Genomic DNA, 50,978 nt, shown 5'->3' on the forward strand with positions numbered 1-50,978 from the left:
GCCTCGGTCTCCGCGTCCTCGGCGGTGGCGACGCCCTCGATGTACTCGAGGATCGCGTCGCTGCCCTCCCACTCGTTGCCGTGGATGTTGCCGTTGAACCAGACCGGCACCTTGTAGCCGTCCATCAGCTCGGCGTCGGCGGCCGCGGCGGCGGGCTCGTACTTGAGCCGGTCGCGCCACTCGGCCTGCTGCGCGGTCTCGGCCTCGGTCTCGGGGGCGGTGACGGTGACCAGGTAGATGTCGCGGCCGAGGCCGGACTTCCCGACCACCTGGGTCGAGACCCGGTCGGAGCGGGCGGCGAGCGCGTTCAGCTGCGGCGCGATGGCGTCGTAGGGGGTGACTCCGCGCAGGAGCGAGGCGTCGGTCGGGTCGACGGGCACCTCGGTCAGCGGGGTCTGCTGCGGGTAGCTGGTCGGCACCGCGATCGGAGCAGACGGCGGACGCACGATGTCCACGCGGGTGTAGTCGGCGGGTGCTGCGGTCGTGGCGGTCGCCGGCGGGGCGACCAGGAGACCGCCGGCGGCGAGCGCGAGCGCGGCGCATCCGGAGGCGAGGGCGGTTCGAGATCTCAAGCGGAGTTCTTCCCTTGTCGAGGCGTGACGGAACGGATCGGGCCCCCGTCGGCGTCTGGATCTCCGAATCGGATGTGAACCCTCTCAGGAAGATAGAGGCTCCATGTTTCCGTCACGTGTCGGCCGGGTCACCTCCGCGAGATGCCTCCTCGGTACGCCTCGCCCGGCGACTCGAGTGCCCGAGTGGCATCCGGCGAGAGGAGGAAGGAGGGCCCGGTCAGAGGAAGAGGGAGAGGACGAGCGTGGCGCCGAGCGCGAGGACGGAGGCGAGGGAGACGCCGACGGTCACGGACTTGAGGGCGCCGCGGACCGACTGGCCGAGGAAGCTCTGCAGCAGCCAGAAGGTGTTCGAGGTGACGTGGATGCAGAACAGCGCGCCGGAGCCCGCGGCGAGTGCGATCAGCAGCGGGTCGAGGCCGAGTGTCGCGGCGACCGGCGCGACGACTCCGGCCGCCGTGATCGCCGAGAGGGTGACCGAGCCGACCGCGATGTGCAGCACGGCCGCCATCACCCAGACGAGCAGCAGCGGCGCGGTCGCCGAGGTCGAGAAGTAGCCCTTCAGGATCTCGCCGAGGTCGCCCTGCGCGATCACCGCGGCGAGCGCCCCGCCGACGCCGGTGAGCAGGAAGATCTGCCCGCCGTCCTGGAAGCCCTTGGCGACCGCCTTCTCCATCCGCGCGGTTCCCACGGTGGACCGGCCGACCACTCCGGTGCCGATCACGGCGAGGAGGAGCGCGATGACGGGGTTCCCGAGGAACTGCAGCACCGGCAGCTCGACCCCGGAGACGGTGAGCACCGCCTGCGCGGCGATGAGCAGGAGGGCGAGGAGCATGGGCGCGAAGAGGAGCAGGAGCGGGCGCTCGCGGGCGGCGTGGGCGTCCTGCGCCTCAGCGGGACCCGCCGCGTCCTCGACGGACGAGCCGGACGAGCCGCCCGACACCGCTCCGGCTCCGCCCGAGGACGCCCCGCCGCGCCCCCGCGCGCCGAACGACGGCAGCCGTCCGCCGTCCGCATCGGGCGACGCTCCCACCGTCGCGAGCCCGGTCGTGTCGTCGCGCACGACCAGCTGCTCGTCGCGCGCCGGGTCCCAGAAGCCGAGGCGGAACGCGAGCGACATCAGCAGGATCGTGACCACGACCGTCGGCGCCACCACCGCGAATCCGCCGAGCATCATCACGCCCAGCGGCACTCCGAGCAGCCCCGCGAGCGCGACCGCGGCGAAGCCGGGCACCATCATCACGATGCCCGTCTCGAGCCCGACGGCGAAGGTCACGGCGACGATGCCGGTGCCCGCGCGCCCCAGCCGCGGCGCGATCCGGCGCGCGAGCGGGGCCGCGATCACGATCAGCGCGTCGACGAAGATCGTCTGCAGGTAGGTGGCGAAGGAGAGGCCCAGCGCGTAGGGGATCCCGCGGCGGCCGAAGACGCGCAGCAGGCCCTCGACGAGCCGGACGACGGCGCCCATCTCGTTGAGCATCGCGCCGATGAGCACGCCCCAGCCGATCAGGAGGCCCGCCTCCATCATCACCTCGCCGAAGCCGGTGGTCATCGTGGAGACGGTGTCGACGGGGCCGAGCCCGGTGAGCAGGCCGATCGCGGCGGCTCCCACGGCCAGCGCCAGCACCGGGTTGAACCGGAAGCGCACGATCGCGACGACCACCACGACGATCACGAGGGCGACGACGCCCAGGGTGTACCACTCGGGCATGACGTCCTCCTCCGCCCGCGACTGCGCGTGCCGTCACACCCTAGGGGACCGCCGCGCACCCCCTCGCCCCCGCCGGGCACGGGGCCCTAGCGTGGACGCATGGCACTGACGCTCCCCGAGCCCCGACTCCCCTCCCTCCTCGACTCCCCCGTCCTGCGCTGGGGGGTGATCGCGCCCGGCTCGATCGCCGGCTCGTTCGTCGAGGCGCTGCAGAAGCACACCCGGCAGCGCGTGGTCTCGGTGGGCTCCCGCTCGCTGGAGCGCGCGGAGCGGTTCGCGAGCCGGTTCGGGATCGAGCGGGCCTCGGCCGGCTACGAGGCCGTGGTCGAGGATCCGGAGGTCGACGTGGTCTACATCGCCTCCCCGCACTCGGAACACGCCCGCCAGGCACTGCTCGCCATCGCCGCGGGCAAGCACATCCTGGTCGAGAAGCCGTTCGCGCCGACCCCGGGCGAGGCCGAGATGATCGTGCACGCCGCGCGCGACGCCGGAGTGTTCGCGATGGAGGCGATGTGGATGCGCTACCTGCCGCACATGGACGTCGTGCGGCAGCTGCTCGCCGACGGGGCGGTCGGCGCGCCCGCCGTCGTCTCGGCCGACTTCGGCGCCGCCTTCGACTTCGACCCCTCCAGCCGGATCTTCGACCCGGCGCTCGCGGGCGGCGGCCTGCTGGACGTCGGCGTCTACGCCTCCTCCTTCGTCTCGATGGTGGCGGGCACCCCGCAGAGCACCGTCGTCGCCGGCAGCATGACCTCGACCGGCGTCGACGCGACCGCGACGATCGTCGGCAGCCACGCGCACGGGGTGCAGTCGGTGGCCACCTCGACCGTGCTGGCCGACACCCGCCACGCGGCGAGCGTCGCGGGGCGGGCGGGGCGGATCGACGTGCACCCGTCGTTCTGGACGCCGGGCGGCGTGACGCTCACCCGCGGCTCCGAGAGCGGGTCGTGGATCGACGAGACGCCGCTCCAGGGCGGCGAGGGCCTCGCCTGGGAGGCGCTGCACGTCGCGCAGTACGTGACGGAGGGGCGCACCGAGTCGCCGCTGCACCCGCTCGACGAGGTGGTCGCCGTGGTGCGGACCCTCGACGACGCGCGCCGCCGGCTGGGCGTCTCGGTGTAGGGCGGGGCGGCGGGAGACCGCCGTTCCGGCCCTCAGCCCGCCGGCAGCTCGACGCGGAAGCTCGTGCGCCCCGGCTCGGACGCGACGAGGACGCGCCCGCCGTGGGCGTCGACGACCGCCGCCACGATCGCCAGGCCCAGCCCCGTCGATCCGGTCGTGCGCGCTCGGGAGGAGTCGCCGCGGGCGAAGCGCTCGAACAGCACCGGCACCAGCTCCGGCGCGATTCCCGGGCCGGAATCGGTGACCGTCACGACTGCGATCGGCCGCCCCTCCGACACCTCCTCGGCGAGCGCCGCCACGACCCGGGTGCCGGGGGGCGTGTGCACGGTCGCGTTCCGCAGCAGATTGGCGACCACCTGGTGCAGCCGGAAGCCGTCGCCGCGGATCTCGATCGGCTCCTCGGGGAGCTCGAGGTCCCACTCGTGGTCGGGGCCCGCGGCATGCGCGTCCGACAGCGCCTCGATCACGAGCAGCGTCAGGTCGACGGGCTCCTTCTCGAGGTCGCGGCCCTCGTCGAGGCGGGCGAGCAGGAGGAGGTCCTCGACCAGCGAGGTCATCCGGGTGGCGGCGGACTCGATCCGATCGAGGGAGTAGGCCGCCGACTCCGGCAGCTCGGGCCCGCCGCGCCGGGGCAGCTCCGCGTAGCCGCGGATCGCCGCGAGGGGAGTGCGCAGCTCGTGCGAGGCGTCGGCGACGAACTGCCGCACCTTGTCCTCGCTCGCCTGCCGCGATTCCAGCGCACCGGTGACGTGGTCGAGCATGCGGTTGAAGGCGGCGCCGACCCGGCCGACCTCGGTGCGGGTGTCGGCGTCCTCCTCCGGGACCCGCTCGACCAGCTCGACGGCGCCGCGGTCCAGCGGCAGCTCGGCCACGCGGGTCGCCGTCGCCTCCACCCGCTCCAGGGGCCGCAGGGCCACGCGGATGATCGCGGTGGCGACGAGGGCGACCAGCAGCATCGCCAGCAGCACCACCACGACGACCACCCAGGTGAGGGAGGCGAGCGTCTCGGCGACCTCGCCCAGGGGGACGCCGACGACGACCACGGAGCCCTCGACCGCCGCCGCGCGGACGCGGTAGGTCCCGAGGCTCCCGGGCAGCTCGATGGTCGCCTCCTCGCCCCCTGCGGCGACGGCCGCCGCGAGCACCGAGTCGGCCGGGTCCGAGAACTGCCGGCAGACCCCGTCGGCGTCGACGTAGGCGCCGATGAAGGAGCCGTCCGAGCCCTGGACGGCGGTGATGGTGCTGAGGTTCTGGCTCGGGCCGCCGCCGAAGGATCCGCTCGGGCAGGTCGTGGCCTGCTCGATCGCGCTCGACCCGCCGAAGCGGCTCGGCCCGTCGAAGTCCTGGAGGCGCGTGACCGACTGGCTGAGCGACGCGTCCGTGCTGCCGTAGAGGATCGAGCGGGCGGAGAGCACGCTGACCGCTCCCACGACGCCCGCCGTCACCGCGACGAGCGCGACCACGGCGACGACCATCCGCCGCCGCAGAGTCCACGGCGCGCGCCGGCCGCGGCGGGAGCTGCGGAGGGCGGAGCGGGTCGCGAAGTCGCCGAGCGACGGGCGGCCGGTGCGGCTCACTGGTCGGCGGGCTTCAGGAGGTAGCCGGCGCCGCGCACGGTGTGGATCATCGGCGAGCGGCCGGCGTCGATCTTCTTGCGCAGGTACGAGATGTAGATCTCGACCACGCTCGACTTGCCGCCGAAGTCGTAGGACCAGACCCGGTCGAGGATCTGGGCCTTGCTGAGCACGCGGCGCGGATTGCGCATCAGGAAGCGCAGCAGCTCGAACTCGGTGGCGGTCAGCTCGATCTCGTCGCCGCCCCGGCGGACCTCGTGGCTGTCCTCGTTCAGCACCAGGTCCCCCACGACGACCTCGGGGTCGTCCGCGTCGTTGGCGAGCAGGGTGCTGCGGCGGATGAGGCCGCGCATCCGGGCGACCAGCTCCTCGAGGGAGAAGGGCTTGGTGACGTAGTCGTCGCCGCCGGCGGTGAGGCCGGCGATCCGGTCGTCGAGCGCGTCCTTCGCGGTGAGGAAGAGGACCGGGGTCTCGCTGCCGTCCGCGCGGACCCGCTGCAGGACCTGGAGGCCGTCGATGTCGGGGAGCATCACGTCGAGCACGATCACGTCCGGTCGGAACTCGCGGGTGATCGTGATCGCGGCGCGGCCCTCGGCGGCGGTGCGCACCTCCCAGCCCTCGTAGCGCAGAGCCATCTGGAGCAGGTCGGTGAGGGTGCTCTCGTCGTCGACGACGAGGACGCGGATCGGCGTCCCGTCGGCCCGCTTCAGGCGGGTGCGCTGCGCGGGGGCGAGGTGCTTCGAGGGGGCCGGGGTGCTCATGACTCCAGTATCGGGAGTTCCCTATGGATCGGCTATGACCGGCCGATGCCGTCGCTGTGCGCTCCCGATGCGTCCTCCGCGGGATCGGCGTCGAGCTCCTCCGGAGCGATCGCCGCGGTGCGCGCGTAGCCGCGGACCCGCCGGTCGATGAAGGTCGCCACCCAGAGCAGGACGCCGATCACGAGCAGCACCCCCGCGATGCCGTACTGGGCGGTGTCGCGTCCCGAGGTGATCGGCAGCACCAGGTAGACGCAGGCGATCGTGCCCAGCACCGGCAGCACGGTGGGGGTCCGGAAGTGACGGTGCTCGACCGGCTGCCGCCGCAGCACCAGCACGGAGACGTTGACGACGGCGAAGACCGCCAGCAGGAGGAGCGACGTGGTCCCGCCCAGCAGCACCGCGATGGGGTCGGAGGGGTCGCGCGACACGTAGGCGGTGAGGAGCAGGGCGATCACCGTCGTGAAGAGGATCGCGGCCCACGGCGTGCGCCGTCCGCGCAGCACGTTCTGCAGGAACGGCGGCAGCACGCCCTGGCGGCTCATCCCGTAGAGCAGGCGGCTGGCCATCATCATGTTGATCAGCGCGCTGTTGGCCACGGCGAAGAGCGAGATGAAGGGCAGGAGCGTCGAGATCGGGAAGTCGGGCGCCGCGGCCTCGACGACCGTGACGAGCGGAGTGTCGTTGCCGGCCAGCTCCCCCACGGGGACGATCGCGACGGCGAGCGTGGACACGAGCACGTAGACCACGGCGGTGATGCCGAGACCCGTGAGCATCACGCGCGGGAAGATGCGGCTGGGCTCCTTCGTCTCCTCCGCCATGTTCACCGAGTCCTCGAAGCCGACCATCGCGAAGAACGCCAGCGAGGTCGCGGTGCTCACCGCGAGCAGCAGCGACTTGTCCTCCGGCGCCTCGAACGCGACCACCCGCGAGAAGTCGGCCTGCCCGCCGAACACCGCGAAGAAGCAGACGAAGATCACCAGCAGCAGGCCCGAGAGCTCGATCAGGGTGAGCACCACGTTCAGCCCGACGCTCTCGGCGACACCGCGCAGGTTCACCAGGGCGATGCAGACCATGAACACCAGCGCGATGCTCAGCCGCGTCCCCGCGCCGTCCCCGAGCCCGAAGCCGATCGCGAAGTTGCTCGCGAAGGCGCCCGAGGCGGCGGAGGCCGAGGTGATCCCGCTCGCCATCACGGTGAAGCAGACGAGGAACGTGACGAAGTGGATCCCGAACGCCTTGTGCGCGTAGAGCGCGGCGCCCGCCGCCTGCGGGTACTTCGTCACCAGCTCCAGGTAGGAGCAGGCGGTGAGCGTGGCGACGACGAACGCGATCACGAAGGGGAGCCACGCGGCCCCGCCCACCTCGGCCGCGACCTGCCCGGTGAGGGCGTAGATCCCGGTCCCGAGGATGTCGCCGACCACGAACAGCAGCAGCAGCTTGGGGCCGAGCACCCGCTTGAGCTCGGGCGGGGCGGACGTCTCTCTCGTGGCGGTCATCGTCGGCCCCTCCCGTTGCGGATGAGCGCGAGCCTACGACCGCGGGCACCGCCCCGGGAAGAGCGGGCGCCCGGGGAGCAGGAGCCGACGACACCCACCACTCTGCCGTCGCGCCGTGCGCAGCGCAGCCTCCACCTCGCCGGCGGGAGGCTGCGCGAGGCCGGCTGACCGGATGCTGCCACGGCCGGAGCCTGCCCGGACGTCCCGTGGGCCCCCGACCCTCCGCCCCGCGCGGAGCCGGGGGTCCGCCGCATGTCCGGATGCTGCCGTGCCCGAATGCTGATCTGGTGCCGCCGACGGGCCTCCGCGAGGCTCGGAGGACCACGACGAGAGGACGCACCATGACCGCCACTGCACCCGCCGCCACCCCGCACCTCGGCCCCGTCGCCGCCGGAGGCGCCCTCGCCTGGGCCGCGCTGGCCGCGCTGCTCCTGCTCGGGGAGCCGCACCCCGCGGCTGTCCTCGTGCTCGTGCTCGCGGCCGCCGCCGCGACCTCGCTGAGCGTCGTCGCCGTCGCCCGCCGGCAGCCCCCCGCCCGCCGCACCGGCGTCGTGATCGGTCTCCTCGCCCCCCTCCTCGCGAACGCCGGTCTCACTCCGCTCGCCGCGCTGGTCGGCCCGGCCGTGTTCGGAGCGGCGGCGCTGGTCCTCGCCGGTGAGCTCGCCGTCGTCGCGGTTCTCGCGCGGCGGCGCTGAGTGCGCGCCTCCTACACTCGGGAGGGTCGGGAGAACGGGGGGCCGCCGGTGCTGAGCGAGAACGCGATCGCGCTGTACCTGCACGCGTCCGTGCGCGGAGACTGGTCTCTCGAGAGCGCGTCGGACGAGCTCGGCGTCACCGTCGACGGCCTCCGCGAGGCGCGCGACGAGCTGATCGGGCTCCGGCTGCTCGCTCCGCTGCACGCGGGGGCGGAGTCGCTCGCCACGGCCGCGCCGGACATCGCCCTGGCCGAGCTGATCGCCGAGGACGAGCGGCGCCTCCTCGAGCTGCAGACCGGGATCACCCGCCGCCGCAGCGAGCTGATGGCCCTCGTCCCCGCCTACCGGAGCGCCCGCAGTGCCCTCGCCGCCGCGGAGCAGGTGGAGGTGATCGAGGACCCGGCGACCGTCCTCCGGCTGCTCCTCGACCTGCAGCGCGGAGCCTCGGAGGAGGTGCTGATCGCCGCTCCCGGCACCAGCAGCGTGGAGCGGCACGAGGCGAGCGACGCCGTCGACCGCGAGCTGCTCGGGCGCGGCATCGCGAGGCGGACGCTGTACCTCGACCGCCGCCGCGACAACGCGGCCCTCCGGCGCTCGGTCGCGGAGCTCGAGCCGCTGGGCGCGCGGTTCCGGACCCTCCCGGTGCTGCCCTTCCGGCTGGTGGTCTTCGACCGCTCCCTCGCGATCGTCGCCCGCTCCCGGGACGAGGACGACCGCGCCGCCCTGGTCGTCCGCTCCTCCGAGCTCGCGGCGACCCTGGCGCGCGTGTTCGACGCGGCGTGGGAGTTCGCAGCGCCCCTGCACGCGGCAGGCGCCGAGGAGGAGCCCTCCCTCTCCGCGGTGCAGCGGTCGATCCTGCAGGGCCTCGCCGCCGGGCTCACCGACGAGGCGCTCGCGGCACGGCTGGACCTCAGCGTGCGCACCTGCCGTCGGCACATCGCCGGTCTCTTCGAGCTGCTCGGCGCCGAGAGCCGCTTCCAGGCGGGCGTGCTCGCGGCCCGGCGGGGCTGGCTGCCGATCCGGCCGCGCTGACGCAGGCCGTCGGCGCGCTCAGCGCCGCGGAGCCGGGCGCCGTCCGTCGAGGGCCCGCTCAGCCCGCGTGCGCTCCGAGGAACGCGAGCGCCCGCGGCCAGGCGTCGGTCGCCGCCTCGGCCTGGTAGGTCTGCTCGTTCGCGTCGTTGAAGAAGGCGTGGCCCGCTCCCGGGTAGACGACGACCTCGACGTCCTTGCCCTCGGTCGCCTCGCGGAGGCGCGGCACCTGCTCGACGAGGGGAGCGTCCTGATCGCCCAGGAACGCCAGCACCGGCACCTGCAGCGCGCCGAGCTCCTCGGCGGACGCGGTGACGTGCCCGTAGAACGGCACGGCCGCCGCCAGCCGCGGCTCGGCCAGCGCGAGCGCCCACGAGAAGGTGCCGCCGTAGCAGAACCCGGTGACGGAGACGCTGGTCGCGCCCTCCTGGCGCAGGAGCCGCTCGACGAGGGCGCGGAGGATCGCGACGGTGCGCGTCGCGTGCTCCGGAGTGAAGACGGGGGCGAAGAAGGTGCGCAGCTCGACCTGGCGCGGCAGGCGCCGCACCGGGTGGTCGTAGTCGGCGCGCTGCTCCTCGTCGAGCTGCTCGAGCAGGCCGCTGTCGACCAGGAGCTCGGGGGCGACGACGCTGTAGCCCTCGGCCGCGTAGCGGTCGGCGACCGAGCGGATGTGCCCGTCGACCCCCCAGACCTCGTGGATCAGGATCAGCGCGCGGCCGCCCTCACCGCTGCGGTACACCGGTACGTCGTGCTCGGCCAGGGTCCAGGTCTCATCGCTCGTGGGCATGCTCGCACCCTAGCCCCGGACCCCGGGAGCACGCGTCGTCAGAAGTCGTACTCGCAGTTGCGGAGGTTCGCCACGTCCTCGGTGAGCGTCGGCTCCCCGCCGAGCAGGAACGCGTAGTTCTTCGAGTTGGAGGCCAGGAAGCGCAGCGTCGAGTCGTGCACGCAGTCGCGCTCGGTCAGCAGCACGGACGAGCCCAGGGCCGCCGCCGTCGTCGCTCCCGAGAGGGCGTCGGCGAAGGAGGACCCCGCGGCGAGGAAGACGCTGTCCTGCAGCAGCGACTGGGGGTAGGCGCTGTTCAGCTCGACGCTGGTCTCGTAGCGGTCGCGGCCGGCGATCCTCGAGACCGAGGGGGCGAGGCCGCGACGCTCGAAGTCCGCCACGTACGCGTCCCGGATCGAGGGGTCGCCGCCGAGGAACTCCACGTGCTCCGGCGCCAGATCGCGCACCGCGGTCGCGGTCGCGGAGTCGGCGCCCGAGGTCGCACCGTCGACCAGCAGCACGGGCTGCGCACGCCAGCCGGCGATCGGCGCGGCCGACAGGGCGTCGGGGAAGTTCGTGCCGGTCGCGACGAACATGTTCGAGTAGGGGCCGCTGCCGAAGGCGTCTGCGACGATCCGGCGGGAGGTGTCGTAGCGGTCCGTCCCGCCGATGCGCTCGGTGCCGCCGACGATCGAGCGGATCGCGGAGAGGACCCCGGGGCTCACGCTCAGCTCGCTGCCGACGACCACGACCCGCTCCGGGCGGAGGCGGCGGATCTCGTCGGAGACGACCCGAGGCAGGCGGTCGGGATCGGTGAGCAGGAGCGCGCCTCCGAGGGCGGCGGCGGCCGGGCCGGCGCTCAGCGCGTCCGGCCAGTTCGCCCCGCTGGCCACGTAGAGCACCGGGATGCCCGGGGAGAAGTAGCCCGTCGCCTCCACCGAGGTCGCGTAGCGGTCCGATCCGGCGAGGCGGCCGGTGTACTGCTGGTAGTCGCTGCTCAGCGAGAGGTCGATCCCGGCGGCCGATCCGCCCACCGGGACGCGCACGTCGCCCGCGTCGCCCGAGCGGAGGACGTGGTCCCAGTAGCTGTCGTCGATCACGTCGTCGCGGCTCGACGCCCGGACGAGGTAGTCGCCGGGGACGACCTGCTGGAACGAGTACGGGTTGTCGCCGCCCGTGATCAGGTCGAGCTCGCCGGTGCGGAAGTAGCCGTCGGTTCCCGGGTCGCGGTACCAGATGTCGACGCGCTGGTCGCCCGCGACACCGCTCAGGCGTCCCTCGAGCGACCCCAGCCGTGCGGTGCGCAGCTGCACGCCGGCCGCCGGGGCCTGAAGCGGCTCGGCGCTGCGGGCGACGGCGCTGCCGCCGGACCAGAGGTCGGCGTACAGGTCGGCGTCGTCCTTGATCAGCAGGTAGTAGGTCTGCCCGGCGGTCAGCCCGTCGATGCTGAAGGTGAGGTCGCCGGCGACGGAGTGGTTCCCGAGGAGCCCCGCCTCGCTCGACCAGACCTCGACGTTCAGGAGGGCGCCGCGGGGAGTGGTGGTCGCGATCGAGCCGTCGGCCTCCTCGACCACGACACGGCCGCTGATCGACGCCGCAGCGCTCGCACGGGCGGCGCTCGGCGCCTCGTCCGGCACGGCGGGCAGGGGGGACTCGGCGCTGGGCTGCCAGAGCGGCTGCCCCTCGGGGAGCACGATCGAGCGGGGCGCGTCGGAGGCGGCGCCGAATGCGGCGACGGGGGCGGCCGACGGCGCGGCCGCCGATGCGGCGGAGGCGAGCGGGCTGGAGGTGATCGCCAGGGCGGCGACGAGGACCGCGGAGGCGGCGGACCTCAGAACGAGCGGGGACACGGCGGAGTGCCTGCTTCCAGGAGGAGGTCGCCCTGCGGCCGACCCGGCGGAGGGGATCGCGCTCATGCTAGCGGCGGCCCGCGCCCCGTCGTCCTCCCCGATCAGGGGTCAGGAGACAGGCGGCGCGACGAGGATGTCGTCCCACTCCAGAGCGCGCTCGAAGCGGAAGCCGTGCCGCTCGTAGAGGCGGCGGGCGTCGCTGCGCTTCAGCACGTCGAGCCGGAAGGGCAGACCCGGCCGCGCCTCCTCCGCCATCACCCGACGCAGGACGGCGCCGCCGACTCCGCGTCCCTGTGCGTGCGGCGCCAGGTAGAAGTGCTCGATCCAGACCGCGTCCGGCTCGACCCGCGCGGCGATGCTCCCGGCGAAGGCGCCGTCGAGCTCGATCACCCGGGTGAGCTCGGGCCGGTAGCCGTCGAGGAAGCGGTGCCGCACGCGGTGCTCGTCGTAGCGGTCGAGCGTCTCGAGCGACGGGCGCATGACGACCGCGCGCAGCTCGGCGATCGCCGCGGCGTCCTCCGAGGTCGCGGGGCGGAGCGACCAGCCGGCGTCGTCGGCCACGGTCAGCGGCCGCGGGGCTTGCGGGTGCGCCGCACCGCCGGCGCGGACGCCTTGGCGCGGGCCGGCTTCTTCTTGCCGCCGCCGGTCCTCTCCGCCTTCTCGCGCGCCTCCCGCGCCTTCGCCTTGGCGGCCTTCGCCCGCGACTCGACCTTCGGCGTCGCGGCGGTTCCGCGCGTGGTGTTCGCGCTGCGGCCGCGGACGACTCCGATGAAGTCCTCGACGTCGTCGCCCTTGTCGTCCGTCACCCAGGCGAGGCGGACGGAGGAGGGAGCGACGCCGGTCACCGGCACTGCGGTCACGTCCTTGCGGCTGTGCACGCGCGCCACCGACTGCGGCACGATCAGAACGCCCACGCCGGCCGCGACCTGCTCGACCGCGTCGTCGAGGCCGGCCATGCGCGGCAGCGGGCGCCGCGAGCCGTCCGCGATCTCCTCGGCGACCGCGGCCCACTCGGGCACGTCCTCCGGGTCCTGGAGGAGGTGCTCGCCGGCCAGCTCCGCGACGTCGAGCTCCTCCGCGGCGGCCAGGACGTGCTCGCGGCCGACGACGGCGACGGGCTGCTCGTCGTAGAGGTGGATGGAGCTGAGGGCGGAGGAGGAGACGTCGCCGCGGACGAACGACAGCTGCGCGCGGCCGTCGAGCAGCGCCTGCTCCTGATCGCGCTCGGCGACGACGGTGATGCGCAGCGGGAGATCGGAGCGGCGCTGGCCCCAGACGCGGGTCCACTTGGTGGGGGTGACGCCGGGCACGAGGGCGACGGCGAGCACGGGGCCGGCGGGGACGGCGTCCTCGGCGTCGGAGTCGGCGTCGTCGGAGTCGGCGGCGTCGTCGACATCGCTGTCCCCGGCGTCGCTGTCCTCGGCGTCGAGGTCGGCGGAGTCGCCGTCCTCGGAGGCGCCGTCCGTGTCGTCCGACTCGGTTCCGGCTCCGGCGCCGACCGCACCCGATCCGGCCGACGCGTCGTCCGCCGTCGCGTCCGCCCCGCCCTCCGGACGCCCCTCCGCCTCGGGAGCGGCCTGCGGGTCGACGGTCTCGGGCTGCTCGCTCATCCCCTCAGGGTAGGTGGTCCGCGCCGCGCCGGTAGGGTTGCCGCATGGCCAAGGCGACACAGACGATGAAGGCTGCGACCGCGGCGAAGAAGCTGCAGGTCTACCTGCCCGCGACCCCGGAGGAGTTCCAGGAGTCGGCGATCACGCGCGAGCAGTACGACGAGCTCGCCGCGAACCCGCCCGCCTGGCTCGTGCAGCTGCGCGAGGAGGGGCCGCACCCCCGCTCCGTCATCGCCTCCCGGCTGAACGTCTCCATCTCGGGGCTCGCCCGCGGCGGCGTCACCGAGGCGCTGACCACTCCCGAGATCCAGGCCCTGCTCGACGAGGTCCCCGAGTGGCTGCGCGTCGAGCAGAACCGCTACGCGGAGGTCCGCCGCGAGCAGGCCCGCATCAAGTCCGAGCGCGCCGCCAAGGCCGCCGACTGATCGCTCTCCCGCCTGCAGGACCCCGATCCGGCGCGGGCGACGTGGCCTGCGGACCGGAGCGGGATCCCGCCAAGGGGAGCCGCGCGGCTACTGGTTCGAGAACGCGGCGTCGAACGACGCGGTCGGGGTCCTCCAGAGCAGCGAGCGGATGAAGCCGACGGCCTCCTTCGCGCCGTGGAGGCGGTCCATCCCGGCGTCCTCCCACTCGATGGAGATCGGGCCGGAGTAGCCGATCGACTCCAGCGCCCGGAACGCGTCCTCCCACGGGACGTCGCCGTGCCCCGTCGAGACGAAGTCCCAGCCGCGGCGCGGGTCGCCCCACGGCAGGTGCGAGCCGAGCACGCCGGCGCGGCCGTTCTTCGGGCGCAGGCGGGTGTCCTTGCAGTCGACGTGGTGGATCCGGTCCTTGAAGTCGACGATGAAGCCGACCGGGTCGATGTCCTGCCACATCATGTGCGACGGGTCCCAGTTGAAGCCGAAGGCCGGGCGGTGCCCGATCGCCTCGAGGGTGCGCACGCTCGACCAGTAGTCGTAGGCGATCTCGGACGGGTGCACCTCGTGCGCGTAGACCACGCCGTTCGCGTCGAACTCGTCGAGGATCGGGTTCCAGCGGGTCGCGAAGTCCTCGTACCCCTCGTCGATGACGGAGGCCGGGACCGGCGGGAACTGCGCCACGTAGGGCCAGATCTTCGAGCCGGTGAAGCCGACGACCACGTCCACGCCGAGCTTGCGGGCGACCCGCGCCGAGCGCTTCATGTCCTCGGCGGCGCGCTGCCGCACCCCCTCCGCGTCGCCGTCGCCCCAGGTGTAGTCGCGCACGAGTGCCTTGTGGCGGAAGTCGATCGGGTCGTCGCAGACGGCCTGGCCGGTGAGGTGGTTCGAGATGGCGAAGACCTCGAGGCCGTAGCGGTCGAGGATCTCCAGGCGCGAGGCTGCGTAGGCGTCGTCCTCGTCCGCGCGCTTGAGGTCGAGATGGTCGCCCGAGGCCGCGATCTCGAGTCCGTCGTAGCCCCACTCGGCGGCGAGTCGGGCGACCTCCTCGAAGGGCAGATCGGCCCACTGCCCGGTGAACAGCGTCACGGGGTGGGTGGCGGGGTAGGTCTTCTCGTCGCTCATGCGGCGATCTCCGTCCGGTCGTCGGCGGCGGGCACGGTCACCCAGGCGCCTGTCTCGGCCGCGTCGAGCACGGCCTCGGTGATGCGCGCCGCGCGGAGGCCGTCGGCGAAGGTCGGCAGACCCTCCACGTCGGTTCCCGCCACGGCGGCGTAGGTGTCGCGGGCGAACGCTGTGAAGGCGTCCTGGTAGCCCATCGGATGACCGCTCGGCACGATCGAGAGCCGGGCCGCATCGGGCGCGAGGATCGAGGCGTCGCGCGGCACCAGGAGGACGCTGTCGCGCCGGCCGACCCACAGCGTCTCGGGGAGCTCCTGCTCGAAGCGCAGCGACTCCTCCAGCCCGGACACCTCGAGCACCAGCTCGTTGCGGTGGCCCGCGGTGACCTGCGAGACGAGGAGCGTGCCGACGGCGCCGCTCTCGAGCCGGACGATCAGGCCGGCCACGTCCTCGGTGCTCACCGGGCGGCCGCCGCGCTCGGCGTGGACGGTGCTCGTGATCGCGGCGAGCGAGTCGATCCGGTCGCCGGTGACGAACTCCAGCAGGTCGACCAGGTGCGAGCCGATGTCGCCGAAGGCGCGCGAGCGGCCGCCGGCGGCCGCGTCGACGCGCCAGTTGTCGTCGGAGGCGCCCAGCAGCCAGTCCTGGAGGTAGCTCCCGCGGACGGTGACCAGGCGGCCGGTCTCGCCGGAGGCGACGCGGGCACGGGCCTCGCGCACCATCGGGTGGAAGCGGTAGGCGAACGGGACGGTCGCCACCACGCCGGCGGAGGACGCGGCCGCAGCTAGCGACTCCGCCTCCCGCAGCGTCGCGGCGAGCGGCTTCTCGCACACCACGTGCTTGCCCGCCTCGATCGCCGCGAGCGCGAGTGCGGCGTGCGTGGCGTTCGGGGTGCAGACGTGCACGAGGTCGATGCTCTCGTCCTCGATCAGGGCCCGGGCGTCCGGGTAGGCGCGCTCGACGCCGAGCTCGGCCGCCGCCCGCTCGCCCTTCTCCGGGGTGGAGGAGGCGACTCCGGCGAGCACCGCTCCGGCGCTGCGGGCCGCGCGGCTGTGCACGGCCGCCATGAAGCCGCCGCCGAGCACGCCGACGCGCAGGGGCGCGGGCATCAGGAGAGGGTCGCTTCGGTCGGGTCCCAGCTCTCGGGCAGTGCGGGGCGGGGCGTCGCGGAGCTGGTGACGAGGACCTTCTCGCCGGTCTCGGCGGCCTCGAGGAGCGAGAGCATCACGTCGGTGACGTGGTACGCGAGGTCTCCGGAGGCGGCCTCGGGGCGGTCGGCCCGGATCGCGCGGGCGAGCTCGAGCACGCCGGTGCCGCGGGAGGCGGTCGAGCCGGTCGCCGCGATGACCTCCGGCTCGGCGGACCCGCGGCGGTGCAGGGTGATCTCTCCCTCGTGCTGGTTCGGGTCGGGGAGGACGAGGGTGCCCTCGGAGCCGTTGATCTCGACGAAGCCGGTGCGCGGCAGGCTCGACTCGAAGCTCCACACGCCCTGGGCCGAGGCCCCGGACTCGAAGCGGAGCAGCCCGCCGATGTGCGTCGGGATGGTCACCGGGAACTCGGTGCCCTCCTTCGGGCCGGAGCCCACCACGCGGGTGGCGCGGGCCTGGGACGAGACGGCGGTGACGCTCTCGACGGGGCCGAGGTTCTGCACGAGCGTGGTGATGTAGTACGGGCCCATGTCCAGCAGCGGTCCGCCGCCCTCGGCGAAGAAGAACTCCGGGTTCGGGTGCCACGACTCGGGGCCGGGGCCCTGGAAGAGGGTGAGGGCGGAGAGCGGCGTGCCGATGGCTCCGCTCTCGATCACGCGCTGCGCAGTCTGGAGGCCCGCGCCCAGGAAGGTGTCGGGAGCGGTCGCGACGCGCAGCCCCTTCTCCTTCGCCAGCGCGAGCAGCTCGATCCCGCTGTCGCGGTCGAGCGAGAAGGGCTTCTCGGTCCACACGTGCTTGCCCGCCGCGACCGCGCGGCGCGCGACCTCGACGTGCGCGGCCGGGATCGTGAGGTTCACGACGATCTCGATGCCCTCGTGCGCGAGGAGCTCCTCGACGGTGCCGGAGGCGGGGACGCCGAAGGCCTCGGCCTGGGTCCTCGCCCGCTCGAGGTCGATGTCGGCGACGAAGAGCACCTCGAGGTCGGGGAAGACGGTGAGGTTGGTCAGGTACTGGGTGCTGATGTTGCCGGCGCCGATGACGCCGACGCCCACGCGGCCGGTGCCGCTCATGCGCCGAGCCCCGAGACGTAGCGGTGGGCCGACTCCAGGCCCTCGAAGATGTCGCCGGCGTAGGCGTCGAACTCCAGCACGGGCAGGGCCTGCGGAGCGGCGGCGAGGATCGCCGGGACGTCCATCGCGCCCTCGCCCGCGGGCAGCTGCTCCTGGGTGTCGGCCGAGATCGGGCCGTCCTTCACGTGCAGGAAGCGCACCTGGTCGCCGAGGCGTCCGAGCACCTCGACCGGGTCGTCGCCGCCGACGGCCGCCCAGTAGGTGTCGAGCTCGAGGACCATGCGCGGGTCGAGCAGGCCCGCGAGGTGCTCGAAGGCGCTGCGGCCGTCGACGCGGTTCTCGAACTCGAAGGCGTGGTTGTGGTAGCCGAGCACCAGGCCGCGGGCGGCGGCGGAGTCGACCAGCGCGTTCAGCTCGTCGGCGATGCGGGCGACGTCGTCCGCGGTGGTCCAGCGGGTCGGGTCGACGAAGGGGTCGATCACGGTCTCGACGCCGAGCGAGGCGGCCGTGTCGAGGATCTCGTCGACGGTGGCGTCGCCCTGCGGGCCGAGGAGGCGCGCGTGGGCGCTGGGAGCGCGCAGTCCGCTGGCCGGGAGCGCCGCGCGGTAGGCGTCGGCCAGGTCGACGAACCCGAAGAGCTCGACCGTGGTGAAGCCGATCGCCGCGAGGCGGTCGAGCGTGGCGGGCAGATCGGCCGCGAGCGGCTCGCGCACCGAGTACAGCTGGACAGAGAGGTCTGGGGGTGTGGCCACCGGTGGGGCTCCTGATCGCATCGGAAGGTGTGCCTCGAACCCTACGCGGACTTTTGCTCACGGACAAGCAAAACTAGCCCTGCGCGCCCGCCAAGTCGGGCACCCGCCGCACAGAAGCACGGGCGCTGTGGTTGACTCTGGCCATGTCCCCGCGCCGCCGCATCACCGTCAGCGCGGTCGGCGAGCTCCTGCTCCTGCTGGCCGACGGGGCGCCCCGGACGCGGGCCGACGTGGTCGCCGAGACGGGCCTGCCGCGCGCGGCCGTCTCCGCCCAGCTCGACGTCCTCACCGCCTCCGGCCTGGTCGCCCGACAGGACGACGCCCCCTCCTCCGGCGGCCGTCCCGCCGCCCGCGTGGCCTTCGACCCCCGGGCGCGCAGCCTCCTCGCCGTCGACCTGGGCGCCGCGCACGCCGTCGTCGCCCTGACCGACCTCGACGGCACGGTCCTCGCCCGCCGCCGCGAGAGCATCGCCATCGCCGACGGCCCCCTCGCCGTCCTCGGCCACGCCCTCGACGTCGCCGCGGCCCTGCTCGACCGGACTCCGGCGGCCGGCCCGCTCGCGGGAGTCGGCGTCGGCGTCCCCGGACCCGTCGAGCACGCGACGGGCCGCCCGGTGAAGCCGCCGATCATGCCCGGCTGGGACCGCTTCGACATCCCGGAGTTCGTCGGCCGCCGCCTCCCCGTGCCCGTCCTCGTCGACAACGACGTGAACCTGCTGGCGCTCGGCGAGCACGCCGACCACTACGCCGACGTCGACGACCTCCTCTACGTGAAGGTCTCCACCGGCATCGGAGCCGGGATCGTCAGCGGCGGCGCCCTGCAGCGCGGAGCCCTCGGAGCGGCGGGAGACCTGGGCCACGTGCAGGTCCCCGGCGACCGCGGCGAGGCCGACCTCGAGGCGATCGCGAGCGGCTCGGCGATCGCCCGCCGCCTGACCGAGTCCGGGATCGACGCCGCCAGCACCTCCGACGTCGTCACCCTGCTGACCGGCGGGGACCCCACCACCGTCGAGCTCACGCGCGCCGCGGGCCGCGACATCGGCGAGGTGCTCGCCACCTGCGTGAACCTCCTGAACCCGTCCGTCATCGTCGTCGGCGGCAGCATCGCCCAGGCCAGCCACGAGGTCCTCGCCGGGGTCCGCGAGGTCGTCTACCGCCGCTCCCTCCCCCTGGCGACCCGCGCGCTCGACATCGTGCAGGCCGCGGCCCAGGGCGGAGGCGTCCGCGGTGCCGCCCTGATGGTCCGGCGCCACCTCCTCTCCCCCGCGCACGTCGACGCCTTCCTCGACGCCTGAGCCGCCGGCGCGAGCCGTCGCGCCCCGGTGAGACGCCGCGGGTCGGCGTGCCGATTCGACCGGGCGCCGCAGGGGGCAGAGAATGAATCGGTGCCCGACCTGCAGCTCTCCTTCCCCTGGGAGACGCAGCCCGTCTTCACGGACGCCGAGCCCCCGCACCTCCGGAGGGTCGTCGCCGACTCCTCGGACCGCGTCGCCTGGCTCCGCGCCCGCTCGCGCGGCATCACGGCGACCGACGTCGCCCGCCTCTCCTCCCCCGCCGCGATCGGCAAGGCAGCGCTCGACAAGCTCTACGGCACCGGCTTCGGCGGCAACGCCTTCACCGACCACGGCCGCGCCCGCGAGCCCGAGATCGCCGCCTGGGTACGGAGCGAGCACGCGATCGAGCCCAGCAGCACCCTCTTCCACGCGAGCCAGGAGCGGCGCCACCTCGCCACGCCCGACGGCATCGGCCTCCGCGAGGACGGCCGGCTCGAGCTCTGCGAGATCAAGACCACGACGAAGCCGTGGCGGAGCATCCCGCGCCACTACCTGCGGCAGGTCTTCTGGCAGCAGTACGTCCTCGGCGCCGAGCGCACGCTCGTCGTCTGGGAGCAGCACCGCGACTTCGTGCCGATCGAGGGCGAGCCGAACTCCCGCTGGGTCGACCGCGACGAGGACGAGATCCACATCCTCGTCCGCCTGGCGGGGATGCTGATGGCCGAGCTGCACGAGCGGACGCGCGCCCGGTGACGGTCCTCCTCCTGCACGGCCTGGGCGGCGACCGCTCCCAGCCGCTGGGGCTGCTGCGCTCCGCCCTCCCCGCCGGCAGCGAGGTCATCGCTCCGGACGTCCGCGCCCACGGCGCCTCCGAGCTGCTCGGCGCGCCCGGCGACTTCGCCCTCGAGGCGCTCGCCGACGAGGTGACGGAGGAGGTCGTGCGCGCCGGAGCCGCGCACAAGCCGCTCACGGTGCTCGGCATCTCGATGGGCGCGGCGATCGCCCTGCGCCTCGCCGTCCGACGCGTGCTGCCGATCGACCGCGCCGTCTTCGTACGTCCCGCCTTCACCGCCGAGCCGCTGCCCGAGAACCTCACCGTGTTCCCCGTCATCGCGCAGCTGCTGCACGACCACGGCGCGAAGCGCGGCGAGCGGATGTTCCGCGCCTCGGGCCTGTTCGCGCGCGCCGCCGAGGTGTCCCCCGCTTCGGCGGAGGCGCTGACGCTGCAGTTCCGCTCCCCGCGCGCGGCCGAGCGCGCCGTCCGGCTCGCCCAGATCCCGCGGAACGCCGCCTACCGCGACTCCGGAGAGCTGGGCGAGGTCATCGCGCGCACCCTGGTGATCGCGGCCGAGCGCGACCCCGTGCACCCGGTCGAGGTCGCGGAGGCGTGGGCTAGGGCTCTTCCGGATGCGGACTGCGAGCGGGTGCCGTCGCGGGACGAGGGCTTCGCCGCTCAGCAGGACCGGATCCGCGGGCACGTCCGCGGCTGGCTCGCTCAGCGCTGAGGTCCTCGAGCGCGAGCACCAGGCCGACGAACGCGAGCCAGAGCACTGCGATCGCCGTCGCCACGAACTCGAGCGTCCCGCCGAGCCGCAGCCACACGCGCAGGAGCGACAGGATCCCGCCCGTCCCGGCGACGACCGCCACCGAGATCCCGGCGGCGAGCGAGAGCCGCGCGACCGCCGGGCGCCCCCGCACGGTCGCCAGCTGGAGCATCGCGGCGCAGGCGGCCCCGAAGCCGAGCACGGCGGCCGAGGTGTGGATGAGGTCCTGCCAGCGGAAGGCCGGCCCGACCGGCAGCGGGCAGCCCGCCGTGCAGGTCACCTGCGAGGCGAGCGCGAAGCAGGCGGCCGCCAGGAGGATCGCGCCCGCCGGGCGGAGGGCGGGGAGCAGGCGGGCGCGCACCGGCCAGGCGCCCGCGGCGATCAGCGCGCCGCCGGCCGCCACGAGCAGAAGAGCGGCCTCGAAGGCGCCCGCCGTCGGCAGGTCCGGCGCGCCCATCTCGCTGACGTAGACCCAGCGGCTGGTGCCGATGCTGATCCGGGCGGCCAGGAGGACCACGAGCCCGGCCAGGACAAGGAGGGCACCGCCGACCAGCAGGGTACGTCGGCGTCGCATCCCCTCATCGTGCCAGACCGGGCGCCCGCGGCTCCGCGCGCCAATCTTCTCCCGAGGGTGACACCCCCGTAACAGCGCCGACTCATTGCCTCGATTGACTGGTCGCGGCGTCGGATGCGGGGATCGGGGGCGACGTCCTCGGCACGCTCCACCCGCACGCCTCAGCGACAGGAAAGGCGACGATGCACACCAGCGCGCTCGGGCACGGCCTCGCGATCGGCGAGATCCCGGAGGAGGTCGTCCTCCCCGACACGATGACGGCGGCGGTGATCGACGCGCCGGGCGACGCCTCCGCCCTGCACCTGGCGACCGTGCCGACCCCCTCCGCCATCAACGCCGAGTTCACCGTGAAGGTGGTCGCGGCCGGCGTGAACCCGCTCGACGCGAAGACGCGCGCGGGCCAGGGGGTCGCCTCGCAGATCGCCTCCTACCCGGCGGTCCTCGGCCACGACTTCTCGGGCGTCGTCGTCTCGAGCCCCTACCCGGCGCATCCGCTGCGGCCGGGCGACGAGGTCTACGGCTTCGTCATGGTGCCGCGCTACTCGGGCTCCTACGCGGAGTACGTCAGCGTGCCGAGCGTCTCCATCGCGCGGAAGCCGTCGACGCTCTCGCACGTCGAAGCGGCCGGCGTCCCGCTCGCGGCGCTCACCGCCTGGGGCATGGTCGTCGAGCTCGCCAAGGCGCACGAGGGCCAGCGGATCCTCATCCACGCCGGGTCGGGCGGAGTCGGCCACTTCGCGGTGCAGTTCGCCGCCTACTTCGGCGCCTCGGTGATCGCGACCGGCTCGACCCGCAACCTGCAGTGGCTGCACGAGCTCGGCGCCGCGCAGGTGATCGACCACACGGCCGAGCGCTTCGACGAGCTGCTGTCCGGCGTCGACGTGGTCATCGATCTGGTCGGCAACGTCCACGACGACACGGGCTCGCGCTCGCTGAGGGTCCTCCGCCCCGGGGGCCTGATCGTTAACGCGCCCACCGGGAGCTGGCCCGGGCTCTTCGAGGAGGCGGCCGCTGCGGGCGTGCGCGCCTCCACCTACCGCGTCGCTCCCGACGGGGCGACCCTGGGTGTGGTCTCGCGCCTTCTCGAGTCGGGCGACGTCCGCGTCTTCATCGACGGCATCTTCCCCCTCGCCCGCGCCTGCGAGGCGCACGAGCAGCTCGAGACGGGCCACACCCGCGGCAAGATCGTCCTCACCGTCTCCGAGGGCTGATCTCCGCGAGAGGCCGCTCCGGTACGCCACGCGGAGCGTGCCGCGTACCCGGGTGGCGTCTCGCGGGGAGGGTCAGGCGAGAGAGCGCTCGAGGACGAAGTCGTCCTCCCAGCGGTCGCCGACGAGGAAGCGCTTGCGGCCGACGACCGCGAAGCCGTGCTTGGAGTAGAAGCGCTGAGCGCGCGCGTTCTCCTCGTTGACGCCGAGCCAGACGCCCGCGGCACCGTGAGCCTCCGCCTCCTCGAGGGTCGTGGCCATCAGCGCGGCCGCCGCTCCGGAGCCGTGCCGGCCGGGCAGGAGGTAGAACTTGCTGAGCTCGACGGTCGGACGCAGCCGGATCGCCGCGACGACGTCGGCGTCGGCGGGCTCCCCGCGCACGAGCATCGCGTAGCCGGTCAGCGCGCCGGAGTCGTCGTCGACCAGGAGCGAGCGGAGCGGATCGGCGAGGTGGTCGCGGAAGCGCTCGACCGAGAGCACGGTGCGCACGAACTCGGCCTTCGCCTCCGCGGTGGTGTGCGGCGGGCAGGCCAGCGGGAAGGTCGCGGCGGCCAGCTCGGCCAGGGCCTCGGCATCGGCGGCCGACGCGCGGCGGACGGTCACGGGAGGCGCGGCGGAGTGGAGCGGCGGATCACCGGTCCAGTATGCCGGGACGACGAAGGAGGGGGCCCGCCGAAGCGGACCCCCTCCTCACGTCAGTGCGTGCTCGGCTCAGGCCAGGACGTTGACGTCCAGCGGGATGCCGGGGCCGAAGGTCGTCGAGACGGCGGCCTTCTGGATGTAGCGGCCCTTCGAGGAGGACGGCTTGAGGCGGAGGATCTCGTCGAGCGCGGTCTTGAAGTTCTCCTGGAGCTGCTCCTCGGTGAACGCGGCCTTGCCCACGACGAGGTGCACGTTGGCGTGCTTGTCGACGCGGAACTCGATCTTTCCGCCCTTGATCTCGGTCACGGCCTTCGCCACGTCCGGGGTCACGGTGCCGGTCTTCGGGTTGGGCATGAGGCCGCGGGGGCCGAGCACCTTTCCGAGACGGCCGACCTGGCCCATGAGCTCCGGGGTCGAGACGGCGGAGTCGAACGAGGTGTACCCGCCCGCGACCTTCTCGATGAGCTCGGCGCCTCCGACCTCGTCGGCACCGGCGGCCAGCGCGGCCTCGGCGGCCGGACCGGTCGCGAACACGATGACGCGGGCGGTCTTGCCCGTGCCGTGGGGCAGGATGACCGTGCCGCGGACCATCTGGTCGGCCTTGCGGGGGTCGACACCGAGCTTGAGGGCGACCTCGACGGTGCTGTTGAACTTGGCGGAACCGGTCTCGCGGGCGAGCGCGACGGCCTCGTCGGCCGTGTAGAACTTGCCCTCTTCGAGCTTGGCCGCGGCGGCCCGGTAGGCCTTCGACTTCTGTGCCATGTTGTTTCTCCTTGAAACGAGAATGTGGTTCTAGAGCCTGGCGGGCTCTCCCACGGGGGTGATGGAGTTCTGGTGGTGCCGCGATCGCGGCCGTGACTGCTGCTCGCGGGAGGCGGAGAGGTCCTGCGGAGGCGCTTCCGGCCCGGGCGTGCGGCCCGCTGAGGGGCCGCCGTCGGGTTCTCGAGGCTTCCGCGGTGGGTCCGCGCCGGTGGGCGCGTCGCTCCCGCCGTCGAGCAGCGCGTCGCGCTACTCGACCGTGATGCCCATCGAGCGGGCGGTGCCGGCGATGATCTTCGCGGCGGCGTCGATGTCGTTGGCGTTCAGGTCGACCTGCTTCGCCTCGGCGATCTCGCGGACCTGCGCCTGGGTGAGCTTCGCGACCTTCACGGTGTGCGGGGTCGAGGAGCCCTTGGCGACGCCGGCGGCCTTCTTGATGAGCTCCGCCGCGGGCGGGGTCTTCAGCACGAAGGTGAACGAGCGGTCCTCGTAGACGGTGATCTCGACGGGGATGACGTTGCCGCGCTGCGACTCGGTCTGCGCGTTGTACGCCTTGCAGAACTCCATGATGTTGACGCCGTGCTGACCGAGCGCCGGACCGATCGGGGGCGCGGGGTTGGCCGCGCCGGCCTTGATCTGGAGCTTGATCAGGCCGGTGACCTTCTTCTTGGGGGCCATTCTGATTCCTTTTCTCAGGGTTCGAGCGGTCGGGGGCTCCCGGCCGCTCTCCCGCGCATCCGACGGTGCCGGATCGCGGTGGAGGAGGGCCGTCCGGCGCGCACAGGGGCGGGCGCCGACACGAAAACCCGTACGAGCTTACACGAGCGGGGCCACCCCCGACAGGGCGGAGGAGGGGCCGACGCCCGGGTGCGCGTGGGGCGGTGCCGGAGGGAGCGCCGCCCGGAACGGCGAACGCCCCCTCCGACGTGCGGAGGGGGCGTTCACGCGGCGCGGAGGCGACGCGTCAGAGCTTGGTGACCTGATCGAACGACAGCTCGACCGGGGTCTCGCGCTCGAAGAGCGAGACGAGCACGGTGAGCTTGCCGCTCTCGGGCTTGATCTCGCTGATCGAGCCGGGAAGACCCGCGAACGAGCCCTCCTTGATGGTGATGGTCTCGCCGATCTCGAAGTCGACCTCGGCGGGCAGCACGCGCTGGGCCTGCTTCTGTCCCTTGGCACCGGAGGTCTTCGAGGGGGCGACGTCCTTGATCTCGACGAGGCTCTTCAGCATCGTGAAGGCCTCCTCGAAGCGCAGCGGGGTCGGGTTGTGGGCGTTGCCCACGAAGCCGGTGACGCCCGGGGTGTGGCGGACGACCGACCACGAGTCCTCGTTGAGGTCCATGCGCACCAGCACGTAGCCGGGGATGCGCACGCGGGTGACCATCTTGCGCTGGCCGTTCTTGATCTCGACCACGTCCTCCATCGGGACCTGGACCTCGAAGATGTAGTCCTCGGCCTCGAGCGAGACCTTGCGGTTCTCGATGTTCGACTTCACGCGCTTCTCGAAGCCGGCGTAGGAGTGGATGACGTACCACTTGCCCGGCTTGCCGCGCAGCTCGGTGCGGAAGGCCTCGTACGGGTCGATGTCGGCGAGGTCCTCACCGGCGGACTCGGCGTCCTCGGCGGCGACCTCGGCCTCGTCCTCGACGGCCTCGAGGGCCGCTTCGGCCTCCTCGACGGTGTCGATGTGGGCGGCCCCGTCGACCGCGGAGTCGGCCTCGGGGTCGTCGACGGAGCCGATGGCGTCCAGCGCTGCCTCGAGGTCGGAGGCGAGGTCGTCCTCGGACTCGTTCTCGTCGATGATGCTCAGCGCACCCTGCTCGGCGGGCTCGACGGCGTCCTCAGCCTGCGACTGGACGTCGCCCTCCTGCTCCTCCTCGACCTCCGACGACTGCTCGGCAGCCGTCGCCCAGTCGACGTCGTCGCGGTTTCTGTCAGACACTCGTCACAACTCTCTCTCGATCGATCGGTCGCGCCCCTCGGGGCGCGTCCCGCTGTCGCCGGCACCCTCCGCTCGCGCGGCCCGGATGCTCTCGGGTCAGGCGGCGGGTGTGCCGAACACGTACGTCACGGCCAGGGCGAAGACCCAGTCGAGGAAGGACACCAGCGCCATCATGATGACGACGAAGATCAGCACGACCACGACGTAGTTGCCCAGCTCCTTGCGGGTGGGCGTCACGACCTTCTTCAGCTCGGCGATGACCTGCCGGATGAAGAGGGCGATGCGCGCGAACGGGTTGCGCCGCGCGGCTCGCTGCTGATTGGCGATCGCGACGACGTCCTCGCTCGGCTCGTCGACTGCTTTCCCGGCCACCTGCACGCACCTTTCCCGCACCGGAACCTCCGGTGTGGCCGACCGCCCGTCATGGGCGGCCCTGGACCGATGACCGCAGCGTCGCGGGGACCGCGTGCGACGGGCATCGATGTGCAGGGCGGACAGGGCTCGAACCTGCAACCTGCGGTTTTGGAGACCGCTGCTCTACCAATTGAGCCACCGCCCTATGGATGCCGTTGCGAGCATCCGAGGAGGAGACCGACCCGCCGCCCCACCGCCACGACCCTCGCGGGCGCTGTGGATGAGGGCAGAGATCGACTACCTCGGACGAGTGTACGTGGACCCGCAGGGCGTGTCCAGCCGAGCGGCGGGGGGCCTCGGAGCCCCGTGCGCGCGCAGGATACGCTGGCCGTCGTGTCCTCCACCACGCGCATCTCCGCCCGCATCGCCGCCATCGCCGAGTCCGCCACTCTGAAGGTCGACGCCAAGGCGAAGGCCCTCCAGGCCCAGGGCCGCCCGGTCGTGTCCTACGCCGCCGGCGAGCCCGACTTCCTCACTCCCGAGCACATCGTCGAGGCCGCCTCGGCCGCCGTGCTCGACCCGGGGAACTACCGCTACACTCCCGCGGCGGGCCTCCCCGACCTCCGCGCGGCCATCGCGGAGAAGACGGCGCGCGACTCCGGATGGGCCGTCGACCCCTCGCAGGTCGTGGTCACCAACGGCGGCAAGCAGGCCGTCTACCAGGCCTTCCAGACCCTCCTCGACGACGGCGACGAGGTGCTGGTGCCGACCCCGTACTGGACCACCTACCCCGAGGCGATCAAGCTCGCCGGCGGCGTGCAGGTGGACGTGTTCGCGGGCGCCGACCAGGGCTACCTGGTCACGGTCGAGCAGCTGGAGGCCGCGCGCACCGAGCGCACCAAGGTGCTCCTGTTCGTCTCCCCCTCCAACCCCACCGGCGCCGTCTACTCGGCCGAGCAGACCGGCGAGATCGGCGAGTGGGCCGAGGAGCACGGCCTCTGGATCATCGCCGACGAGATCTACCAGAACCTCGTCTACTCCACCGGCGACCAGGACGACGCGAGCCCGCTCGAGCACGCGACCTCGATCGTCGAGGCGGTGCCGGCCCTGCGCGACCGGACGATCCTCGTCAACGGCGTCGCGAAGACCTACGCGATGACCGGCTGGCGCGTCGGATGGATGGTCGGCCCGGCCGACGCGATCAAGGGCGCCTCGAACCTCCAGTCGCACCTCTCGAGCAACGTCTCGAACATCTCGCAGCGCGCCGCGATCGCCGCCCTCACCGGCCAGCAGGAGCCGGCCGAGGAGATGCGCCTGGCCTTCGACCGCCGCCGCCGCACCATCGTCGCCGAGCTGAACGCGATCGACGGGATCGAGTGCCCCACCCCCGGCGGCGCGTTCTACGTCTACCCCGACGTGAACGGGCTGCTGAACCGCGAGTGGAACGGCACCACCCCGACGACCTCCCTCGAGCTCGCCGACCTCATCCTCGAGCAGGCCGAGGTCGCCACCGTCCCCGGCGAGGCCTTCGGTCCGAGCGGCTACCTCCGCCTGTCCTACGCCCTCGGCGACGACGCGCTCCTCGAGGGCGTGCGCCGCTTGCAGCGGCTCTTCGGCACCGTTTAGCCCTCCTCCGCCTGCGCCGTCGATCGGCAGCGGCGGCTCGACGACGGGGGTGCGTCGCAGAGAGCGGGGTGCGCAGCGCGGACGACGATCCGCCGACACGCGGATCGCCGGTCGCCGCTCGACCGTGCCTCACGGTGACCGGCGGGTACTGCGACGGGCCTGTCCGACAGGTGAGGGCTGCCTGGCATCTCGGGGCGGGGAGGGCAAGAGGGAGGCGGAAATCGGGGATCACTGTCGCCGGAGGGGTGCGACAGGGCACGCTGTGACGATGAGCGAAGACCACGCCGTCCGAGTCCGCGACCTGCGGAAGGACTACGGGGGCGCTCCGGCGGTCGCGGGAGTCTCCTTCGACATCCACCGGGGCGAGACCTTCGCGCTCCTCGGCCCTAACGGCGCCGGCAAGTCGACGACCATCGAGATCCTCGAGGGCTACCGCGACCGCTCCGGCGGCGAGGTGTCGGTGCTCGGGGTCGACCCGCGCCACGGCGACCTGGCGTGGAAGGCGCGTCTGGGGATCGTCCTGCAGTCCAGCGGCGAGTCCGGCAACGCGACGGTCCGCGAGCAGATCGCGCACTTCGCCAGCCTCTATCCGCGACCGCGCGACGTCGACGAGACCATCGAGGCCGTCGGGCTGACGTCCAAGGCCCGCTCGCGCATCGGACGCCTCTCGGGCGGCCAGCGCCGCCGCGTCGACGTCGCCCTCGGCATCATCGGCCGCCCCGAGCTGGTGTTCCTCGACGAGCCCACCACGGGCTTCGACCCCGAGGCCCGCCACTCCTTCTGGGACCTGATCGCCCTGCTCAAGAGCGAGGGCACGACCATCCTGCTCACCACCCACTACCTCGACGAGGCCGCCCGCCTCGGCGACCGCGCCGCCGTGATCTCCGGCGGGCGGCTCCTGGCCATCGGCCCGATGAGCGCGATCGGAGGGGACGAGGCGCGCGTCCCGATCGTGCAGTGGCGCGAGGACGGCGTGCTGCACCGGCTGCGCACCACCGAGCCCGCCCGGACCGTCGCCGAGCTGCACGCCCGGATCGGGGAGCCGACGGCGCTCGAGGTCGTCCGCCCCAGCCTCGAGGACATCTACCTCGACCTCATCCGCGAGGACCGCGACGCGGTCGACCTGATCGGAGAGCCCGCGTGACCGCCGTCGCCACCCGCCCCCGCACCCTCTCCACCGGCCCGGGACGCACCGTCCGCCTCGGACTCGCCCGCGCCCGCTACGAGATCCGCTCGTACTTCCGCGCTCCGGACCAGGTGTTCTTCACCTTCCTCTTCCCGGTGCTGCTCCTGACGATCTTCTCGGTCGCGTTCGGCGACACCGCGGTGATGCAGGCGAACCCGCAGGACCCGGGCATCCCGATGGCCGAGTACTACGTGCCGGGCCTCGCCGCGGCCGGGATCCTGCTCTCGGGCGTCCAGAACCTGGGCGTCGACATCGCGGTCGAGCGCGGCGACGGCACGCTCAAGCGCCTCGCGGGGGCACCGCTGCCGGTCTTCAGCTACTTCATCGGCAAGTTCGGCCAGGTGCTCGTGACGAGCCTCGCGCAGACGGCCCTGCTGCTCCTCGTCGCGGCGACGGTGTTCTCGGTCGAGCTGCCCACCGACAGCGGGCGCTGGGCGACCTTCGCCTGGGTCTACCTGGCAGGAGTCGCGACGTCGGCCATCCTCGGCATCGCCGTCTCCGCGCTGCCCCGCTCGGGCAAGAGCGCGACCGCCGTGATCGTGCCGCCGCTGCTCGTGCTGCAGTTCATCTCGGGGTCGTACCTGTCGTTCACGACGCTGCCGGACTGGCTGCAGAACACGGCGAGCGTCTTCCCGCTCAAGTGGATCGCGCAGGGCATGCGCGCCGTGTTCCTGCCGAGCGGGTTCGAGGAGGCGGAGGTGAACGGGTCGTGGGACCTCGGCGGCGTCGCGCTGGTGCTCGGTATCTGGCTCGTCGTGGGGCTCGTCGCCTGCCGCTTCGGCTTCCGCTGGATCCGCCGCGACAGCTGAGCCGGAGGAGGCCGCGGCCGGAGGGCGCGCGTCCCCGCGAGCGCGGGGCCTGCGCGCGCAGACCGCGCGGACTCAGACCGCGGTGCCGACCACGACGGGCTCGGGGTGCAGCAGCACGCCGAACTCCGCCAGGACGCGGCCCTGGACGTACCGGGCGAGCTCAGCGACCTGTTCGGCCGTCGCTCCTCCGCGGTTGGTCAGGGCGAGGGTGTGCTTGCTCGACACGGCGGCCCGCGAGCCGGGCAGGGCGAAACCGCGCGAGACGCCGGCGTGCTCGATCAGCCACGCGGCGCTGAGCTTCACCAGGCCGTCGGCGCGGAGAGGCACGGGCAGCCCGACGGGCGCTCCTGCCTCGACCGCGGCGAGCGGAGTGATGACGGGCGCCTCCGCCGTCGGCTCGACCGGCCAGCGCGGCGCCTCGGGCGGCAGGGAGTCGGCGAACGCGCTCGTGACGAGGGGGTTGGTGAAGAAGGAGCCGGCGCTCGCGGTGTCCGGGTCCTCCGGATCGAGGACCATGCCCTTGCCCGCACGCAGCGCCAGCACGGTCTCGCGCACCCGCGCGAGCGGCACGCGGTCGCCGAGCGCGACTCCGAGCGCCGACGCCAGCTGACCGTAGGCGACGGGAGTGCCGTCGCCCTCGGCGCCGACCTCCTCGAGCGCGAACTCGACGGCCAGCACCGCGCCCCGGCGGCCCTGCTTGATCACGGAGGTGCGGTAGGCGAACTGCAGCTCCTCCGCCGTCAGCCGGACGGGCTCGCGGGCGCCCTCGTCGAGGAAGTCGACCGCGACCAGCGTGTCCGAGAGCTCCTGGCCGTAGGCGCCGATGTTCTGCACCGGCGACGCACCGACCGTGCCGGGGATGCCGCTGAGTGCTTCGAGGCCCGCCCAGCCGCGCTCCACGGTCGTCGCGACGAGGCCGTCCCACGACTCGCCCGCCTGGACCCGCAGGAGCACGCGCCCCGGCTCGTCGGAGGGGAGCCGCTCGACGCCGGTGGTGCGCACGCGCACGACCGTGCCCTCGACCCCGTCGTCGCCCACGAGGAGGTTGGAGCCGCCGCCGAGCAGCAGCCACGGCTCGTCGTCCGACCACAGGCCGACGAGCGTCTCGACCAGCTCCGCCTCGGTGGCGGGCTCGACGAGGCGCTCGGCGGGTCCGCCGACGCGGAGGGTGGTCAGGGCGGAGAGCAGCGGCGCGGAGGTCACGCGAGTCGGACCCGTGCCTGGGCCTTGCCGAGGACGGACTGGCCCTCGACCGAGACGGCGAGGTCGACGCGGACCCAGCCCTCCTCGGCGTTCACAGCGCCGATCCTGGCGACCACGTCGATCGCGGCGCCGTCGCGCGGGTCCACCACGACGGGGCGGGTGAAGCGCACCTGGTAGTCGACCACGCGTCCGGGGTCGCCGACCCAGTCGACGACGACCTGCACCGCGGTGCCCATCGTGAGCATGCCGTGCGCGAGCACGCCGGGCAGGCCGACCTCGGCGGCGACGTCGTCGCGGTAGTGGATGGGGTTGAAGTCGCCCGAGGCGCCCGCGTAGCGCACCAGGGTGCCGCGGTCGATCGGGAAGCGGCTCTCGGCGACGACCTGGCCGACGCTCAGCTCGGCGAGAGCGGGCAGTGCGGTGCTCATTCGTCTCCCCTGACCACGAGGGTCGAGATCGCGGTGACGACGTGCTCGCCGCTCGCGTCGACCATGCGGGACTCGGTGGTGACCATCGAGTGGGCGCCGAGCTTCTTGATGGCGGCGACCGAGAGGGTCGCGGTCAGCTCGTCGCCGGCGACGACCGGACGGGACAGCACGAAGCGCTGGTCTCCGTGCACGACGCGGCTGAAGTCGATCCCGCCGTCGGGCTCGGCGAGCAGCTGCTGGAGCGTGAACTCCTGCACGACGACGGCGAAGGTGGGCGGAGCGACGAGGTCGGGGTGCCCGGCGGCGCGGGCGGCCTCGACGTCGTGGTGCAGGGGGGAGGTCGCGGAGACGGCGCGGGCGAACTCGCGCACCTTCTCGCGCCCCACCTGATAGGGCTCCGTGGGCGCGAAGACGCGCCCGACGAGTTCGGGGTTCACTGGCACCCGGCCATACTAGGCGCTGCCGTCGCGGGGCCCTCGGGGCTCCGGAGGCGCCACCGGTGGTCACCCGGGTATGACCACCGCGAATTTCCCATCCGTGTATGGCTGACCCGCGGCCGAACTTCTCCGAAGCTGGCGGGCATGTCGACACCCACTCCCGAGCGCGACTGGGCGACCTACGCCCGCGAGCTCGGCACCAACATGCACCGGGCCCGCATCGCCAAGGGCGCCAGCCAGGAGCGGATCGCCCACGCGGCCGGGCTCGCGGGCTACACCTACCAGAAGTTCGAGAAGGGCGAGTCGAAGCCCGGCTCGCCGGCCAACCCCACACTGCACACCCTCCTCGCGCTCTGCGAGGCGCTCGAGATCGAGCTGACGGACCTCCTGCCGCCCGACCCGCCGCGCACCTCACGCGGCGCCGAGTAGCCGGAGCACCGCGCCGGCCAGCCGCGACCCCGAGCTGAGATCGAGGTCGACCTCGCCGAGCCCGTCGGCCTCCAGGCGGAGCCTGTCCTCCCCCGACTCCCCCGGGCGGCACAGGGAGACGTGCACCGTCGCGCCCGCGGCCCCGTCTCGGCCCGCCCAGAGCACCACCGGGAGCGAGCTCGCCGCGGAGCGGTGCAGCCGCTCCCCCGCCGCGACCAGCTCGTCGTGCTCGCCCGCGCACCAGCGCGGGCACCCCTCGTCGTTCCTGCCGTCCATCCGCTCCTCCACGTTCCGCACCCCTCGGTCGAGGAGACCAGCCCACCAGGCGGTACCGACACCGAGGGCCCGCCGCGCCCCGATCCCGACCGGGGTGTGGACAGGAGACGGTCGTCCGCCCGTTGTGGAGGAGCGAGGACCAGGGTCCCATACGCAGGTGGTGCCGCCAGGGGTCCGGCACGAAGCACCGGCGCGGTGTCAGCGGTGGACGATCAGCCAGGTCGCGATCGCCGTGGTCGAGCCCGTGTTGACCATGCGGTGCGGCCGCTCGCACGGGAACGTGATGGCGTCGCCCGGCCCGAGGACGACCGACTCGTCCTCGAACTCGACCGTCAGCTCTCCGAGCGTCACCGTCCCCATCTCGAACCCGTCGTGGCGGAGCAGCTGCCGGTGCGCCGTCGAGGTCGAGCCCGGCGGGTAGGTCGACTCGAAGAAGTCGACGGCGTCCAGCGGACGCGGCGCCAGACGGCGGAACAGCACTCCGCCCTCGAGCGCCACGGGCGCCGACTCGCGCGCCCGGACGACCGCGGTCTCGACCGGCGCCGACGCGCCCTGGTCGAACACGGCGGACAGCGGGACCCCCAGCGCGTCCACGAGGGCGATCAGCCGGCCGACCGAGGGCTGCATGGCTCCGCGCTCGATCTGCGAGACGGCGCTCACGGAGATGCCGAGTCGCCCGGCGAGTGCCTTCAGCGACAGGCCCGCCGAGAGCCGCAGCTCCCGCAGCCGGGCGCCGAGTCCGGCCCCGTCCGCGATCGCCCGGGCGGCCGCCTCGTCGGGCGCGGTGTCGTCGGAGGGCATGGCCCGTCCCCTCTCGCGGATCGTCACACAGCCGTAACGGAGCCGAAACGAGCGGCGGCCTCCCGACTCGTAGCGTGGCCCGCGTGAAGTGATCACTTCACTCGGAACGCTCTCCGCGACGCCCCGCCTCCTCGGCCGGACGTCCCGACCACCCTGACACATCCGCTCCGTGCCGCTCTGCGCACGACCGCCCGAGAGGTGGATCCACCCATGTCCGACCGAGTCACCGCACCCCGAGTCACCGCTCCTCCCGTCGATCCGGATCCCGCCGCCGCGGCGAGCGCCGGCTACGACGACCGCCTCTCCAACGAGGACCTCGCCCCGCTCCGGAAGCAGCGCTGGTCGAGCTACAACATCTTCGCGTTCTGGATGTCGGACGTGCACAGCGTCGGCGGGTACGTGACCGCGGGCTCGCTCTTCGCGCTGGGCCTGGCCGGCTGGCAGGTGCTCGTCGCCCTGGTGGTGGGCATCGTGATCGTGCAGGTCTTCTGCAACCTCGTCGCCAAGCCCAGCCAGGTCACCGGCGTGCCCTACCCCGTCATCAACCGCGCGATCTTCGGCATCCGCGGCGCGAACATCCCGGCGATCATCCGCGGACTGATCGCGATCGCCTGGTACGGCGTGCAGACCTACCTGGCGGCGCAGTCGCTGAACATCGTCTTCCTCAAGTTCTTCCCGGGCATGGCCGCCCTGAACACGCCCGAGGCGTCGTTCCTCGGCCTCTCGGCTCTGGGCTACCTCTCCTACGCGATCCTCTGGGTCGCGCAGGCCGCGCTGTTCTGGCGGGGCATGGAGTCGATCCGCCGCTTCATCGACTGGGCGGGACCGGCGGTCTACGTGGTGATGCTCGTGCTGGCCGTCTACCTGGTGTCGCAGGCGGGCTGGGAGAACATCTCGCTCACCCTCGGCTCCGGCGAGCCGCTCGACCTCGCCGCCGCGGTGCCGGTGATGATCTCGGCCGTCGCCCTGGTCGTCTCCTACTTCTCGGGCCCGATGCTCAACTTCGGCGACTTCTCCCGGTACGCCCGCAGCTACGGCGCCGTGAAGCGCGGCAACCTGCTCGGCCTCCCGATCAACTTCCTCTTCTTCTCCCTCCTCACCGTGATCACCGCCTCGGCGACCGTGCCGGTCTTCGGCGAGCTGATCACCGACCCGATCGAGACCGTCGAGCGGATCGACACCTGGTTCGCCGTGCTCCTCGGCGGCCTCACCTTCGTCATCGCGACGATCGGCATCAACATCGTCGCCAACTTCATCTCCCCCGCGTTCGACTTCTCGAACGTCAACCCGAAGAAGATCAGCTGGCGGATGGGCGGCATGATCGCCGCCGTCGGCTCGGTGCTGCTCACCCCGTGGAACTGGTACTCGAACGACACCGCCATCCACTACACGCTCGGCATCCTCGGCGCGCTGATCGGACCGCTGTTCGGCGTCCTCATCGCGGGCTACTACCTGATCAGCCGCCAGCGCGTCTGGGTGGACGACCTCTACACGATGAGCGAGAAGGGCCGCTACTGGTTCTCGCGCGGCTTCAACCCCAACGCCGTCTGGGCGACCGTGATCGGCGGAGTCCCCTCCGTCGCCTCGGTGCTCGTGCCGCGCTGGATCGCGGAGGCGGGAGGCGCGGAGTTCACCTGGCTCGGCGACTACAGCTGGTTCCTCGGCTGCGGGCTCGGATTCGTCGCGATGGCCGTGCTCGAGCGGCGCGCGCCGCGGATCGGGCGCCTCGACGAGGACCTCGAGCACGTCAGCGACGGCTCGACCGTCTGATCCGGCCGGCACGGAGGAGGGATCCGCCCCGGCCGCTCCGCATCCCGCGGACCGGCGGCCGGGCGGGTCCCTCCCCCTCCCGGCACCCGAACCGAGGAACCACCATGCGCATCACCGTCGTCAACCCGAACACCAGCACTGCGATGACCGCGGCGATCGGCCGGGCCGCCCGCTCCGTCGCCTCGCTCGGCACCGAGATCACGGCCGTCACCCCGCCGATGGGTCCGGCGTCGATCGAGAGCCACTACGACGAGGCGCTCGCCGTGCCCGGCGTCCTGCACGAGATCGCCCGGGCGGAGGCGGCCGGCAGCGACGGCGCGGTCGTCGCGTGCTTCGGCGACCCGGGCGTCGACGCCGCGCGCGAGATCGCGAGCGGCCCGGTCGTGGGGATCGCCGAGGCCGCCATGCACATGGCCGCGCTCGTCGGCCGGGGCTTCAGCGTGGTCACCACGCTCTCGCGCACGAGCGGCCGCGCCTGGGACATCGCCCGCCGCGCCGGGTTCGGCGACGCCTGCCGTCAGGTGCGCGCCTGCGACATCCCCGTGCTCGAACTCGACGACCCCCGCTCCGACGCCCGCCGCGCGATCCTGGCGGAGTGCGCCGCAGCGCTGGCCGTCGACGGGTCCGACTCGATCGTGCTGGGCTGCGCGGGCATGGCCGACCTGTGCCGCGACCTCTCACGGGAGCTGGGCGTGCCCGTGATCGACGGCGTCGCCTCGGCGGTGCGCCTGGTGGAGGGGCTCGTCGCGATGGGCGTCAGCACCTCGCGGCGCGACGAGTACGCCGCGCCGCGGACGAAGGCGATGGCGGGGCTGCTCGCTCCGTTCGAGCGGGTCTGAGGCTCCGCACCCCGCACGGTCGGGTGTTCTACCGGACCGCCAGGCCGGACCCACCTGCGAGGATCGGGGGATGAGCGTCCTCCGCGATCTCGGCCTCGGTGCCCGGCTCTTCCTCCGCGGCTTCCGCACCTGGGTCCGCTCGCCGCGGGCGATGCTCCTCGGCGCGATCCCGCCCCTGATCGTCGGCCTGGTCTTCGTCGGCGTGCTGGTCCTGGTGCTCACGCGGGTGCAGGACGCGGTGACCGTGCTCACCCCGTTCGCCGGCGGCTGGGACGAGGGCACGGCCGCCACCGTCCGCCTGGTGCTCTCGATCGCGGTGGTCGGCGCCGTGCTCGCCCTCGGCGTGGTCCTCTTCGCCGCGGTGACCCTGCTGGTCGGCGACCCCTTCTACGAGCGGATCTGGCGGCGGGTCGAGGACGACCTCGGCGGCGTGCCCGACGAGCGCGAGAGCACCTTCTGGCAGGGGGTCGGCCGCGGCCTCCGCGACTCCGCCGTGCTGGTCGCCACCTCCCTCGGGATCGGCGTGGTCCTGGTGCTGCTGGGCCTGGTGCCGCTGGTCGGCTCGATCGTCGGCCTCGTCGCCGGCGCCCTGGTCGGCGGGAGGGCCCTCGCGCTCGAGCTGACCGGGTTCGCGGGCGACGCCCGGGGGCTCTCCCTCCGCGACCGCCGCCGCCTCCTCGGCGAGCACCGCGCGGTCTCGCTCGGCTTCGGCATCGCCGTCTACCTGGCGTTCCTCGTCCCCGGGGGCGCGGTCGTCGCCACCCCCGCCGCGACGGCCGGCGCGACCCTTCTGCTCCGGACCCTGCGGGGCGAGCCGACCGAGCGGCCGGCCGTCTGACACCGCTTGGCCGCCGCCCGCCTCTCCCCTAGACTCGCCGCGTGCGCACGTCGATCCGAAGCCCCTGGTGGCCCGCCTCCTAGGCGGACCGACGCGCAGACCCCTCGCACGCGACCGCCTCCTCCGGGCGGTCGTTCTGCATGTCAGGGCCCGGGTGGGGCACGACCCGATTCAAGGACCACGATGACCTCGCTCCTCTCCCGCATCCTCGCCTCCGACGGGACGCTGCCGTTCGCGGTGGTCCTCCGCCAGGGCCGCGACGCCGTCGACGTGTTCACGGGCGACGTGCTCGACGTCGAGGGCCTGGCCGACATCCCGCTCGACGGCGACGACGTGCTGACCCTGGTGCCCTACCGGCAGGTGCGCGAGCGCGGCTTCGCGGCGAAGGACGACGGAGCCCCGCTGCGCAACCTCGTGGTGCGCGAGCGCGAGAGCGTCCCCCTGGCGGAGGTGCTGCGGCTCCTGCCCGAGCGGGAGATCCCGGTCGAGGAGCGCGGCTTCGACGTGCCGGACGACGAGTACGCCGACATCGTCCGCCGGGTGATCGAGGACGAGATCGGCCGCGGCGAGGGCGCCAACTTCGTCATCAACCGCGCCTTCGTCGCGCAGACCGACGCGCCGCCCGTCGAGGCGGTCCTGGCCTGGTTCCGCCGCCTGCTCACCGACGAGTCCGGCGCGTACTGGACCTTCGCGATCCACACCCCCGGCGTCGACGGCGCGCAGACGGTCACCGCCGTCGGCGCGACCCCCGAGCGCCACGTCTCGGTGCGCGACGGCGTCGCGATGATGAACCCGATCAGCGGCACCTTCCGCCACCCCGCGGCCGGACCCACCGGGGAGGAGGTGCTCGCGTTCCTCGCCGACGTCAAGGAGAGCGAGGAGCTCTTCATGGTCGTGGACGAGGAGATGAAGATGATGAGCGCGGTCTGCCCGGACGGCGGCCGCATCCTCGGGCCGTTCCTCAAGCAGATGTCGCGGCTCAGCCACACCGAGTACCTGCTCGAGGGCCGCACCGGACTCGACGTGCGCGAGGTCCTGCGGCTGACGATGTTCGCGCCCACGGTCACCGGCTCGCCGATGGAGAACGCGTGCGCCGTGATCGCCGAGTACGAGAAGGAGCCCCGCGGCTACTACTCCGGCGTGCTCGCCCTCTTCGAGCCGGAGGAGCACGGCTACACGGTCGACGCCCCCATCCTCATCCGCACCGCCTACCTCCGCGCGGACGGCCGCCTCACCGTGCCGGCCGGCGCGACGCTCGTGCGCCACTCCACCCCCGAGGGCGAGGTCGCCGAGACGCGGGCGAAGGCGTCGGGCGTCCTCTCCGCCCTGGGCCTGCTGCCGCACCGCGAGGTGCCGCCGGCCATCGACCTGAACGCGCAGCCGGGCGTGCAGGAGGCGCTCGAGGCGCGCAACGAGCGGCTCGCCTCGTTCTGGCTCCGGCCCCAGGCGCCCGAGCACATCGCCGGCCTCGCCGGGCACACCGCGCTGATCGTCGACAACGAGGACCAGTTCACGACGATGCTCGCCCACCAGCTGCGCCACCTCGGGATGGACGCCCGGGTCGAGCGCTGGTCGGAGGTCGCCGACGTGCTGAGCGACGACCTCGTCGTCTTCGGCCCGGGCCCGGGCGACCCCCGCGACGACTCCGAGCCGCGGATCGCGCACCTGCGCTCGCTGATGACCGCGCGGCTCGAGGCCGAGCGGCCGATGCTCGCCGTCTGCCTCAGCCACCAGATGCTGTCGCTGCTGGCGGGCCTCCCGGTCGAGCCGCTTCCCGCGCCCCGCCAGGGCGTGCGCCTGGCGGTGGACGTGTTCGGCGAGGACGCCGCGATCGGCTTCTACAACACCTTCTCCTCGGTCGCCCCCGGCGTCGCGCGCACGCCCCGGCTGGGGCTCGAGGTGTCGGTCGACCCGGAGACGGGAGTGGTCAACGCCCTGCGCGGCGAGCACGTCGCGTCGGTGCAGGGGCACCTGGAGTCGGTGCTCTCCTCCGACGGCCTGCGCACCCTGGAGCGGCTGGTCCGCACCGCGACCGCCCAGCCCGCGCGCGCATGAGCGGCCTGCGGCTGATCGCGTCGACCGCCTACCCGGCCGAGCTGCAGGAGGCGGTGGCCGCCGCCGTGCGCGCGGCGGCCGAGGCGGCGCGCGGCTGGTACGGGCGCGGCGACAAGGTCGCGGCGGACGAGGCGTCGGTCGCGGCGATGCGCGCCGTGCTGGCCGACGCTCCGTTCGACGGCATCGTCGTGATCGGCGAGGGCGAGAAGGACGAGGCCCCGATGCTCGCGAACGGCGAGCGCCTCGGCCGCGCCTCCGCTCCCTCCTGCGACGTGGCGGTCGATCCGCTCGACGGCACCCGGCTCACGGCGGAGGGGCTCCCCGGCTCGGTGAGCGTGATCGCGCTCGCCCCGCGAGGCACGCTGTTCGACCCGCGCGACGTGTTCTACATGGACAAGCTGGTCTGCTCCGGAGCGGGCCGGGGCGCGGTCTCGCTCGACCTCCCTCCCGCCGAGAACGCCGCACGGCTGGCGGCGGCGCTCGGGAAGCCCGTCGCGGAGCTGGTCGTCGTCGTGCTCGACAAGCCGCGTCACTCCGGGCTCATCGCGGCTCTGCGCGCGGCCGGGGTCGCGCTCGAGCTGCGCGGCGAGGGCGACGTGTCGGTCGCGATCGAGGCGGCCGATCCCGCGGGCCGCGTCGACCTCGTCCTCGGCATCGGCGGCACCCCGGAGGGAGTGGTCGCCGCGTGCGCCGTCCGCGCCCTCGGCGGGGTCATGGAGGGGCGCCTCGCCCCCCAGACCGCACCGGAGCGCGCCAACGCCCTGGCCGCCGGCCACGACCTCGACCGCCTGCTGACCCTGGAGGACCTGGTCTCCTCGGACGACGTGCTCTTCGCGGGCTGCGCGGTCTGAGACCTCTCCCGCGGGCAGGACCTCGCCCGGGAACGCCGAAGGCCCCGGCTCGACGCGCGAACCGGGGCCTTCTCGCTGTAGCGGGAGCGGGACTTGAACCCGCGACACCACGATTATGAGCCGTGTGCTCTAACCACCTGAGCTACCCCGCCGCGCGTTCTTCGCAGGTCTGGCCTGCGGGGAACGGAGCCCCCTGTGGGAATCGGACCCACTACCTCTTCCTTACCAAGGAAGTGCTCTACCAATGAGCTAAGGGGGCGCACCTGCGGGTCTGACAGCCCCTCTCGGGGCGTGCCCGCGATTTGGCACCGTTAGACGATAGCACCTCCGCGGAGCGTCGATGACCGCGGGGGACGCGCCCCCGCGGCCGCCCGTCTGCGGCTACGCCCGGCTCGCCTCGTCGAGCGCGGCGAGCTCCTCCGCGCTCAGCTCGAGGGAGGCCGAGGCGATCAGCGCCGGCAGCTGCTCCATCACGCGGGCGCTGGCGATCGGCGCGACCACTCCGGGCTGCGAGCGGAGCCACGCGAGCGCCACCGTCGCCACCTCGGCGCCGTGCGCCTCCGCCGCCACGTCGAGCGCCGCCAGCACCCGGCGGCCACGGCCGTCGAGGTAGCGGGAGGCGCCGTCGGCGCGCGGACCCTCGGGCGTCGATCCGTCGCGGTACTTGCCGGTCAGGAATCCCGACGCCAGGGCGGAGTAGGGGACGACGGCCAGCCCCGCCTCGCGGGCGAGGGGCAGCAGGTCGGCCTCGATCCCGCGCTCCACGAGGTTGTAGTGCGGCTGCAGCGCGACGGGCGCGTGCAGGCCCTCCTCGCCCGCGATGCGCAGCCACTCCGCGACGCGCTCGGCGCTGAAGTTCGACACTCCGATCGCGCGGACGAGGCCCTGGTCCACGAGCTCGGAGAACACGGCGGCGATGTCGGCCATCGGCACGGCCTCGTCGTCGAAGTGGGCGTAGTAGAGGTCGATCCGGTCGGTCGCGAGGCGCTCGAGGGAGGCGCGGGCGGCCGCACGCACGCTGTCGGGCGCGAGGCCGGTGAACTGCGGGTGGCGGCCCGCCTTCGTCGCGATCACCACGTCGTCCCGGTCCCCCGAGCGCTGCGCGAGCCACTCGCCGATGATCGTCTCGGACTCGCCGCCCGTGTTGCCCGGGACCCAGGCGGAGTAGGCGTCGGCGGTGTCGATGAAGTCGCCGCCCGCGGCCGTGTAGCCGTCGAGGACATCGAAGGAGGTCTGCCGCCCCGCGGTCCAGCCGAAGACGTTGCCGCCGAGCGAGAGCGGGAAGACGTCGATGCCGGAGTCGCCGAGCGAGAGCGGGAAGACGTCGATGCCGGAGTCGCCGAGCGGCGAGCGGGTGACGGAGGAGGATGCTGCGCTGTCGATGGTCATCTCCCGATTCAAGACCCGCTCCCCGCCGTGATCGATCCCCCTCACGCGCATGCGCGGCAAGGACTCAGGCTCTCAGCGCCGCGGGTAATCGGCGTAGGCGAAGCGCGTCGAGTCCGGCGCCCAGCCGGAGACGTTGATCGTCCCCTGCCCGCCGTGGAGGCGCTCCAGCACGCGGCCGGGCTCGAGCGTCGAGCGCCCGGGGAGGTCGAGCAGCCGCAGCTCGACGTCGACGTTCTCGGGGTGCCCGGCCGTCCCCTCCGGATAGGCGAGATAGAGCAGGTGAGCGCCGTCGGGCGACTCGTGCGGGAACCAGTCGACCGTGTCCGACTCGACCAGGCGGGAGAGCGCGGAGCCATCGAGGCCGATCCGGAACAGCTGCGCACCTCCTCCGGCCCGCTCGGAGTTGAAGACGAGGGTGCGGCCGTCGGCCGAGACGTCGACGCCGTCGTCGGCCGGCTCGTCGTCGGTCAGGGCGGTGAGCGCGCCTCCTCCGGCCGGCATCGTGTAGACGTCGGTCCGCCACCGCCCGGAGGCGTCGCCGCCGCCGATCAGCGCGAGGGTCGCGCCGTCGGGCGAGACGCCGTGCAGGTAGTGCTTGAAGCGCGCGCCCTCGCGCTCGGCGGTCAGGCGGCGGGCGGGGGCGGAGCCGTCGAGCTCGACCGCGTAGAGGTGCCCGTCGCGCGCCGAGACGTAGGCGAGCCCGCCGGACGGGGCGAGCACGTGGTCGTTGTTGAGCTCGGCCGGCACTCCGTCGAGCGGGATCGGCTCGAGCACGGGCGCCCCCTCGAGCGGCAGCCGGAAGAGGCCGCCGTCGCCGTTCACGATCAGGGCGGAGCCGTCCGGAGTCCAGTTCGGCGCCTCCACGAGGACGGAGTCGGACTCGAAGACGGTCGTCGACTCCCCCGACGCGAGGTCGTGGACGCGGAGTCGGCAGAGCTGGTCGGGGAGGAGCGAGCGGGCCATGCTCCCCACGGTAGAGCCCTGGCGGATCACGACGGGGCCGTCAAGCCTCCGCGCACTCAGGTTCCGCGAGAGGGCGCTCCGATATTCTTGACCGACTTATGCGCTGGGTACACCTTGGGAGGAACATGTGATGCTCCTCATCCTCGTGATCTCGTTCGCGATCGCCGTGGTGACCCCCTGGCTGGTGGACCGGTTCGGGCCGAAGACGTTCTACGCGCTGGCGCTGATCCCGGCCGCGAGCTTCGTCGCGACCGCGACCGCCCTGCCGACGATCCTCGACGGCGGCGAGATCCGCGAGTCCGTGCCGTGGATCCCCGCGCTCGACATCGCCCTCTCCTTCCGCCTGGACGCGCTCTCGATCGTCCTCGCCCTCGTGGTCAGCGGAGTCGGCGCGCTGGTCCTCGCCTACTGCGCGACGTACTTCAGCCGCGACGAGCCCTCGCTGGGCCGGTTCGCAGCGCTCCTGTCCGCGTTCGCCGGAGTGATGTACGGGCTGGTCACGGCCGACGACGTGATCATCCTCTTCGTCTTCTGGGAGGCGACGAGCGTCCTCTCCTACCTCCTCATCGGCCACTACAGCGGGCGCAAGGAGAGCCGGGGTGCCGGTCTCCAGGCGCTCCTGGTCACGACTCTCGGCGGGCTGGCGATGCTGGTCGGGATCATCGTCCTGATCGTGCAGGCCGGTACCACCAGCCTCTCCGGGATCGTCGCCGCCGCCCCCTCCGGCCCGATCGTGTCGACGGCGCTGGTGCTGGTGCTGCTCGGCGCGTTCTCGAAGTCCGCCCTGGTGCCGTTCCACTTCTGGCTGCCGGCCGCGATGGCCGCTCCCACGCCGGTCAGCGCCTACCTGCACGCCGCCGCGATGGTGAAGGCGGGCATCTACCTCGTCGCGCGCCTCGCGCCGGGCTTCGCCGACGACTCCGTCTGGCTGCCCGTGGTGGTGAGCGTCGGAGTCTGGACCATGCTCGTCGGCGGCTGGCGCTCGCTCCGGCAGTACGACCTCAAGCTCGTGCTGGCCTACGGCACCGTCAGCCAGCTCGGCTTCCTGACCGTCGCCGTCGGCTTCGGCTCGCGCGACGCCGCGCTGGCCGGACTGACCCTGCTCGTCGCCCACGCCCTCTTCAAGGCGCTGCTCTTCCTCACCGTCGGCATCGTCGACCACCGCGCCGGCACGCGCGACCTCCGCAAGCTCAGCGGCCTGGGACGGCAGGCGCCGGTGCTCGCGGGCGCCGCCCTCGTCGGCGTGCTGTCGATGGCGGGCATCCCGCCGCTGCTGGGCTTCGTCGCCAAGGAGGCCGTGTTCACGAGCCTGATCTCGGCGATCGAGCAGGGCTCGTTCTGGGCCTGGGTCGCGCTGGTCGGCCTCGTCCTCGGCTCGATCCTCACCGTGGCCTACTCCGCGCGCTTCTTCTGGGGCGCCTTCGCCCGGAAGAAGGGGCTCGAGGACACGCACCTGCACGCCGAGCCGTGGACCTTCACCGCCGCCCCGGTGCTGCTGGCCGCCGCCAGCATGATCGGCGGGATCGCCGCCTCCGTGCTCGACCCGCTCGTCGCCGTCTACGCGGACACCCTCCCCTACGCCGCCCCGGACGCCGACCCGGAGCTCGCCGCCGCCGCGGAGGCCTCCGACCACGGCGGCTACCACCTCGCGCTCTGGCACGGCTTCGAGCCCGCGCTGGCACTCAGCGCCCTCGTGATCGCCGTGGGACTCCTGCTCTTCGCCAAGCGCGTCGCCGTCGCGCGCGCCCAGTCGATGCTGCCCAACCGGATCGACTCCGCCGAGGGCTACTGGGCCACAGTCCGCTGGCTCGACCGCGTCGCCAGCACGGTCACCGAGTCCGTCCAGCGCGGCTCGCTCCCCCGCTACCTGACGGTGATCTTCGCGGTCTTCGTCCTCGGCGTCGGCGGTGCGGCCGCCCTCAACCGCACCTGGCCGGGCGATCTCGTCTTCTGGGACAGCCCGGGCCAGCTCGCGGTCGCGGCCGTGATGATCCTCGCGGCGGTGCTGTGCGCGATCGCCCGCAACCGCGTCGCCGCCGTGCTGCTGGCCGGCGCCACCGGCTACGGGATGGTGGCCCTCTTCGCCCTGCAGGGTGCACCGGACCTCGCCCTCACCCAGGCGCTGATCGAGACGGTGACCCTCGTGGTCTTCGTCCTGGTGCTGCGCCGCCTCCCGACCCGCATCGCCGCGAAGCACCAGCCGATGCGCAAGCGCCTGCGCGCCGTCATCGGCATCGCGGTCGGAGCAGTCATGGCCCTCGCCGCCACCATCGCCCTCGGCGCCCGGACCGCGACGCCGATCTCGGCCGAGCTGCCCCGCCTCGCCTACGAGGAGGGCAAGGGCCGCAACATCGTCAACGTCCTGCTCGTCGACATCCGCGCCTGGGACACGATGGGCGAGATCTCGGTCCTCGTCGTGGTCGCCACCGGCGTCGCGAGCCTGATCTTCCTCTCCAGCCGGGCCGGAGGCGCTCCCCGCCTCGAGTCGCAGAGCGCCGACGACCGCCGCGAGCGCGCGATGGACCTGACCACCTCCTCCGCCGACGCCGAGCGCGACGGCGACCGCGGCTCCTGGCTCGTCGCCGGGCGCACGCTCCGGCCGGAGAACCGCTCGATCGTGCTCGAGGTGCTGGTGCGCCTGCTCTTCCACCCCGCGATGATCGTGTCGGTCTACCTGCTCTTCACCGGACACAACACCCCGGGCGGAGGCTTCGCGGGCGGCCTGCTCGCCGGTCTCGCCCTCGTCGCGCGCTACCTCGCCGGCGGCCGCTTCGAGCTCGGCGAGGCCGCGCCGATCGACGCGGGCAAGGTCCTCGGACTCGGCCTCTTCTTCGCCGTCGGCACGGCCGTCTCCTCCCTCGCCTTCGGCCTCGAGGTCCTCGAATCGAGCTGGCTCGACCTCGAGGTGCCGGTGCTGGGCGAGCTCCACCTGGGCACGTCCACCCTCTTCGACATCGGGGTGTACCTGATCGTGATCGGCCTCGCCCTCGACATCCTCCGCAGCCTCGGCGGCGAGGTCGACCGCCACGGCGAGGAGGCCGAGCAGGGCTCCCCCTCGGGCGACGGCGTCACGCACTCGACGGACAGCACCCCCGGCCCCGGCCAGGGCACGGTCGACGGGCTCGAGACCTCGCTCCCCACCGGCTCCACGGTCGTCGGCGGACCGGGCAGGGGGGACGGCGCATGAGCATCACCCTCGTCCTCGTCGTCGTGATGGCGGTGATGTACGCGGCGGGCGTCTACCAGATGCTCGAGCGCAGCCTCACCCGCATCCTGATCGGGTTCCTGCTCGTCGGGAACGCGACCAACATCCTCATCCTGCTGATGGCCGGCCGCTCGGGCATCGCGCCGTTCGTCACCGACGACGGGCGCTCCTACGAGCAGATCGCCGCCGAGATGGCCGACCCGCTGCCGCAGGCGCTGATCCTCACCGCGATCGTGATCACCTTCGGGGTGTCCGCCTTCCTCCTCGCGATGATCTACCGGCGCTGGCGCCTCGCCAACGCCGACCAGGTGGAGGACGACGAGACCGACGCCTCCGTCCGCGAGGACGCGGCGGGCATCTCGGCCCAGACCACCGCCGACGACCGGGCGCTCGACGTCCTGCTCGAGTCCAGCGACGAGGGCACCGCCGCCAAGCACGGGGAGAGCGCCATGACCGACGACAGGAAGGAGGACCGATGAACGCCCTGATCCCGCTCGTCGTCACCCTCCCCCTCCTGGGAGCGGCCGTCGCGCTGATCCTCGGACGCCACCGGCGCGCGCAGATCACCGTGAACATCGTGACGCTCTCGAGCGTTCTGGTGATCTCCTCGGTGATGCTCGTGCTGGTCCTCACCGGCGACGGAGGCGGCAGCGCCGTCTACGTGGGCGGCTGGGAGCCGCCGTGGGGCATCGTGCTGGTCGTCGATCCGCTCGCCGCGCTGATGCTCGTCATCACCTCGATCACCCTGCTGGGCGTCCTGCTGTTCTCGGTCGGCCAGGGCCTCGTCGACGGCAACCGCGAGACGCCGGTCACGATCTTCCACCCGACCTACCTGATCCTCTCGGCGGGCATCCTCAACGCCTTCGTCGCGGGCGACCTGTTCAACCTCTACGTCGGCTTCGAGATCCTGCTGGCCGCGAGCTACGTGCTGATCACCCTGGGCGGCACCGCGCCGCGGATCCGCGCCGGCACGACCTACGTGGTCGTCAGCCTGGTCTCGAGCGTGTTCTTCCTCTCGGCCATCGGCCTGCTCTACGGCGCCACCGGCACGGTCAACATGGCGCAGCTCTCGATCCGCATCGCCGAGCTCCCCGCCGACGTGCAGCTGGTGCTCCACGTGGTGCTGCTGCTCGGCTTCGGGATCAAGGCGGCCGTGTTCCCCCTGTCGTTCTGGCTCCCGGACTCGTACCCCACGGCTCCGGCGCCGGTCACCGCCGTCTTCGCCGGACTCCTCACCAAGGTCGGCGTGTACGCGCTGATCCGCACCGAGACCCTGCTCTTCCCGGGAGGGAGGCTGAGCGAAGTGCTGCTGGTGGTGGCGCTGCTGACGCTGATCGTCGGCATCCTCGGTGCGGTCGCGCAGGCCGACATCAAGCGGATGCTGTCCTTCACGCTGGTCTCGCACATCGGCTACATGGTCTTCGGGATCGCCGTGGGCACCCCGGCCGGCTACGCGGCGACGATCTTCTACGTCATCCACCACATCACGGTGCAGACGACGCTCTTCCTCGCGACCGGCCTGATCGAGCGCGTCGGCGGCACCACCTCGATCCTGCGCCTCGGCGGGCTGCTCAAGGCCTCGCCGCTGCTGGCGCTGCTCTACTTCATCCCCGCGATGAACCTCGGCGGGATCCCGCCGTTCACCGGCTTCCTCGGCAAGGTGGGGCTCTTCGTCGCCGGCACGGAGTCGGCCGCCGACCAGCCCTCGTGGCTGATCTGGGCCGTCATCGCCGCCGGGGCCGTGACCTCGCTCCTGACCCTCTACGCCGTCGCGCGCGTCTGGAACATGGTCTTCTGGCGCCGCCAGGAGGAGGTGCCCGGCTACGAGTCGCCCCTGATCGACCAGCTGCAGGAGGACCCCCACGACACGGGCAGCATCCGCACCCGCCACTCGCCGCCCATGATGGTGCTCGCCACCGCGGGGATGGTCGTCGTCGGCGTCGTGCTGACCGTCGGCGCCGGTCCCCTCTACGACGCGAGCGAGCGAGCGGCGAGCGCGGTCGCCGACCCCGCGACCTACATCGCGACCGTCTACCGCGACTCGTCCTTCGGAGAGGAGGGGCCGCGATGAGCCCCCGCCGCCGCGTCGACATCTGGAACCGCGTCGCGATGTTCGTGACCCTCGTCGGGATCTGGGTGCTGCTCTGGGACGACGTCTCGGTGCTGTCGATCGTCACCGGCTTCCTGGTCGCCCTGCTGATCACCCGGGTGTTCTACCTGCCGCCGGTCGAGTTCTCGAACCGCATCAACCCGTGGTTCGTGCTCCTCTTCCTCCTGCGCCTGCTGGCCGACATCGCGGTGGCCTCGGTGCGGGTGTCCTGGCAGATCCTGACCCTGCCCGTCCCGGTCCACAACGCCATCGTCGCCGTGCACCTGCGCAGCCGCTCCGAGGGGATGCTCGTCTGGACGACGGAGGCCGTCTCGCTCGTCCCCGGCTCCCTGGTGATCGACGTGGACCCGCAGCTGAACGTCCTCTACCTGCACGTGCTCGGCGTGACCCACGACGAGGGCGAGCGGATCGACGAGGTGCGCCGGACGGTCCTCCGGACGGAAGCGCGCATCGTCCGGGCCATCGGCTCCCGCGAGGACGTGCAGCGCGTGAATCGGCCGATCGAGGCCGGATCGGGGGTGGTCCGGTGATCGACTGGCTGATCTGGATCCTGGTGCCGGTCTTCGGCGCCGCCTGCCTGCTCGCGCTCGTGCGGATCCTCCGCGGTCCGTCCGTGCTCGACCGGGTCGTCGCGGCCGACGTGCTCGTCGCGACGATCATCTGCGGGATCGGCGCCGAGATGGCGGTCAACCACCACGCGCGGACCCTGCCCGTCGCGCTCGGGCTCGCGCTGTTCGCCGTCTTCGGATCGATCAGCGTCGCCAAGTTCATGGCCAACCGCGAGGAGGACTGACATGGACCTGTTCTTCGACGTGCTCACCGCTGTGCTGCTGCTGGTCGGCGCCCTGCTCTCGCTGCTGGCCGCGATCGGCCTGATGCGGTTCGACGACCTGCTCTCCCGGATGCACGCGGGCACGAAGCCGCAGGTGCTCGGACTGATCTGCGTGATGCTCGCGGTCGCCATCCGGAACCCCGGCTTCGCCGCCGCAGGGACCATCGTGCTGGTGATCGGCTTCCAGCTGCTGACCGTGCCCGTCTCGGCGCACATGGTCGGCCGGGCGGCCTACCGGGCCGAGGCCGTCTCTCCCGGGTACCTCATCGCCGACGAGCTCGCGGAGGCGGTCACCCGCGCCGACGAGCAGGCCCGCGCGACCGGGCCCGAGACCGCGCACGCGTCCGAGGAGCGGGCGCGCACCTCCTCCGCGCCCCCGCCCGAGGACGAGGACGGCCCGGCCGCGACCGCCTAGGCGACGAGGACGAGCTGCACGGCGGAGGCGCCGGTCATGCTGCGCAGCGCGAATCCGCCGATCGCGAGGGTGACGGCGACCAGGCCGCCGACCAGCAGCACCAGCAGCGGCACCACCCACAGCAGCGCCCGTCGGCGTCGGGCTCGGGCCTCGTCCGGCGTCTCATCGATCACCCGTCGACTGTACGGGACGGCGGAGGGCGTGCCCCCGGCGCCCCTGAGCCGCCCGATAAACTCGACCCCATGACCCTGGACTCCGCTCTCTCCGGCGCGCCCGAGAACTCCCCCGGCCCCGACTCCGAGGCCGAGCACCGCCGGGCAGCCGAGTGGTGGCGCACCGCCGTCATCTACCAGATCTACCCGCGCTCCTTCGCGGACGCGGACGGCGACGGCATCGGCGACCTGCCCGGCATCGCCTCGCGCCTCGAGAGCCTCGCCGAGCTCGGCGTCGACGCGATCTGGCTCTCGCCCTTCATGACCTCGCCGCAGAAGGACGCGGGCTACGACGTCGCCGACTACTGCGACGTCGATCCGCTCTTCGGCACCCTCGCCGACTTCGACGCGATGCTCGCCCGCGCTCACGCCCTGGGCATCCGGATCATCGTCGACCTCGTCCCCAACCACTCCTCCAGCGCCCACCGCTGGTTCCAGGAGGCGCTCGCCGCTCCCGCGGGCAGCGCCGAGCGGGCGCGCTACCTGTTCCGCGACGGCCGGGGCGAGTCGGGCGAGCTGCCCCCGAACAACTGGGAGTCTGTCTTCGGCGGCCCCGCGTGGACACGCGTCATGGAGCCCGACGGCTCGGCCGGCCAGTGGTACCTGCACCTCTTCGACACCTCGCAGCCCGACTTCGACTGGACGAACGAGTGGGTGCGCGAGCGCTTCCGGGAGGTCCTCCGCTTCTGGCTCGACCGCGGCGTCGACGGCTTCCGCGTCGACGTGGCACACGGGATGATCAAGGCCGAGGGGCTGCCCGACTACACGCCGCCCGCCGACAGCGGGTCGATGGGCGGAGTCGCTCCCGCCGACGGCGAGGATCCCGTTACCGCCCCCTACTGGGCGCAGGACGGCGTCCACGAGATCTACCGCGACTGGCACTCCCTGCTCGCCGAGTACCCGGACGACCGCGTGCTCTGCGCCGAGGCGTGGGTGCAGCCGCTCTCCAAGCTCGCCCGCTGGGTCCGCCCCGACGAGATGCACCAGGCCTTCAACTTCGCCTACCTCGAGACCCCGTGGAGCGCACCCGCCCTCCGCGACATCATCGACTCCTCCGTCGAGGCCTTCGCCGCCGTCGGCGCCCCGTCGACCTGGGTGCTGTCGAACCACGACGTCGTGCGCCACGCGAGCCGCCTGGCCCTGACGTCCGACAACCCGCAGGGCTACGGCATCGGCCCGCGCACGCCCGGACTCCCCGACCCCGTCCTGGGGCTGCGCCGCGCCCGTGCCGCGACCGCCCTCATGCTCGCGCTCCCCGGCTCCGCCTACGTCTATCAGGGCGAGGAGCTCGGGCTCCCCGAGGCGATCGACCTGCCGGACTCGGCGCGTCAGGACCCGACCTGGTTCCGCACGGGCGGCGAGCGCTACGGCCGTGACGGCTGCCGGGTGCCGATCCCGTGGGAGGCGGACGCACCCGCGTACGGCTTCAGCGGCACCGGCGACTCCTGGCTGCCGCAGCCCGGCGACTGGGCGCCGCTCGCGCGCGACCGCCAGCGCGGTGTCGCGGGCTCGACGCTCGAGCTGTACCGGTCCCTGCTCGCGGTGCGCCGCGCCGAGGACCTGGGCTCCGGCGCCGTCGAGTGGCTCGAGGGCTACCCGGAGGACGTCGTGGCGTTCCGCAACGGAGCCGTCACGGTGATCGCGAACCTCGGCGAGGCTCCGGTCGAGCTGCCCGTCGGCTCCGTGGTGCTGTCCTCGGAGGAGCTGCACGAGCCGGCGCTGCCCGCCGACACCACGGTCTGGCTGCACGCGGAGTAGCGGGCCGCGGGGTCCGCCCGGCGGCTCCCGCGTCCCGCCGCCGGGTCAGCGCCCGGCGTTGGCCTTGAGCCAGAGGTAGGAGTCGACCTTCGTCACGCCGTCGAGGCGGATCTCGAAGTGCAGGTGCGGGCCGGTCGACATGCCGGTCGTGCCCACCAGGCCGAGGAGCTGACCGACCTTCACCGGGTCGCCCTCGGACACGGCCGCCGAGCCGTGCTGCATGTGCGCGTACACGCTCGAGACGAGCTGCCCGTCGATCTCGTGGTCGACGATCACGTGCACGCCGAGCGAGCCCTCGCCGTCGATGACCGTGCGGACGACGCCGTCGGCGATCGCCTGGATGGGCGAGCCGTCGCCCGGGTTGAAGTCGGTGCCGCCGTGGTTCACCGAGCAGCCCGCGCAGTTGCGGTAGCCGAAGCGGTCGCCCACCGGCACGCCGACGGCGAAGGGCCACTGGATGGACGCGTTCGGGTCGTTCGTGAAGCCGGTGTCGGAGGTGCGGACGATGTCGGCGACGTTGGTCTGCGTCTTGCGCTCCTGCACGCCGAACCCGTCGCG

General features: G+C 73.1%; 52 protein-coding genes and 3 tRNA genes. 24 read left to right on the forward strand and 31 right to left on the reverse strand.

Annotation, left to right across the window (positions count from 1 at the left end; all coding sequences use genetic code 11):
* The coding region (locus C5C82_RS09645) for a M14 family zinc carboxypeptidase (RefSeq protein WP_258066061.1) at nucleotides 1–572 on the reverse strand (572 nt) is incomplete at its 3' end.
* Nucleotides 573–789: 217 nt separating this feature from the next.
* Entirely contained in the window at nucleotides 790–2,280 is a 1,491-nt protein-coding gene (locus C5C82_RS09650) for a GntP family permease (RefSeq protein WP_104258303.1), read from the reverse strand.
* A gap of 99 nt (nucleotides 2,281–2,379) precedes the next feature.
* Here C5C82_RS09650 and C5C82_RS09655 point away from each other — a divergent pair, with 99 nt between their 5' ends.
* A complete protein-coding gene (locus C5C82_RS09655) occupies nucleotides 2,380–3,402 on the forward strand; it encodes a Gfo/Idh/MocA family protein (protein ID WP_104223651.1) in 1,023 nt (340 codons plus the stop codon).
* Nucleotides 3,403–3,434: 32 nt separating this feature from the next.
* On the opposite strand, the gene C5C82_RS09660 is transcribed toward C5C82_RS09655, so the two are convergent.
* Genes C5C82_RS09660 through C5C82_RS09670 form a run of 3 tightly spaced genes read right to left on the reverse strand, consistent with a single transcriptional unit; the run spans nucleotide 3,435 to nucleotide 7,233 of the window.
* Nucleotides 3,435–4,979 (reverse strand): cell wall metabolism sensor histidine kinase WalK, encoded by a 1,545-nt coding sequence (locus C5C82_RS09660; RefSeq protein WP_219814833.1) that lies wholly within the window; start codon nucleotides 4,977–4,979, stop codon nucleotides 3,435–3,437.
* Nucleotides 4,976–5,737: a response regulator transcription factor gene (locus C5C82_RS09665; protein WP_104223650.1), complete on the reverse strand. Its 762-nt coding sequence runs from the start codon at nucleotides 5,735–5,737 to the stop codon at nucleotides 4,976–4,978. Before C5C82_RS09665 ends, C5C82_RS09660 begins: the two co-directional genes overlap by 4 nt.
* Nucleotides 5,738–5,769: 32 nt before the next feature.
* Nucleotides 5,770–7,233, reverse strand: coding sequence for an APC family permease (locus tag C5C82_RS09670; RefSeq protein ID WP_104227060.1), 1,464 nt, complete (start codon nucleotides 7,231–7,233; stop codon nucleotides 5,770–5,772).
* Between the two features lie 341 nt (nucleotides 7,234–7,574).
* Between C5C82_RS09670 and C5C82_RS09675 the strand changes: the two genes are divergently transcribed.
* Both C5C82_RS09675 and C5C82_RS18040 read left to right on the forward strand, forming a co-directional pair.
* On the forward strand, nucleotides 7,575–7,928 hold the full coding sequence (locus C5C82_RS09675) for a hypothetical protein (RefSeq protein ID WP_104315557.1): 354 nt from the start codon (nucleotides 7,575–7,577) through the stop codon (nucleotides 7,926–7,928).
* 48 nt (nucleotides 7,929–7,976) lie between these two features.
* On the forward strand, nucleotides 7,977–8,960 hold the full coding sequence (locus C5C82_RS18040; RefSeq protein ID WP_104354977.1) for a helix-turn-helix transcriptional regulator: 984 nt from the start codon (nucleotides 7,977–7,979) through the stop codon (nucleotides 8,958–8,960).
* Nucleotides 8,961–9,018: 58 nt separating this feature from the next.
* Here the strand turns inward: C5C82_RS18040 and C5C82_RS09685 are convergent, their stop codons facing one another.
* The 4 genes from C5C82_RS09685 to C5C82_RS09700 all read right to left on the reverse strand — a co-directional run bounded on the left by C5C82_RS09685 (nucleotide 9,019) and on the right by C5C82_RS09700 (nucleotide 13,183).
* A complete protein-coding gene (locus C5C82_RS09685) occupies nucleotides 9,019–9,744 on the reverse strand; it encodes a dienelactone hydrolase family protein (RefSeq protein ID WP_104354978.1) in 726 nt (241 codons plus the stop codon).
* A 38-nt stretch (nucleotides 9,745–9,782) separates the two neighbouring features.
* Nucleotides 9,783–11,573: a cell wall-binding repeat-containing protein gene (locus C5C82_RS09690; RefSeq protein ID WP_104354979.1), complete on the reverse strand. Its 1,791-nt coding sequence runs from the start codon at nucleotides 11,571–11,573 to the stop codon at nucleotides 9,783–9,785.
* A gap of 108 nt (nucleotides 11,574–11,681) precedes the next feature.
* Entirely contained in the window at nucleotides 11,682–12,134 is a 453-nt protein-coding gene (locus C5C82_RS09695; RefSeq protein ID WP_244230509.1) for a GNAT family N-acetyltransferase, read from the reverse strand.
* Between the two features lie 2 nt (nucleotides 12,135–12,136).
* Nucleotides 12,137–13,183 (reverse strand): LysR substrate-binding domain-containing protein, encoded by a 1,047-nt coding sequence (locus C5C82_RS09700; RefSeq protein WP_104354980.1) that lies wholly within the window; start codon nucleotides 13,181–13,183, stop codon nucleotides 12,137–12,139.
* Nucleotides 13,184–13,227: 44 nt separating this feature from the next.
* On the opposite strand from C5C82_RS09700, the gene C5C82_RS09705 reads away from it, so the two are divergent.
* Nucleotides 13,228–13,608, forward strand: coding sequence for a DUF5997 family protein (locus C5C82_RS09705; RefSeq protein WP_104223641.1), 381 nt, complete (start codon nucleotides 13,228–13,230; stop codon nucleotides 13,606–13,608).
* Between the two features lie 87 nt (nucleotides 13,609–13,695).
* On the opposite strand, the gene C5C82_RS09710 is transcribed toward C5C82_RS09705, so the two are convergent.
* From C5C82_RS09710 to C5C82_RS09725, 4 genes are read right to left on the reverse strand one after another with little or no spacing between them, the layout of a single operon-like run.
* On the reverse strand, nucleotides 13,696–14,724 hold the full coding sequence (locus C5C82_RS09710; protein ID WP_181067905.1) for a sugar phosphate isomerase/epimerase: 1,029 nt from the start codon (nucleotides 14,722–14,724) through the stop codon (nucleotides 13,696–13,698).
* Nucleotides 14,721–15,830, reverse strand: a complete 1,110-nt coding sequence (locus C5C82_RS09715; RefSeq protein ID WP_104354981.1) for a Gfo/Idh/MocA family protein — start codon at nucleotides 15,828–15,830, stop codon at nucleotides 14,721–14,723. Before C5C82_RS09715 ends, C5C82_RS09710 begins: the two co-directional genes overlap by 4 nt.
* Nucleotides 15,830–16,939, reverse strand: a complete 1,110-nt coding sequence (locus C5C82_RS09720; RefSeq protein ID WP_104354982.1) for a Gfo/Idh/MocA family protein — start codon at nucleotides 16,937–16,939, stop codon at nucleotides 15,830–15,832. Before C5C82_RS09720 ends, C5C82_RS09715 begins: the two co-directional genes overlap by 1 nt.
* The gene (locus tag C5C82_RS09725) at nucleotides 16,936–17,691 is read right to left on the reverse strand and encodes a sugar phosphate isomerase/epimerase (protein WP_258059739.1); all 756 of its coding nucleotides are present in this window, start codon (nucleotides 17,689–17,691) and stop codon (nucleotides 16,936–16,938) included. Before C5C82_RS09725 ends, C5C82_RS09720 begins: the two co-directional genes overlap by 4 nt.
* 143 nt (nucleotides 17,692–17,834) lie before the next feature.
* On the opposite strand from C5C82_RS09725, the gene C5C82_RS09730 reads away from it, so the two are divergent.
* The 3 genes from C5C82_RS09730 to C5C82_RS09735 all read left to right on the forward strand — a co-directional run bounded on the left by C5C82_RS09730 (nucleotide 17,835) and on the right by C5C82_RS09735 (nucleotide 20,470).
* Complete coding sequence (locus C5C82_RS09730; protein WP_104354983.1) at nucleotides 17,835–18,986, forward strand: ROK family transcriptional regulator; 1,152 nt, start codon at nucleotides 17,835–17,837, stop codon at nucleotides 18,984–18,986.
* A gap of 99 nt (nucleotides 18,987–19,085) precedes the next feature.
* Entirely contained in the window at nucleotides 19,086–19,718 is a 633-nt protein-coding gene (locus tag C5C82_RS17295) for a YqaJ viral recombinase family protein (protein ID WP_104223661.1), read from the forward strand.
* Nucleotides 19,715–20,470 (forward strand): alpha/beta fold hydrolase, encoded by a 756-nt coding sequence (locus C5C82_RS09735; RefSeq protein WP_159939686.1) that lies wholly within the window; start codon nucleotides 19,715–19,717, stop codon nucleotides 20,468–20,470. Before C5C82_RS17295 ends, C5C82_RS09735 begins: the two co-directional genes overlap by 4 nt.
* Here C5C82_RS09735 and C5C82_RS09740 read toward each other — a convergent pair.
* Nucleotides 20,358–21,083, reverse strand: coding sequence for a DUF998 domain-containing protein (locus tag C5C82_RS09740; RefSeq protein WP_104223635.1), 726 nt, complete (start codon nucleotides 21,081–21,083; stop codon nucleotides 20,358–20,360). The genes C5C82_RS09735 and C5C82_RS09740 overlap by 113 nt on opposite strands.
* Nucleotides 21,084–21,265: 182 nt before the next feature.
* Between C5C82_RS09740 and C5C82_RS09745 the strand changes: the two genes are divergently transcribed.
* A complete protein-coding gene (locus C5C82_RS09745) occupies nucleotides 21,266–22,294 on the forward strand; it encodes an NADP-dependent oxidoreductase (protein ID WP_374953867.1) in 1,029 nt (342 codons plus the stop codon).
* 72 nt (nucleotides 22,295–22,366) lie between these two features.
* Here C5C82_RS09745 and C5C82_RS09750 read toward each other — a convergent pair whose 3' ends face one another.
* The 6 genes from C5C82_RS09750 to C5C82_RS09775 all read right to left on the reverse strand — a co-directional run bounded on the left by C5C82_RS09750 (nucleotide 22,367) and on the right by C5C82_RS09775 (nucleotide 26,193).
* A complete protein-coding gene (locus tag C5C82_RS09750) occupies nucleotides 22,367–22,894 on the reverse strand; it encodes a GNAT family N-acetyltransferase (RefSeq protein ID WP_104354984.1) in 528 nt (175 codons plus the stop codon).
* Nucleotides 22,895–23,002: 108 nt separating this feature from the next.
* Entirely contained in the window at nucleotides 23,003–23,695 is a 693-nt protein-coding gene (gene rplA / locus C5C82_RS09755) for a 50S ribosomal protein L1 (protein WP_104223633.1), read from the reverse strand.
* Nucleotides 23,696–23,941: 246 nt separating this feature from the next.
* Nucleotides 23,942–24,370, reverse strand: a complete 429-nt coding sequence (rplK, locus tag C5C82_RS09760; RefSeq protein WP_104223632.1) for a 50S ribosomal protein L11 — start codon at nucleotides 24,368–24,370, stop codon at nucleotides 23,942–23,944.
* Nucleotides 24,371–24,656: 286 nt separating this feature from the next.
* Nucleotides 24,657–25,634: a transcription termination/antitermination protein NusG gene (nusG, locus tag C5C82_RS09765; RefSeq protein WP_104354985.1), complete on the reverse strand. Its 978-nt coding sequence runs from the start codon at nucleotides 25,632–25,634 to the stop codon at nucleotides 24,657–24,659.
* 96 nt (nucleotides 25,635–25,730) lie between these two features.
* Nucleotides 25,731–26,006 carry a preprotein translocase subunit SecE gene (secE, locus tag C5C82_RS09770; RefSeq protein WP_068208793.1) on the reverse strand — a complete coding sequence of 92 codons (276 nt, stop codon included), beginning with the start codon at nucleotides 26,004–26,006 and terminating at the stop codon, nucleotides 25,731–25,733.
* A gap of 114 nt (nucleotides 26,007–26,120) precedes the next feature.
* Nucleotides 26,121–26,193: transfer RNA gene (locus tag C5C82_RS09775), tRNA-Trp, on the reverse strand.
* 179 nt (nucleotides 26,194–26,372) lie between these two features.
* On the opposite strand from C5C82_RS09775, the gene C5C82_RS09780 reads away from it, so the two are divergent.
* The 3 genes from C5C82_RS09780 to C5C82_RS09790 all read left to right on the forward strand — a co-directional run bounded on the left by C5C82_RS09780 (nucleotide 26,373) and on the right by C5C82_RS09790 (nucleotide 29,609).
* Nucleotides 26,373–27,614, forward strand: a complete 1,242-nt coding sequence (locus C5C82_RS09780) for a pyridoxal phosphate-dependent aminotransferase (protein WP_374953868.1) — start codon at nucleotides 26,373–26,375, stop codon at nucleotides 27,612–27,614.
* A 268-nt stretch (nucleotides 27,615–27,882) separates the two neighbouring features.
* A complete protein-coding gene (locus tag C5C82_RS09785; RefSeq protein ID WP_104223630.1) occupies nucleotides 27,883–28,758 on the forward strand; it encodes an ABC transporter ATP-binding protein in 876 nt (291 codons plus the stop codon).
* Nucleotides 28,755–29,609 carry an ABC transporter permease gene (locus tag C5C82_RS09790; protein ID WP_104223629.1) on the forward strand — a complete coding sequence of 285 codons (855 nt, stop codon included), beginning with the start codon at nucleotides 28,755–28,757 and terminating at the stop codon, nucleotides 29,607–29,609. The genes C5C82_RS09785 and C5C82_RS09790 overlap by 4 nt, the downstream gene beginning before the upstream one ends.
* A 72-nt stretch (nucleotides 29,610–29,681) precedes the next feature.
* Here C5C82_RS09790 and C5C82_RS09795 read toward each other — a convergent pair whose 3' ends face one another.
* Genes C5C82_RS09795 through C5C82_RS09805 form a run of 3 tightly spaced genes read right to left on the reverse strand, consistent with a single transcriptional unit; the run spans nucleotide 29,682 to nucleotide 31,683 of the window.
* A complete protein-coding gene (locus C5C82_RS09795; RefSeq protein ID WP_104254831.1) occupies nucleotides 29,682–30,812 on the reverse strand; it encodes a UDP-N-acetylmuramate dehydrogenase in 1,131 nt (376 codons plus the stop codon).
* Complete coding sequence (locus C5C82_RS09800; protein WP_104238284.1) at nucleotides 30,809–31,240, reverse strand: MaoC/PaaZ C-terminal domain-containing protein; 432 nt, start codon at nucleotides 31,238–31,240, stop codon at nucleotides 30,809–30,811. Before C5C82_RS09800 ends, C5C82_RS09795 begins: the two co-directional genes overlap by 4 nt.
* Nucleotides 31,237–31,683: a MaoC family dehydratase N-terminal domain-containing protein gene (locus C5C82_RS09805; RefSeq protein ID WP_104227045.1), complete on the reverse strand. Its 447-nt coding sequence runs from the start codon at nucleotides 31,681–31,683 to the stop codon at nucleotides 31,237–31,239. Before C5C82_RS09805 ends, C5C82_RS09800 begins: the two co-directional genes overlap by 4 nt.
* A gap of 138 nt (nucleotides 31,684–31,821) precedes the next feature.
* Here C5C82_RS09805 and C5C82_RS09810 point away from each other — a divergent pair, with 138 nt between their 5' ends.
* Entirely contained in the window at nucleotides 31,822–32,106 is a 285-nt protein-coding gene (locus C5C82_RS09810; protein ID WP_104223625.1) for a helix-turn-helix domain-containing protein, read from the forward strand.
* Here C5C82_RS09810 and C5C82_RS09815 read toward each other — a convergent pair.
* Together C5C82_RS09815 and C5C82_RS09820 are read right to left on the reverse strand one after the other, a co-directional pair.
* The gene (locus tag C5C82_RS09815) at nucleotides 32,089–32,382 is read right to left on the reverse strand and encodes a DUF6907 domain-containing protein (RefSeq protein ID WP_104254833.1); all 294 of its coding nucleotides are present in this window, start codon (nucleotides 32,380–32,382) and stop codon (nucleotides 32,089–32,091) included. The two genes, C5C82_RS09810 and C5C82_RS09815, sit on opposite strands and share 18 nt — an antisense overlap.
* 198 nt (nucleotides 32,383–32,580) lie before the next feature.
* Nucleotides 32,581–33,183: a helix-turn-helix domain-containing protein gene (locus C5C82_RS09820; RefSeq protein WP_104227043.1), complete on the reverse strand. Its 603-nt coding sequence runs from the start codon at nucleotides 33,181–33,183 to the stop codon at nucleotides 32,581–32,583.
* A gap of 210 nt (nucleotides 33,184–33,393) precedes the next feature.
* Between C5C82_RS09820 and C5C82_RS09825 the strand changes: the two genes are divergently transcribed.
* The 5 genes from C5C82_RS09825 (at nucleotide 33,394) to C5C82_RS09845 (ending at nucleotide 39,536) form a co-directional block, all read left to right on the forward strand.
* Entirely contained in the window at nucleotides 33,394–34,953 is a 1,560-nt protein-coding gene (locus C5C82_RS09825; protein WP_104227042.1) for an NCS1 family nucleobase:cation symporter-1, read from the forward strand.
* Nucleotides 34,954–35,057: 104 nt separating this feature from the next.
* Entirely contained in the window at nucleotides 35,058–35,792 is a 735-nt protein-coding gene (locus tag C5C82_RS09830) for an aspartate/glutamate racemase family protein (RefSeq protein WP_104354986.1), read from the forward strand.
* Between the two features lie 70 nt (nucleotides 35,793–35,862).
* A complete protein-coding gene (locus tag C5C82_RS09835; protein WP_104354987.1) occupies nucleotides 35,863–36,630 on the forward strand; it encodes an EI24 domain-containing protein in 768 nt (255 codons plus the stop codon).
* Nucleotides 36,631–36,813: 183 nt separating this feature from the next.
* A complete protein-coding gene (locus C5C82_RS09840; protein ID WP_104348391.1) occupies nucleotides 36,814–38,685 on the forward strand; it encodes an anthranilate synthase family protein in 1,872 nt (623 codons plus the stop codon).
* Entirely contained in the window at nucleotides 38,682–39,536 is an 855-nt protein-coding gene (locus C5C82_RS09845) for a fructose-bisphosphatase class II family protein (RefSeq protein WP_104354988.1), read from the forward strand. The genes C5C82_RS09840 and C5C82_RS09845 overlap by 4 nt, the downstream gene beginning before the upstream one ends.
* A gap of 78 nt (nucleotides 39,537–39,614) precedes the next feature.
* On the opposite strand, the gene C5C82_RS09850 is transcribed toward C5C82_RS09845, so the two are convergent.
* From C5C82_RS09850 to C5C82_RS09865, 4 genes are all read right to left on the reverse strand, one after another.
* Nucleotides 39,615–39,688, reverse strand: a tRNA-Met gene (locus C5C82_RS09850).
* A gap of 35 nt (nucleotides 39,689–39,723) precedes the next feature.
* A tRNA-Thr gene (locus tag C5C82_RS09855) sits at nucleotides 39,724–39,795 on the reverse strand.
* Nucleotides 39,796–39,917: 122 nt separating this feature from the next.
* Nucleotides 39,918–40,919 (reverse strand): aldo/keto reductase, encoded by a 1,002-nt coding sequence (locus C5C82_RS09860; protein WP_374953869.1) that lies wholly within the window; start codon nucleotides 40,917–40,919, stop codon nucleotides 39,918–39,920.
* A 78-nt stretch (nucleotides 40,920–40,997) separates the two neighbouring features.
* On the reverse strand, nucleotides 40,998–41,888 hold the full coding sequence (locus C5C82_RS09865) for a PD40 domain-containing protein (RefSeq protein WP_104254838.1): 891 nt from the start codon (nucleotides 41,886–41,888) through the stop codon (nucleotides 40,998–41,000).
* A 130-nt stretch (nucleotides 41,889–42,018) separates the two neighbouring features.
* Here C5C82_RS09865 and C5C82_RS09870 point away from each other — a divergent pair, with 130 nt between their 5' ends.
* From C5C82_RS09870 to mnhG, 6 genes are read left to right on the forward strand one after another with little or no spacing between them, the layout of a single operon-like run.
* The gene (locus C5C82_RS09870; protein WP_104260451.1) at nucleotides 42,019–45,075 is read left to right on the forward strand and encodes a Na+/H+ antiporter subunit A; all 3,057 of its coding nucleotides are present in this window, start codon (nucleotides 42,019–42,021) and stop codon (nucleotides 45,073–45,075) included.
* Nucleotides 45,072–45,572, forward strand: a complete 501-nt coding sequence (locus tag C5C82_RS09875) for a Na(+)/H(+) antiporter subunit C (protein ID WP_104223614.1) — start codon at nucleotides 45,072–45,074, stop codon at nucleotides 45,570–45,572. The genes C5C82_RS09870 and C5C82_RS09875 overlap by 4 nt, the downstream gene beginning before the upstream one ends.
* Nucleotides 45,569–47,164 carry a Na+/H+ antiporter subunit D gene (locus tag C5C82_RS09880; RefSeq protein ID WP_104238297.1) on the forward strand — a complete coding sequence of 532 codons (1,596 nt, stop codon included), beginning with the start codon at nucleotides 45,569–45,571 and terminating at the stop codon, nucleotides 47,162–47,164. Before C5C82_RS09875 ends, C5C82_RS09880 begins: the two co-directional genes overlap by 4 nt.
* On the forward strand, nucleotides 47,161–47,733 hold the full coding sequence (locus tag C5C82_RS09885; protein ID WP_104234245.1) for a Na+/H+ antiporter subunit E: 573 nt from the start codon (nucleotides 47,161–47,163) through the stop codon (nucleotides 47,731–47,733). The genes C5C82_RS09880 and C5C82_RS09885 overlap by 4 nt, the downstream gene beginning before the upstream one ends.
* Nucleotides 47,730–47,996 carry a monovalent cation/H+ antiporter complex subunit F gene (locus C5C82_RS09890; protein ID WP_308470711.1) on the forward strand — a complete coding sequence of 89 codons (267 nt, stop codon included), beginning with the start codon at nucleotides 47,730–47,732 and terminating at the stop codon, nucleotides 47,994–47,996. The genes C5C82_RS09885 and C5C82_RS09890 overlap by 4 nt, the downstream gene beginning before the upstream one ends.
* Before the next feature lies 1 nt (nucleotide 47,997).
* Entirely contained in the window at nucleotides 47,998–48,450 is a 453-nt protein-coding gene (mnhG, locus tag C5C82_RS09895; protein WP_258066063.1) for a monovalent cation/H(+) antiporter subunit G, read from the forward strand.
* On the opposite strand, the gene C5C82_RS17550 is transcribed toward mnhG, so the two are convergent.
* Nucleotides 48,447–48,623 carry a hypothetical protein gene (locus C5C82_RS17550; RefSeq protein ID WP_159939698.1) on the reverse strand — a complete coding sequence of 59 codons (177 nt, stop codon included), beginning with the start codon at nucleotides 48,621–48,623 and terminating at the stop codon, nucleotides 48,447–48,449. The two genes, mnhG and C5C82_RS17550, sit on opposite strands and share 4 nt — an antisense overlap.
* Before the next feature lie 69 nt (nucleotides 48,624–48,692).
* On the opposite strand from C5C82_RS17550, the gene C5C82_RS09900 reads away from it, so the two are divergent.
* Nucleotides 48,693–50,420 carry a glycoside hydrolase family 13 protein gene (locus tag C5C82_RS09900; RefSeq protein ID WP_104354990.1) on the forward strand — a complete coding sequence of 576 codons (1,728 nt, stop codon included), beginning with the start codon at nucleotides 48,693–48,695 and terminating at the stop codon, nucleotides 50,418–50,420.
* A gap of 45 nt (nucleotides 50,421–50,465) precedes the next feature.
* On the opposite strand, the gene C5C82_RS09905 is transcribed toward C5C82_RS09900, so the two are convergent.
* The coding region (locus C5C82_RS09905; RefSeq protein WP_104354991.1) for a M23 family metallopeptidase at nucleotides 50,466–50,978 on the reverse strand (513 nt) is incomplete at its 5' end.

This window comes from Rathayibacter sp. AY1D5 (assembly GCF_002932515.1).
Lineage (GTDB): Bacteria > Actinomycetota > Actinomycetes > Actinomycetales > Microbacteriaceae > Rathayibacter.

Bases quoted from the DNA above. Each gene is read 5' to 3' on its own strand.
- C5C82_RS09745 (WP_374953867.1), top strand. From the start codon at position 21,266: ATGCACACCAGCGCGCTCGGGCACGGCCTCGCGATCGGCGAGATCCCG.
- C5C82_RS09875 (WP_104223614.1), top strand. From the start codon at position 45,072: ATGAGCATCACCCTCGTCCTCGTCGTCGTGATGGCGGTGATGTACGCG.
- C5C82_RS09785 (WP_104223630.1), top strand. From the start codon at position 27,883: ATGAGCGAAGACCACGCCGTCCGAGTCCGCGACCTGCGGAAGGACTAC.
- C5C82_RS09670 (WP_104227060.1), bottom strand. From the start codon at position 7,233: ATGACCGCCACGAGAGAGACGTCCGCCCCGCCCGAGCTCAAGCGGGTG.
- C5C82_RS09880 (WP_104238297.1), top strand. From the start codon at position 45,569: ATGAACGCCCTGATCCCGCTCGTCGTCACCCTCCCCCTCCTGGGAGCG.
- C5C82_RS09675 (WP_104315557.1), top strand. From the start codon at position 7,575: ATGACCGCCACTGCACCCGCCGCCACCCCGCACCTCGGCCCCGTCGCC.
- rplA (WP_104223633.1), bottom strand. From the start codon at position 23,695: ATGGCACAGAAGTCGAAGGCCTACCGGGCCGCCGCGGCCAAGCTCGAA.
- C5C82_RS09820 (WP_104227043.1), bottom strand. From the start codon at position 33,183: ATGCCCTCCGACGACACCGCGCCCGACGAGGCGGCCGCCCGGGCGATC.
- C5C82_RS09685 (WP_104354978.1), bottom strand. From the start codon at position 9,744: ATGCCCACGAGCGATGAGACCTGGACCCTGGCCGAGCACGACGTACCG.
- C5C82_RS09705 (WP_104223641.1), top strand. From the start codon at position 13,228: ATGGCCAAGGCGACACAGACGATGAAGGCTGCGACCGCGGCGAAGAAG.
- C5C82_RS09710 (WP_181067905.1), bottom strand. From the start codon at position 14,724: ATGAGCGACGAGAAGACCTACCCCGCCACCCACCCCGTGACGCTGTTC.
- C5C82_RS09650 (WP_104258303.1), bottom strand. From the start codon at position 2,280: ATGCCCGAGTGGTACACCCTGGGCGTCGTCGCCCTCGTGATCGTCGTG.
- C5C82_RS09655 (WP_104223651.1), top strand. From the start codon at position 2,380: ATGGCACTGACGCTCCCCGAGCCCCGACTCCCCTCCCTCCTCGACTCC.
- mnhG (WP_258066063.1), top strand. From the start codon at position 47,998: ATGGACCTGTTCTTCGACGTGCTCACCGCTGTGCTGCTGCTGGTCGGC.
- C5C82_RS09715 (WP_104354981.1), bottom strand. From the start codon at position 15,830: ATGCCCGCGCCCCTGCGCGTCGGCGTGCTCGGCGGCGGCTTCATGGCG.
- C5C82_RS09730 (WP_104354983.1), top strand. From the start codon at position 17,835: ATGTCCCCGCGCCGCCGCATCACCGTCAGCGCGGTCGGCGAGCTCCTG.
- C5C82_RS09825 (WP_104227042.1), top strand. From the start codon at position 33,394: ATGTCCGACCGAGTCACCGCACCCCGAGTCACCGCTCCTCCCGTCGAT.
- C5C82_RS09810 (WP_104223625.1), top strand. From the start codon at position 31,822: ATGTCGACACCCACTCCCGAGCGCGACTGGGCGACCTACGCCCGCGAG.
- C5C82_RS09835 (WP_104354987.1), top strand. From the start codon at position 35,863: ATGAGCGTCCTCCGCGATCTCGGCCTCGGTGCCCGGCTCTTCCTCCGC.
- C5C82_RS09815 (WP_104254833.1), bottom strand. From the start codon at position 32,382: ATGGACGGCAGGAACGACGAGGGGTGCCCGCGCTGGTGCGCGGGCGAG.
- C5C82_RS09720 (WP_104354982.1), bottom strand. From the start codon at position 16,939: ATGAGCGGCACCGGCCGCGTGGGCGTCGGCGTCATCGGCGCCGGCAAC.
- C5C82_RS09845 (WP_104354988.1), top strand. From the start codon at position 38,682: ATGAGCGGCCTGCGGCTGATCGCGTCGACCGCCTACCCGGCCGAGCTG.
- C5C82_RS09900 (WP_104354990.1), top strand. From the start codon at position 48,693: ATGACCCTGGACTCCGCTCTCTCCGGCGCGCCCGAGAACTCCCCCGGC.
- C5C82_RS09830 (WP_104354986.1), top strand. From the start codon at position 35,058: ATGCGCATCACCGTCGTCAACCCGAACACCAGCACTGCGATGACCGCG.
- C5C82_RS09865 (WP_104254838.1), bottom strand. From the start codon at position 41,888: ATGGCCCGCTCGCTCCTCCCCGACCAGCTCTGCCGACTCCGCGTCCAC.
- C5C82_RS09840 (WP_104348391.1), top strand. From the start codon at position 36,814: ATGACCTCGCTCCTCTCCCGCATCCTCGCCTCCGACGGGACGCTGCCG.
- rplK (WP_104223632.1), bottom strand. From the start codon at position 24,370: ATGGCCCCCAAGAAGAAGGTCACCGGCCTGATCAAGCTCCAGATCAAG.
- C5C82_RS09870 (WP_104260451.1), top strand. From the start codon at position 42,019: ATGCTCCTCATCCTCGTGATCTCGTTCGCGATCGCCGTGGTGACCCCC.
- C5C82_RS09665 (WP_104223650.1), bottom strand. From the start codon at position 5,737: ATGAGCACCCCGGCCCCCTCGAAGCACCTCGCCCCCGCGCAGCGCACC.
- C5C82_RS09700 (WP_104354980.1), bottom strand. From the start codon at position 13,183: ATGAGCGAGCAGCCCGAGACCGTCGACCCGCAGGCCGCTCCCGAGGCG.
- C5C82_RS09740 (WP_104223635.1), bottom strand. From the start codon at position 21,083: ATGCGACGCCGACGTACCCTGCTGGTCGGCGGTGCCCTCCTTGTCCTG.
- C5C82_RS09800 (WP_104238284.1), bottom strand. From the start codon at position 31,240: ATGAGCACCGCACTGCCCGCTCTCGCCGAGCTGAGCGTCGGCCAGGTC.
- C5C82_RS09885 (WP_104234245.1), top strand. From the start codon at position 47,161: ATGAGCCCCCGCCGCCGCGTCGACATCTGGAACCGCGTCGCGATGTTC.